The following is a 57671-nucleotide window of genomic DNA, read 5'->3' as shown; positions in this document are numbered from 1 at the left end:
TCATCTTTGTGGGCCGCTAAGCTTGATGGTGATACTGCGAGTACATCATAAATAAGGCCGGGTTCATCGGCACTGGTGTAGATAGGTTTTGAGCCTGGAACAAGTTGCAAAGCCTGGCCCGAACTTGGTTGCCATGCACCAACAGCATCGACCTGACCTGAAGCCAATACTTGCGGTGTTTCATTGGTGGGGACATTGACTAATTCAACATCACTTTCAGTCATACCCGCTTTTTCTAAACCATTCAGTAATAATAAGTGATCAACAAAACCCAGTTCGACACCTACTTTTTTACCTTTCAGATCAGTGATGGAATTGATGCCAGGCGCGCCGACAATCATATCGTTACCATTACTGTAGTCATTAATCAGGATCATCACGTTTTGTGCGCCGGTAGCCCCCGTTACCAAAGCATCGCCATTAGTCATAGTAACTGCATCTAACTGGCCCGCAGCAAAGGCATCCATACTGGCAACGTAATCAAACCATTCAAATTGTACATCCACACCCACTTTCTCAAACATGTGTTTTTCGATAGCAATTTCCCAGGCAACCCAGCCTGGCCAGTCGCTGTAGCCTATCTTAAGTGGTTCAGCACTGGCATTACCAGCGAGTAATAAGCCTGCGAAAACAGATAGAAACAATCTTTTTTTCATTTTTAGATACCCCAGTTAGTATTACGATTTACCAATTTGGTAATACTGATGTCTGCAGTAACTATGCCAGCAGAGCTTGGTTACTGACTTTCTAAAGAAAAGTTGGTGAAAAATAATGAGAAAGACTTAATTGAAAGCAGTGATAGTCAGTCTTTTCAGCAGTTTCAAAGACTTAGATCTAGATGGTGGAAATAAAAAAGTGTTGTGTTATCGACTATACAGAAAGGACGTGATAGTTGATTTTAGTGCACTAAAAAGCACCGTTTATTTTTAAAAAGCCCCAAAAGTGCGCAGTGAATTTTAAAACAGCAGAAGTGAGCAAAAGCGTTTTAGGGGGGGGGGGCGGATCGATAGTGTAAATAAAAAAAGACAGATATAAAAAAAGCCCCAACCCGAAGGTTGAGGCCTTTTTAATAAGCTTTGAATCAATTCTAATGAATTGTTTCAGATTAGCTTACCAGCTGATGAAACCACCAACAGATAGAACGTCAACATCTGCATCAGAAGTTGCTGAGCTGTGATACTCTGTTTCCATCTTAGAATATTCAGCAACCAGTTTCAGGTTAGCCGTTACATCATGGTAGATACCGATTGTAGTCATTGAGTTTGTGTCGATATCTTCGGTGTTTCCACGGTCAAGTGTTGATTCACCGTATGATGCTGCAACGAATGTTTGACCAGCAAAACGGTAACCTAACTGTGCATAGTAACCATCTCCGTCAACAGCCTTTCCGTTAGCATCTGCTGCACCAAGACCTAGTCCACCAATACCTTGACCTTTACTGTCGTAATATGATGCAACCGCTTCAATACCACCAAAGATTAATTGACCACCAACAGTATATGCATCAGATCTTTCTGAGCCAGCTGCTGTTGAATATTTAATTTTTTGAGTCATACCATCTAACCACAGTTTCATAGAACCGCCGTCAAATGCTGTTGCATAGCTTAAAGATGCTTCATAACGAGGATCTTTTTCACTATCGTCGCCTACAGTTCCTAATAAGCCTTCACCGTCTACTACAGCGACAGCAGCTTTAAAGCCGTTCATATCAGGAGTGGTATAACGGATTTGTGAACGCCAGTTAGCATAGTCATAACCCCAACCAATACGACCTAAAGACGTTGTACCTGTGTTTTGGTTACCTGCAGCTGTCTGACCAGTCGCACCCACACCGTATAGAGTTTGGTCTAACAGGATGTTATTTGCCGAATAAAGACCTAGGCCTTTACCTAACATGATTTGACCAAATGAACCGTCAACAGTAGCATACGCTTCACGTTGTTCCATTGCGTTATTACCATTAACATAGCTACCATTGTTAGTTGATGGTGAGATAGAAACACGTGCTGCCACTTTAAGACCATTGATTTCAGGCATTGCTACATTGAAACCAAAGAATGTAGGTAACAGGCCGTTAGCTACTTGTTGGTTATCTTGACCACCACCAGCGTTATTTTGATCGCTAGCGATAAAGAATTGGTTGATGTTACCGTCAACGCTGAATTCGTAGCCGTTTTCACCACCGACAACGATTGTCGCGTTAGCTGCACCAGCAGCTGTCAAGGCTGCTGCACCGACTAATGTAGCCAGTGTTGATTTTTTTAATAATTTCATTCTGTTTCACCTTCTAATTGTTAACAGATTACTTTAAGTCTCTCTCGTAACCGGAGTTTGTCTCGGTTGTTAGCTATTTTGCATATAAAAAAATCTATTGCAACACTTTTACAACAATTTTTTTAAATTTGACGAGAAAATCACATTTTTGTGTTTTTTTTACCACATATTTTTGAATATCTGTTATCGGAAGTGTTGATAAATTAGGATATAAGGATATACGAGTACGGCGATAATTTGCTGTGGAAATTATGCAACAAAAATGACAGGCAATAAAAAACCCAGCTTCTTTTCAGAAGTCTGGGTTCTTTAAAATCCATGGTGGCTCGACCTGGAATCGAACCAGGGACACAGGGATTTTCAATCCCTTGCTCTACCAACTGAGCTATCGAGCCGATAAGGGTGCGTATTAAACCTTCTGACAGTGTTGATGTCAAGGGGAAATCATCATTAATTGTATTCCAGACTTGTCCGGTTGTGAGGGGCATGCTCTAATGACCAGCTATTTTTATTGATTATTCAATGGATAACTGAATGTCGGCATCGAGTAAAAAATGGTTCTGGTCGTTGATAATTCTGGCTGCTGTTGTGTTTATTGTGGTCGGGGTCCTATCGGATACATCATGGACTGAGCGATTCCAAACGATTATTTCCAGCCATCAACAGGCAGATAATGATGATGACGACGATGAGCTTCAACATAGCGGTGATGTGAATCGCCCGCTTATTGTCAAACTAGACGACGAAACGGCTCCTTATACAGGCATTCAAACGCTTAAGTTGACGAAGAGCTTATTATTCCCTGAATTTAAAGCCTATGCGGAAGTGGTGGATATTCGTGATCTCATCCAATGGCGCTCACGACTCAATCAGCTGCGTTCGGCTGTCACCATCGCTAAGGTCACTGAAAATGCAGATCGACTTGAATGGGAAAGATTGAAAAAGCTGGCTAAGGGCACCGGCAGTGTGGCCAGTAAAAATGTGATTTATGCTGAGACCAGCTGGCGTGAAGCGAAAGCCAATCTCGACTCTGCCGAGTTTCAGCTTGAAGATGCTAAAACAGAGTTAATTCAAAGCTGGGGTGAATCTATAGCGAGCTGGGTCATGGATAAATCTTCAAAAGAGCTTGAAAGACTAATTAACCGTCATGACACACTATTAATGGTGACACTCCCTATAGAATCGTCTTTACCGGCAAATGTGAATGTGATTCGGGTATCTCGTGCGGGTGATCGCGCCTCTGCAAGAAAAGCCTATTTCGTTTCTCCAGCCTATATCAGTGCCAAACAAATTCAGGGTGAAACCTATTACTTTCGGATTGCGACCGGCAAGCTTCGTTTGGGGATGCGTTTAGATGCCTGGATTCCAGAAAATAGTGAGCCAGACTCTGGATTCCACATTCCGGACGAGGCGATCGTCTGGTATTCAGGTCAGCCATGGGCCTATATCCAATTAGATGAGACCAGCTATAAACGCATACCTTTGAGTGATGGCAAGCTCGTCGCTGGCGGTATTTTTATTCAGGACGAGTTTGAAGAAGGCAACCGTTTGGTGATTTCTGGCGCACAAATGTTGTTATCCGAAGAGTTCCGCTGGCAGATTCATGATGAGGACGACGATGATTAAACTCGTCTTCTGTCATTGTCTGCTGACTAGGGTGTCACTGTATGTTGTCTAAAATCGTTGCTTTCTCAGTGCGCTTTCGAGGCGTGGTCGTGGCGTTAGCCTCTATGTTGCTGATTTATGGCATATATAAGTTATCCAATTCCAGCCTGGATATCTTCCCTGAGTTTGCACCCAAACAAGTCATTATCCAAACAGAAGCTCAGGGACTGACAGCTGAGCAGGTGGAAGTGTTAGTGACTCAGCCTTTAGAAAACGCCTTAGGCGGTCTGGTCGGTATGGAATCTATCCGCTCACAATCTATTCCCAGCTTGTCCGTACTGATTATGACGTTTTATGACAGTACAGATATTTATCTGGACCGGCAGTTAGTGTCTGAACGCCTGTTAGGTTTGAAAGAAGCATTGCCTGCAGGTGTCGGAAGCCCGCTGATGGTGCCGTTGGAGTCCTCATCCGGCACTATTATGACCATCGGCCTGACTTCTGATTCGCAAGATTTAATGACATTACGTTCACTCGTCGACTGGACGTTGGCTCCGCGGTTGTTAAGTGTCGACGGTGTGGCAGATATTAATGTATTTGGTGGTCATGAACGCCAATTACAAATTCAAATTGACCCCAGCAAATTAGCGAAATATGGCATTTCACTTGATGAAGTGATGACTGTGGCACAGCAAGCTACCGGCATTATGGGAACGGGCTTTATTGAAAATCAGAATCAGCGGATGACCATTCAAGTCAGTGGCCAACCGCTTAATGCCAAGCAATTAGCCAAAGTTGTTGTTAGAAAGCAGGGCAATACTGTTTTACGGCTGGGTGATATTGCCGCTGTGAAAGAAGCACCTGCGCCAACTATTGGTGGTGCGGCTATTGGTGGTAAACCCGCTGTTGTTTTGATGGTGATCGGACAGTACAAAGCGAACACTTTGGCGGTGACCGAAGGTATTGAAGCAGCTTTAGATGAATTCAAAGATGGCTTTGCCGCTGAAGGCGTGGTCTTACATGATGACTTATTCCGGCCTGCTAATTACATCCAGACCTCCTTACACAATATCCAAGAGCATCTGATGGTCGGTGGCGCACTAGTCATGCTGGTGCTGATTTTGTTTTTATTTAATATCCGTACTGCCGTTATTTCGATGACGGCTATTCCTCTGTCCCTATTTACAGCCATGATTGTCTTGCTGGAGTTTGGTATCAATATCAACATCATGGTGCTGGGGGGATTGGCGATAGCGTTAGGTGAAGTGGTGGATGACGCCATTATTGATACCGAGAATATCTTTCGTCGCTTAAGGCAGAATGCGTTGCTGGCAAGTCCAAAGCCGACTATGAATGTGGTGTATGAAGCATCAATGGAAGTACGAAGTTCAGTAGTCTATGCCAGCTTTATTGTAATGCTGGTGTTTGTGCCATTACTGACCTTAAGCGGTGTCGCCGGACGAATGTTTGAGCCATTGGGTGAAGCGTATATTCTGGCTATTTTTGCATCATTAGCTGTGGCATTAACTGTCACACCAGCACTTTGTCATATCTTGCTGACCCGTGCAGGTGATGTCAGTCATGATGAGCCACCATTGGTCAGAATGATAAAGCCTGTTTATGGGCGTGTTCTGTCATCAATAAGCCGCTTTCCGAGAATGACATTAGTTGCTGTGATGGGCTTTTGCTTGGCCGGATTAGCGATATTACCGTTTTTAGGTGGCAGTTTCTTACCCGAGCTAAGAGAAGGTCATTACATTATTCATACTGCCAGCGTACCTGGCACATCAATAGAAGAGTCCTTGCGAATCGGTGGCCGAATTGAGCAGCGTGTGTCAGAAATACCTGGTGTTCGATCAACTTCGCAATGGGCTGGACGGGCAGAGCGTGGTGCCGATACCTTTGGCACGCACTACAGCGAATATGAAGTGGATCTGGAACCGATGGATGGACCATCACAGCAGCGGGTTCTTGACCAAATTCGTGAAATTTTAGAAACGTTTCCTGGCGTAAATTCAGAAGTGAATACGTTCTTGACCGAACGTATAGATGAAACTATTTCTGGTTATACCTCACCGATCGTGGTGAATATTTATGGCAAAGATCTGAATGCCTTAGATCAGACTGCGCAAGAAGTAGCAAAAGCTATCAGGGATATTGATGGCGCAACAGATGTGCAATTGCGTGCACCACCTGGAGAGCCACAGCTCGAGGTTCGCCTGGATTTAGATAAACTGGCTTACTGGGGCTTACGTCCTGCTCAGGTGATGCGAGCAGTCAAAACAGGCTTTGATGGCGCTGTGGTGGGTCAGGTGTATGAAGGCAATCAGGTGTTTAATGTGGTTGTGGTCTTGCCCGAGAAATTACGTAGACAGCCTCAGCAATTAAGAGAATTACCGATTCAGACGCCCGATGGGGTGATGTTACGTTTGCAGGATATTGCGACCATTCAGCAGGTATCTGGACGTCATATGATTCAGCATCGTGGGTCACAACGTTTGCAGACCGTCACTGCTAATGTCACCAATCGTGATTTAAGTTCTTTCTTTGCTGAGTTGAAACAGCGAGTCCATAACGAAGTAGCCTTTACAGCAGATATCTATCCAGAATTTACTGGTGCTGCGGTGGCACAAGCTGAGTCACGTGAGGACTTGATTGTTCACTCCACCTTAGCTGGTGTGGGTGTTTTACTGTTGCTGTTTGTGGCATTGCAAAGTTTCCGTAATATGTTGCTGGTGTTGATTAACCTGCCGTTTTCGCTTGTCGGTGGCGTTTTAGCTGTTGTATTAACGAATGGTGTGTTGTCTATTGGTTCACTAGTCGGCTTCGTCACGCTCTTTGGTATTACTCTGCGTAATGCCATTATGCTGGTCTCACATTATCAATATATGGTGAAACAAGAAGGGGCAGAGTGGAATCTGGATACGGCTATTCGTGGTGCTCAGGAGCGTTTACCGTCAATTCTGATTACCGCTTTAGTAACTGCGCTGGCGATGTTACCAATTGCAATGAATTCGGATAGTCCCGGACGTGAAATCATGGGACCGATGGCGAGTATTATTATCGGCGGTTTGATTTCATCGACGATATTGAATTTATTAGTACTGCCAAGCGTGATGTTGCGCTATGGACAATTTAAAGCTGACAAAGAAAGCCAGTCAGGTGTGAACACAATTTAGTCAAACGGGATTAAAAAGGCCACACCAATAATCAGCAACACAAGGACAAAAAATAAGATTTCTAAAATCATTAGTGAATGGCAAACGTCTGTGCTTGTTCGTTTCGTTGATCAGCAAAGAACTGATAGATTTGTTTTAACTCATCATTGGAGAAGTGAATCAAAATCAGTTGCTGGCCAGGATAAATAAGATCCGGGTTATGTCCCATCGTGCTGGTGGTGTAGTTATAGATGTAGCTGGATTCCACCTTATTATTCAGTATTTTGCCAAGAAACGAGCTTAAACCGGTAGGTAATGGTTCATCGGCATCAGCGGGAATGGTGACTCTGACCATGTTTTTGTTAATGCCTATGCCCTCAAGCGTCAAACCTTCGCGAAAACGCTGGATCAAACCTGACTGAATAATGCCCCATAATCCCTGACGATCTGCTTCGGTGACACGGTGAAGGTAGAACAATGCGTTATCATCCAATCCGCCCGACTTAACAATATCATTCACTGATAACTCGATAGAACCTTGATCAATTTCTGCGTGAATTGCCTGCTTAGGTGATATGTCAGATTGTGATAATTGACCAATGGTGGTTTTTTTCTGAATGATTTGTTCGTTAATCACGGTAATTTGTGCATTTTTATCTACATTATTATCGTGAATTAAATCCATCAATGGACTTTGTTGCTTGCTGCCATCCGCTTTTTCTATGGTGACAATTGTATTTTTATCTTCGGTACTGTCATCAAGAGCTTGTAATGTTGTCTGTTGTTTTTCGGTTTCAGTGTATTCAATGGTGACAGGGGTATCAGGGCTGAGACTTTTATCGGCAAGTAACTGACCAATGGTTGTGTCGCGTTTTTCTACTTTCGGAATAACAATCGTGCCATCTTTACGGACAAACTCACCTTGTTTGTCATCCAAAGTCACAGCTTTGCTGCCCAGATGATCCACAAATTGTTCAGCTTCTTTTTTGGTAATCGCCTGTTGATCTTCGGAGGGGGCGACAGGTTCGATGGTGACTTCTTCTATTTGCGAATCTTCAAGTTCAATTGGGGGCGAAACCGTATGTTCTGTGCGTGAGGGCTGTAAATCAGCAAAAAGTAAATAAGCTAATCCGACCAGTACGATTAAGGCAAGAATAGCCGGGACAAGGGACGGAGCTGAACGAGCAGACTTAGCCATGATATTTCTCTCTGGAGTAGTGTCATTATTATGAAGACGAGAATAAGCCAGTCAGTAAGCTGGGATCAAGTTTACGATAGCAGTCCGTTTTATCGATGTTATTACTTAGCACGGATTCGATAATGGGTTTTGCCTGTTCCAGGCTATGGATTGGGCTCTCTGGCAATAAGCGTATTAATTCATCGACTAGCAGTTGCTCATTATCATTATTTTCTTTATCAAGTATTGTTGTCAGCCGTTTAACTAAATCAGGTAAGGCGACCTGCGATAAAAGAAATGGAATGCGTTTAATTGTCAGCGAGCGGTCATCCGTTTCAAACTCAATAGCATACGAAGATAAACAGGTTTTAAAATGTTGAAACTTATCGATGTCTGAAGCGGATAGAGGGAAACGGATAGGAACTAAAATTGGTCTAGAAGTCAGATTGTTGTCCTGAATAGCCTGTTTGAATTGTTGCTGACGAATACGTTTATCCGCCTGTTGCAGATCAATCAGCGCGGGTTCCGGGCTATTAATAACAATAAAACGGCCATGTAATATCGAGGCTGCTGACCAATCAATAGTATGAGCTAAGCTATTAACTCTTGTAGCGGACTGCCGTGATGATTTTTCTGCCTGATATCCTGAAACCTGTTCATTGACCTGTCTCGTTTCCGGTAAGTTTAATTCTGTCTGAGGATCAGTTTTTTCCAGCGTTTCCTGGATGGCTTCCTGAATAGCCTTGTTGATAAGGCCGTGAATTAAACGCGCATCTCTGAAACGAACTTCATGTTTGGTTGGATGCACATTGACGTCAACACGGTCTAGAGGCATGGTCAGATATAAAACATAAGCTGCCTGGCGGCCAGATGGCAACAAGTCCCCATAGGCCTGACGAATAGCGTGATTAATGACCCGGTCCTTGATAACCCGACCATTAATGAAAAAATATTGCACATCGGTTTGAGCCCTGTGCGCAGAAGGTTTACTGACCCAACCAGATAAATGAATATCTTCAAAAGATTGTTCCAGGTAGTTGGCATCACGAACAAAAGCCTGACCACAGATTTTTGCCAGTCTTTGCGAGTACGTATCGGCAGATTTGAGTGCGGATAATTTGATAGAGGTTTGTTCATCAAAACGGGCACTGAAACCAATATCAAAGCGACTCAAGGCGAGTCGATAAAACGTAGTAATGAGATGATGAAGCTCGGTTTTATTGCTTCGCAGAAAACGACGTCGTGCTGGTAAATTAAAAAAGAGTTCAGCTACGCTAACGCTTGTTCCATTCGGATGAGCTGCCGGCTCTGGTTGTAATTGATCTGAACGCACTTGCCAGGCACAGTCATGTTCAGCTTGCTTGGATATCAGGCTCAAGCGTGTTACTGAAGCGATACTGGGTAATGCTTCACCACGAAAGCCTAAGCTACCAATCACACTGAGTTGTTCGCTGCTATGAAGTTTACTGGTGGCGTGACGACTTAAGGCTAAAGCCAAGTCTTCAGGGTGAATGCCTACACCATTATCGGTGACTTTAATCAGCTGGCTTCCCGCGCCTTCAATGATGATATCAATCTGGCTTGCACCTGCATCAATACTGTTTTCAACAAGTTCTTTAAGTACGGAAGCTGGACGCTCAACGACTTCACCAGCAGCAATCTGATTGGCAAGATGAAGTGGGAGAGCGTGAATTCTGGTTTCGTTCATACGCTAGAGTTTAACGTATGGATGCAAAGAGGTTTAGGGGATTTTTAACACATCACCAATTTGAATTTCTGAAGAGGCCAGATTGTTAGCTGATTTAATATCTGCCATTTTTACCTGATAGCGCTGAGCAATCATGCTCAGGGTATCTCCGCGACTGACAATATGTTGCTGCGGCAGATTGGTTCCAGGTAATGAGTTTTTCTGGAAATAGTTACGGATTCCCACCATCATCGCATGTGCCAGTTTATTTTGATGGCTGCCATTTTTCAGTTTGCGTTCTTCTTCCGGATTAGAAATAAAGGCTGTTTCAACCAGAATAGAAGGAATATCTGGTGATTTGAGTACGACAAACGCGGCAGATTCAACATGTTTCTTATGTACATGGCCTACACGTTTCAAACCTGATAATACGGTCTGACCGACTTCCAGACTACCTTCGAGACTAGCCGTTTGCGAAAGATCAAGTAACACAGAAGCTAGCAAATCATCTTTATCTTCCAGACTGATTCCACCCGCTAAGTCAGCCGCATTCTCTCTGTCTGCCAGAATCTGAGCGGCTTCACTACTCGCGCCCCGGCTGGATAACACATAGACCGAAGATCCTCTGGCATTACGGTTGGTGAAGGCGTCAGCATGAATAGAAATAAACATATCGGCACCATTTTCACGGGCACGACGAATACGTTGTCTTAAACTGATAAAAACATCACTGTTTCGAGTTAAATAAGAACGCATGCCAGGTTCTTTATCGACCAGTTTGGCAAGTCGTTTCGCGATAGCCAGCACAACATCTTTCTCTTTTGTGCCGTGAGCGCCTATCGCTCCTGAGTCCTGACCACCGTGTCCCGGATCGATGGCGATAATGATATCTCTGCGAGGCAGAATTTTATTGGTTTTAATGACTTTTTGTTGTTGTTCAACTTTATTTGTCACTGTCGCCGCAGGTTTATTTAATGCTTCATCTTTTACTGCGGCGATGGATTGTTTTAATTGTGCTTTTGTATAGCTTAAATCCACCACTAAACGATTTGGATACTCTTTTTGTGGCGGTAAAGACTGAACCTGATATTGCACCTCATGCGCCAAATCTAACACGATGCGCAGTGTGTGCTGATCATAAGCGGCATAACGCACAGCTTTGATTGGCGTATTAATTAATGACGGGATGGTTAATTTGTCGCGCTGCTGAAAATCTTTCAGATCGATGACTAGCCGATCAGGGTTAGCAAGTGTAAACGCTTTGTAGCTGACTTTATTATCAAGATCAAAAACTAAACGCGCGCTCTGATTATCAGAAGATACACGTAGACCTTGAATTGAGTCAGCCCATGTCGGCGCTGTAAAACATATTAGAAAAAAACTTAGCAGGAGACGGACCATCTCTACACCCTTATGATCACTTGGCGTTTATTTTCTCTTTGCTTAAAATTAAAATCAAGTTTTCTTTCTAAATAAATGAGATAGAAGGGAAAGTTGAACTATTTGTGAAGTTTCCCACAGACTTCTTCACCCAAAGCTGTCAATGCCTGAATATCCACCTCTCTTCCCTTGGATTGATAAGCTAAGTGAATCATCAGATCGGGCGGTGGTAAAAAATCCTGGCCTCGTTGAGCCCATTCGATCAGCGAGATAGCATTGCTGTGAAAATAGTCATCAATGCCCATGAATTCGAGCTCGCCTGGATCACTGAGCCGGTACAAATCGAAATGGTAAATATCGCGGTTATTGAGCTGATAATGTTCAACCAATGTATAGGTAGGACTTTTGACATTACCCCGATGACCTAAAGCCTGAACAAAACCTCGGGTAAAGGTCGTTTTTCCTGCTCCGAGTTCACCTTCAAGGTGAATAGTAAAAAGCTGAGCTGGCGTAACTAAAGCGAGTTCTTTGCCCAAATCTAGCGTAGCTTGTTCGTTGTCGAGATATTTATGCACGTTGTTTTCTTATTTTAAATTCAAAAGATGACGAAGGTGAGGTAATAAGTCTAATGCCAGTAAGCCTCGTTCTCCATTTTCTTTAGCTGCTCTGTCCGCGGCCATACCGTGAAGTATGACAGCAAGGCTGGCGGCATCAAACAGTGACAGTTTTTGAGCGAGTAAGCCGCCGATAATACCGGTCAACGCATCTCCCATGCCTCCACTTGCCATACCGGGGTTGCCTGCCGTTGAAACTAAGGTTGTTTTTCCATCACAAATCAGCGTGCCTGCGCCTTTAAGCACGACGATACCACCATATTTCTGTTGAATCTGTTTGACGGCCTTAAAGCGGTCCGTTTCTATGTCACTACTGCTGATACCGAGTAGTCTGGCTGCTTCTCCCGGATGGGGCGTGAGTATCCAGTTTGGTTTATTAATAGGCCGTTGACTTAATAAATTCAGTGCATCCGCATCAATGACCATCGGCTTATCAGTATCTATAAGTGTATTAAATACGGTTTCAGCCCATGCATTTTGTCCCAATCCTGGCCCAAAACTTATTACCGATGCTTTCTCTAATGACGCTATTAAGTCATCTGCTGAAACAATGGCTTTGACCATTAACTCAGGACGGTCAATATTTAACCAGTTGGCATGTTCGGGATGTGTTGCGATGCTAATCAGGCCCGCACCTGTTCGGGCACCAGCTTCTGCACAAATTCGTGCGGCACCTGACATCCCCTGATTACCACCCACGACCAGTAGGTGACCAAAGTTGCCTTTATGTGCTGAGCGTGACCTTGGAATTAAAAGCGGTTGATAATGTTGAAACTGAGCCAGTCTGGTTGTCGTGGGAACCGCTTCATATACGCTATCGGGCGCATCTAAGTCACTAAAATAAATGCAGCCACTGATAGTGGGACCATCACCGGTAAACAAGCCTCTATTCAATCCTAAGAAACTGACTGTGACATCAGCCTTAACAGCTACGCCCATGATTTTTCCGCTATCGGCACTGAGGCCGGAGGCGATGTCGATGGATAAAACATGACTTTTTGTCTTAGCATTAATCGCTTCTATAGCTTTGGCATAATCGCCTGAGACTTGGCGATCTAAACCCGTACCAAAGATAGCATCAACAATAATGTCTGTGTCTGCTATACGGCCATTAAATCGTTGTGGTTGTTGACCAGTGCTTAGAAAACCTTGTCGTGCATTTGCCGCTTCTGCACTCATTTTCTCAGGGTTACCCAGTTCGATAAGTTCGACATGGAAACCCTGATTAATCGCTTGATGTGCGAGATCATAACCATCACCACCATTGTTTCCTGCACCGCAAACCACAGTGATATGTTTAGTTTGCGGCCAGGTTTTGATCAAGATATCCAGTGCGGCCGATGCTGCACGGGACATCAGCTCGCTACCACTAATATGATGATCTTCAATGATAGTGCGATCAATTTCACGCGTTTGTGCGGCGCTATATAACTGGTCGGGCAGTGTGTGCATAAGATGAGTCCTGTCATTCAATGCTGACAGCTTATAATAGGTCTATGGACAAACAAAACACCGATATTTATTGGCAAGACTTTATCGTACGAATGCAACGCTGGGCTCGTTCACTGGGCTTTCAGGCGTTAGGGGTCAGTGATCTTGATTTGTCGGATGCTGATAAGCGATTACAAAACTGGCTGGAAAAAGGCTTCCATGGCGACATGAGCTTTATGGAAAAGCATGGCAGCAAACGTACTCATCCAGCAGAATTAGTTGAAGGGACACTCAGTGTTATCAGTGTCAGAATGGATTATTGGCCGGGGGAAGCGGCTGAACCATGGTCAGTCATTAATGATAGTGAGAAGGCGTTTCTATCACGTTATGCTCTTGGTCGCGACTATCACAAATTAATGCGAAAACGCTTAGCCAGGCTTGCCGAACATATTCAAAAGGAAATCGGCGAATTTGGCTATCGTGTATTTACAGACAGTGCACCAGTTATGGAAAAAGCCATTGCTGAAAAGGCTGGACTAGGCTGGATAGGTAAACACAGCAACGTGCTTAATCGTGATCATGGTTCTTACTTCTTTTTAGGTGAAATTTATACCAATTTACCTTTGCCACCAACGCAGTCAGTAACTGCTCACTGCGGCAGTTGCACTGCCTGTATTGATATTTGTCCGACACAAGCCATTGTGGCGCCTTATGAAGTTGATGCCCGGCGATGTATTTCTTATTTAACGATTGAGTTACGTGGTGCTATTCCAGAAGAGTTCAGACCCTTAATGGGGAACCGGATTTATGGTTGTGATGATTGCCAGTTAGTATGCCCCTGGAATAAATATGCCCAGGTCACCACAGAATCAGATTATTTACCACGGGATGGATTGGACGCGCCCCAGCTTGTTGACTTGTTTATGTGGTCAGAGCAAACCTTTTTATCACGTATGGAAGGGAGCCCGATTCGGCGAATTGGTTATGATTGCTGGTTACGGAATATTGCGGTTGCTCTGGGTAATGCAAAAACCAGCCAGCCTGTGATTGCGGCATTAAAGGCTCGCTCAAATCAGGTGTCTGAGATGGTGCAGGAACATATTGATTGGGCATTAAAGCAGCATCACATGTCATAAACTTGTCATTGACTCACTTTACACTCAGCCTGTTTTTGACTGCCGAGAAGTTAAGTGAAATTATCGTTTGTATCCCGCCTTATTACCTTCATTATTGTTTTTGCTCTTATTTTGTCATCTGTTGTCGCTATCTGGGGTTGGTATCAACTCGATAAACCTTATCAAATCACTCAGGAGTTTAAGCAGTACCGTAATGCCTTTGATATCGATACACGTATATTGCTGGAGCGGTATTTAGCGACAGGACAGGCCAACTTACTTCAGGATGCAGAAAATCAGCTTGATGCCATGAAAACAAAAACGTTTGACTGGTTGAGCGAGGCAGATAATAAGGCGATTCAAAAAGGCATCGATGCCTTGCAATCGGAAGTCCAGCAGGTACGTTCTGCGGGCAAGCTTTCAGCCAATCCACAAACCTTATTAATGAATAACGAACGTGAACGAAATGGCGACTTATTAAGTTTGAATCGTTATGCAGAAAAAGCACAATCAACACCTGTGGCACAGATTGCTGCATTCCTTCAGGTGCTGGTGGAACTCGAACACAGTCTGAATCAAATTTCACATTACCGCCAACGTTATCTTGAGACTCAGGATAAGGTCATTGAGAAAAGCTTATTAGATGAAAATCAGCATTTCGCTGAGCTGATTAACCAATTAAAAGTCATGCCCCGCTTTGGTGTCTATACAGAAGTTGATGAAGAGGCATTAATAGTAGAAGAACCAGATGAAATAGGTGAGCTCAGTATCGCGTCTTTGCACAGCCTGACTCAACGTTACGAAAAAGAACTTAACAATACCTTGACTATGCAGCGACAAGTTACAGCCAGCAGGGATGGACTAAACCAAAAGATGCAGGCTTTTCAGGCGATGCTGGCAAACTACGAAAAAAAGATTAGTCAGATAAAGACGGACATCACCCAACGTTTACAATGGCTGATTTTGTTGGCGGCATTATTTATCGTTCCGGCGTTGTGTATGCAGTTTGTCATGCAGAACCGGCTTATGCGGTTTCTTCTGAAGCTAGATGATTTTTTTAAAGCCATGCTAAATGGCGATTACCAACAGGAACTGAGCTCTGAACTGGCTTTTGTTGAAACCAATTCTGTGGTGGATGCCGCACGCCATCTTCAGCAGTACCTTGCAGATTTAATAGATAAATTAAACAGCCAGGCGCAGACTTTGATAGATGCCAGTCGATCTTTAAAAACAGAATCAGAGGTCACATCAACACTCACCTTGCAGCAACAGCAAACAACCGATCAAGTCGCCACAGCCGTAATGCAACTGTCATATTCATTTAAGGAGGTGGCGAATAATGCGACTGAGGCTTCGGAACAGGTCTTTCAGGCTAATGAGGCAACTTTATCTGCACGAAACAAACTCAACGAAGCGTCAGCAGCAACTCAGCAATTAGCCAGCGATCTATTAGACGCTGAAGTGGTCATTCATCGTCTGGAGCAAAACAGCAAGAATATTCAGTCCGTTCTGGAAGTGATTCAGAATGTTGCTGAACAGACGAATCTGCTGGCACTGAATGCAGCAATTGAAGCCGCTAGAGCCGGTGAACACGGTAGAGGTTTTGCTGTCGTGGCTGACGAAGTTCGGCTGTTGGCATCAAGAACGACAGAGTCAACGGAAGAAATTAAAACCATTATTGAGCTGCTAACGACTTCGGGCGCTGAAGCGACAAGTATTGTCAGCCGTCAGAGTGCGGCTGCAAAATCGTGTGCCAAGCAAGCTGATGACGCTAATTTGTCGATGGCACCCGTTGTCTTGGCAATGGATAAAATGTCTCAGATGAACTCATCAATTGCAGCAGCAACACAGCAGCAAACTGCGACAGTAGATGAGATTGCCCGTGCTGCTGAGCAGATTAAATCCAGCTCAATTGATGTAAATCAGCATATTGTTGGTATCGGACATTCAGGGAAAGATTTGACGCATATCAGTGAGGAACTGAAATCATTGGTTGCGGCATTGAAGTAGTGATATCTGGATTAGTTGTTTTTCACCAGAGGTAGTTCAAACCAAAAGGTCGAACCTAGGTTTTCTTTACTTTGATAACCTATGCGTCCACCCATGGCTTCAATTAATTTTTTCGTGATAACCAGTCCAACGCCACTGCCTTCTGTTGTCGAGTTTTCCTGGCCTAGTCGTGAAAAACTAGAGAACAATAATCGTTGATGCTCCTGAGAAATGCCATGTCCAGTATCAATGACTAATACCCGAAGTGAGTTAGCTTGTTTTTTGTATTCCAACATTAAACTGCCTCCCCGGCGGTTATATTTGATGGCATTACTGAGTAAATTTATCAGGATTTGTTTTAAACGCATTGGGTCAGCATTAACTAACAGCTCGGGATTATCTGCAATTACAAAGGTCAGGTTTTTTGTTTTGCCAAGGTATCGACCAGCGATAGACAGTCATTGACGATAGCGCCAATATTGGTTGGCTTGATAGTTAAATCCAGATGACCACTTTCCACTTTTGCCAAATCAAGCACCTGATTGACTAATGTCAGTAAGTGTTTACTGGCTACCATGATGTGTTCCAGATTTTCAGCTTGTTGCGAACGTGGTGGAGTGTCAGGGTCGGTGGCCAGCAACTGGGTAAAGCCTAAAATAGCGTTCAGTGGTGTCCTGAGTTCATGACTCATACTGGATAAAAACTCAGTCTTAGCCAGATTGGCTTTTTCCGCCTGTTCTTTTGCGTTTATCAGTTCAGTGGTTTGTTGCTGAAGAATTTTGGTGAGATAAAGTGATTGCCAGTATTCCGCATTGGCACGATTGGCCTGAACTAACAGAAAGGCCATATAGGAAATAAGCCCAAACAAAACACTGACAGTCGCCATTTCCCACTTAAGCATGGTTGACACGATGATAGGTAAAAAAACCATATATAAGTACATCTGAGCCAGATATTTCCATATAAAAAGGCTGGATAAGGCTCCTGCTGCGATACCAATGGTGAACATTAAAATAACCATATTGGTAAAGAGAGTTTGGTAGAGATAAAGACTTACTGCGACATAGATGCCCCAGATGGCCGATGAGAAAAAGAAAACAATAAACGTGAGCCTAAGCCATTTATCAATCGGGTAGTGTTTTTTTTAAGAGTAGATAAACCAGATATAACCGACTAAAAAAGACCATCGTCATTAAACCAATTAACAGATAGGTAAATAACGTAGCGTCTTCAATAATAGGTGAGTAATGGGCAGATATAAGCAGTGCTAATAAAACGATCAAACCACCAGGGATAGAACGCTTTGCTAAATCCCTAGCGGCTTGTTGGTTTAATTGGGCTAGTGAATCAGGATCCAGTGTTTGCAGTGAAGGATCGCTATGACCACGAAATTTTTTATTGAACATGACAGAATAATAATTGAAATCAATGTCATATAAAATAATTAAAAATCAATAAGAACTCACTGTTTTAATTCATCAAAGGCATTGATCGCCTGCTGTCTGGCTTTTTTATAATCAATCACCGGTTCTGGGTAACCAAGTTCTTTGCATTGCGCCGTTGTGGGGGCATGAATCTGCTTTGCAGAAAGTGGTGATAGTTCTGGTACAAAGTGTCGGATAAACTCACCATCAGGATCAAATTTCTCCGATTGCCGCTGAGGATTAAATACTCTGAAATAAGGCGCTGCATCGCAGCCAGTTGACGCACTCCATTGCCAGCCACCATTATTGGCAGCAAATTCACCATCGATCAGGGTTTGCATAAAATACTTTTCCCCTTTGCGCCAGTCGATAAATAAAAGCTTGGTTAAAAAGCTGGCAGCTACCATGCGTAACCGATTGTGCATCCAGCCGGTTTGATTTAATTGACGCATAGCGGCATCGACAATCGGAAATCCTGTTTTGCCTTCACACCAGGCTTCAAAATCAGACTTGTTGTCATTCCATGTCAGTTTGTCTGTTTCAGGTTTGAAGGGTTTTTCTTTATTAAGCTCAGAAAAATGAGTCAGTAATTGTCGGTAGAAATCACGCCAGGCAAGTTCTCTCAACCAGTCATTATCCTGCCAATGTAGGTTTTGCTCTGCACAATAATATTGAATGGTATGTAATAAACGTCTTGGTCCGATACGTCCTAGCGTTAAATAAGGCGATAAGGTACTCGTAGCTGGCATTGCCGGATAATCGCGTTTGTCTGGGTAGTCTTTGAGCTTTTTCTGGCAAAACAGCTGTAGTTTTTGCAGGATGTCAGATTCTTCATCAAGCCAGAGATCATTGCGATATTCACCTGCCCAATCAGGTTTGATGTCTTCAACCTTGATGGCTTTTCCTTGCTTGGCTGGTTCGTCGAATGGGGGACGGGCACGGTCTTCAAGCATAGTTTGCCAGCGCCGGTAATAGGGGGTGAACACCTTGTAGGGTTCTTGCTGCTGAGTAAGTACGGGCACCGGTACCATTAGATCTGACTCAAGAGCATGGCATTCGATATGGTTTTCTAATAATTTCTGAGTGACCTGTTCATCCCGGCGGCGTTCATCCAATGCTGTTTCCTGCTGAAACCACACCGACGCAATCTTATTTTCCTCACAAAAAGTGAGTAAAGCGCTTGGCACATCGGCAAAATAATCGACCGTTATCAAACTAAACGTTATACCTTTCTTGGCAAGATTCTGACAGATGTCATTGAGCGAGGCCGCTTTCAGCCCCAATTTGGCATCCGATTCATCGTGTTGTTGCCATTGCTTGGGTGTAGCAATAAAAAGCACCTGAATATCACCACCTTGCTGGGCCTGTGCAATTGCTGGATTATCATCTAAACGCAGCTCATTTCTTAACCAGACTAATTGTGATGCTGACATTAGGGTTCCTTATTCTTTATGCCGATATATTGGAATGATCATGAGGCATACTCATGGATGATTTCTTTTCAATATGGCAGAGACTTTAGCAGCGGCCATGACATGGTATCGGTCGAGGATAGGGGATTGAGAATGAATTAAGGTTTGCCATTTACTAAGCCAGTTAGGAGGGCGTTGGCAAACAGGGCAGATTTTTTGAGGAAGTGTGGTTTTATTATGGATCACGTTTGTTCACTAAATAATTTCACAGATAGCTTGTCGCGCTATCTGTGAAATCAATGTGAACGGTGATTATTCGTCTTCAGGAAGCTTGATGAAATGTTCTCGGTAATGTTCCAACTCGCGAATAGAGTCTTTGATGTCATCCATCGCCAGATGGGAAGAACGTTTTTTGAAACTTTTTTCGACTTTTGGCGCCCAGCGTCGAGCGAGTTCTTTCAGACTGCTCACATCAAGATTACGGTAGTGGAAATAGGCTTCCAGCTCTGGCATGCAACGGGCAAGAAAGCGACGATCCTGACAGATACTGTTGCCACACATTGGTGAGACACCTGCAGGAACGTATTTCTTCAGAAACTCAAGGGTTTGTTGCTCCGCTTCGGCCTCGTTTAGCTCGCTATTGCGGACACGTTCAACCAGACCAGATTTGCCATGCTGGCGAGTATTCCATTCATCCATGCCATTTAATATGGCATCACTCTGATGAATGGCTAAAATAGGGCCTTCAGCTAAGACATTGAGTTGTGCATCTGTCACAATAGTGGCAATTTCAATGATATAGTCATTATTGGTATCAAGACCGGTCATTTCCAGATCGATCCAGATGAGGTTATTTTTACTTTTTGCCATGATCTCCGTCTTTTTGTTGAGTTGGGTTTAGGCTGATTGAACTAACTTGCCACAGATTGTATCAAAGGCTACTCTGCATGACATTTTATAAAGATTCAAATTGGACATAAATTTATGAACGAATTTAGCTGGATATTTTTAGCGGCTTTGTTTTTGATGACAGTAACAGAACTCTGGTTATCAATACGACAAGGTAAACACGTTCAGGCTCATCGCGATAAGGTTCCTAAAGCCTTTGAAGATCAAATCAGCCTGAGTGCTCACCAAAAAGCGGCAGACTACACGGTGGCGAAAGGCCAGTTTGGACGCAAAGAAAATATCTATGGCGTGATTATTCTTCTGGTATGGACATTTGGCGGCGGTCTGGCATTACTTTCTAATGCCTGGGATGGGCTGGGATTGTCACCCATGCTTGGCGGTGTTCTGTTTTTATTGAGCTTTATTGTTATCGGATCGTTATTAGATTTACCTTTTTCTTATTACAGAACCTTTGTTTTAGAAGATAAATTTGGCTTTAATCGTAATACGCCAGTCTTGTTCTTTTCAGACTTTGTTAAACAACTGCTGCTAACGGTTGTCATGGGGGCTTTACTCATCTGGGTAGCGTTATGGATGATGCAGAGTACGGGTGAGTTTTGGTGGTTATATCTATGGGCAGCCTGGATTGGCTTTGGGCTGTTTATGATGTGGGCGTATCCTGCCTTTATTGCACCGCTGTTTAATAAATTTACACCATTGGATGATGCTGATTTACAGCAGCGAGTAGAAAATTTATTAGCGCGTTGCGGCTTTAAAAGTCAGGGTATTTTTGTGATGGATGGCTCTCGTCGTAGTGGACATGGCAATGCTTATTTCACAGGCTTGGGGAGTAATAAACGTATCGTCTTTTTTGATACCTTACTTAACACGCTAAATGAAGATCAGATCGAAGCGGTCCTTGCTCATGAATTAGGTCATTTCCGCCGTAAGCATGTTGTGAAAAATATGGTGGTTATGGCGGTAATTAGTCTGATCGGTCTGGCACTTCTTGGCTGGGCATCTGCTCAGACATGGTTTTATGACGGTTTAGGTGTCAGCCAGCAATCAAATGCCATGGCTCTTGCTTTGTTTATGTTAGTCATTCCAGTATTTATGTTCTTTTTACATCCGCTGATGACATCACTGTCACGGAAGTATGAATATGAAGCTGATGCCTATGCTGCATCTGTATCTAGTGCTGATGACTTAATTGCGGCTTTGGTGGCTTTGTATAAAGAAAATGCGAGTACGTTAACACCTGATCCACTGGTTTCTGCTGTTTATGACTCACATCCTCCGGCAGCGATGCGGATTGCTCATTTACAAACGAATTCTGCCTGAGATGATGTATAAAATAATTGTCTTTGCTGGCGGACTGTTATTAAGCAGTATTGTGTATGCTGATGGAAAACAGCTGCATGATACTGCTTGCTTGCAGTGTCATGCCTCGCTGGGAGGTGGTGATCCTTATCAGCTCTATAGGCGAACGGATAAGACAGTGAAAAGTCTGGCGGGACTTGAAAAAAGGGTCTCTTATTGTGTTAAAGCGGCTGATGTTAGCTGGACTGACCAACAAAAACGCTCTGTGGTCGATTATTTAAATTCGACGTTTTATCATTTTAAATAAAATTGACCTGATTACGGCCGCCGGTTTTTGATTGATAAAGCGCCTGATCGGCGCGTTCAATTATACTAATCGGACTATCTTTATCCTGATAGCTGCTGATACCAGCTGAAACGGTTACCTGGCCGATGGATTCATTACTTCCTTTTTTCTTCAGACGGCTTTCAGAAAATTTCTCGCGAATTTGTTCGGTAATCATAAATGTTTCTTCGAGACTGGAGTGCATGAAGATCATGGCCATTTCTTCCCCTCCAAAACGTGCCGCCAGATGAATGTCATTACACTGATTCTTTAATAGCGAAGCAAAAAACTGTAGAACCTTATCGCCTAACAAATGCCCGAAGTTGTCATTTAAACGTTTAAAATTATCGATATCAAATAACACAAGTGTGAAAGCGTAACCTTTGCTACATAGATACTGCAGCTCATTATCAAAGGCGCCACGATTTAATAGTCCGGTTAGGCTATCGGTTCTCGCCATTTCTTTTACACTTTCCAGTTCTTTTCGCAGCTTCATGATTTCTTCTGTTGAGCGTGTTAACTCAGTCTTCAATTCGCCACTGCTACTGGTAATCTGTTGTGTGTTTATCAGAATCTGGCTAACCAGTGTTTTCAGTTCATCAATATCGTTACAGGTTTCGAGTTGCACTTGGCTCTGTGTTAACCCCTGGTTGCACTGAGATGCTGTTGCTTCGACCTTACTAAGGTTTTCCAGAGTATTATCAACAACGAGTTTTAAGCCATTATTGGTATTATTGAGCCGTTCAGGCATGCTCATCAGTACATATTTTTCATAAAGATATTGTGTAACTTCCGGGGTTATCGTTTCGTTTTTCTTTAAACGGGTATCAATACTGTTCATCAACGCCTGATTATCACCGGAAACGTATTCGTACCAGACAGCATAGTTCACAGGGGTGATAGGCGTTTTGTGACGGTTCGCAAGCAATAGAGTTTGGCGTAAATTTTCTGAAGCTTGTTGAAACTCGTGTTTATAGACTGGGGGAAACGATAATCTTTTACTCACTCGCTGGTATCCATATTGGCAATTGTCCAAAAGAATTCACTAATTCTCTAATTAAATCAAGTACGTTGTGCTTGTTTACTGCGTTGCCATACGAAACAGGCCAACAGAGTCGTGATGATGGGTAAAAACAATAATATCAATTTACTGGATAGCATAGCTTTGGCTGCGATGAATGTCATAATAAGGCATGCCGTCATCACAATGTTCTGAATCCAATTATTACCGGCCAGTATGGTGCCTAAATATTGTTCAGGGGAATGTAACTGAATAAGTGCATTTAACGGAATAATAAACAGACCACCAAAAAGACCAAAGCCGAAAATTGCCGCTGCAAATTCTGAGACAGTATTTAATGCAGGAATAATAAAAAGAATGATGCTCATGCCGATAGCTCCGACAGGGATCAGTGAAGTTTTAATATGACCTTTCTTGCCTGTTCCAGCCAGCAGAGAACCAACAACAATGCCTATACCTGAACAGGCTAGCAATCCCTGAATAATCATTGTGTTATCTTCGGACAAGACAATTTTTGCAAAGGCCGGGAATACGGCGAGAAATGTTTGCGAAATCCCCCAGAAAAAGGATAAGCCCAGTACTGAGTACCAAATAACGGGGTTTGTTTTTAGCTGTTTCACATTGGTTTTCAGCAAATGGCCTTTTATATAGTCTTTCCAAGAAAACTCTGCAGTATCAGTTGAACTGCTGCTTTCAGACAAGCGACAAGCCAAACGCCATTCTATTACAGATAAAATCACTAAAAGCCAACCAGCGGGAGCGATATGTTTGATCAAAGAAGCTTCATCATGAAATGTCTGGTCGATAAGTAACCATTCAAATAAGACGGTAAAGACAATAATCCCGGTTAAGATGGCAACAATCGTGGTTGCCTGAATAAAACCATTGGCAGGAGATAAGTGATCATCTCCACCCAGTTCCCGGATATAGCCATACTTGGCAGGCGAATAAATGGCACTTTGGATGGCCAGTATTAAGGTCATGGAAAAGGCAAAAATGAACCATCCTCTGTAATAAGCCAAAGTAATTAATAGCGTAATGATGATGGCTGAGAAAGCAGATACCTTCATGATAAAAGGCTTTGAAAAGCGATCTGACAGAAAGCCTGCAGGAGTAAATAAAAAGATAAAGGGTAACAGAATGAGCCCGTTAACAACCGCAGTCAGAGCAACTTGGCTTTGATCATCGTAAATCTTGAAAATGGTATTTTGAATAATAATCTTATGACCAAGATCCACCATCGCATTGATAAAAGCTACGGCAATAAAACTCATAAAGCCCGGTAGTTTTACCGTGCTCAGCAGGTTGGATGGTTTCAATTAATTAGTCGTCCTTAAGTCTGACAGCGAGCACATCACAGTGAGCGTGATGTAGTACCGCATTAGCTGTTGAGCCTAAAAGACGCTTAAAACCATGTCGGCCATGTGAACCCACAATAATCAGATCAACATTATTTTCGTCAGCCACACGGACGATATCATGTGCTGGTGTACCTAATTCAACCCATTGCTGGTTTGCAGGAATAGATAAACTTTCAGCCAGGGTTGCCAATTGTTTTTTACCTGATTCGAGAAGAGCATCGCGCATATCAATATCAACGCTTATCATCGGTTCATAAGCAAAGTCAGTCAAAGGGAAGTCTTCGATAATATGGCAAATGCTAAGGTTTGCCTGGTGCTGTTCAGCGAGTTCACGTGCTTTTGCACAGATCATATCTTTTTGTTTTGAAAAGTCCGTTGCAATCAAAATGTGCTGATATTTCATGTTCACTTCCTCATGAAAAAGGGGGCTGGTTAAGCCCCCTAATGGTGTTATTTAATCATTATCCAAAAAGCGTTCTGCATCTAATGCTGCCATACAGCCAGCACCGGCAGATGTAATTGCCTGACGATAAATAGGATCGGATACATCACCGGCGGCAAATACACCAGGTACACTGGTTTGACTGCCTTTTTTGAGGATGATGTAGTCATGCTCCATCTCTAACTGGCCTTTGAATATGCCTGTGTTAGGTTGATGACCAATCGCAATAAACACACCGAGGACAGGGACTTCCTGAGTCGAACCGTCTTCTGTACTCTTCACCCTGATACCAGTGACGCCGGAATCATTACCTAATACTTCATCAAGTGTATGATTCCATAAGATTTCGACATTACCTTCTTCTGCTTTTTTCAGCAGTTTATTCGATAAAATCTTTTCAGAACGGAACGAGTCACGACGATGAATAACCGTAACTTTTGAGGCAATATTGGATAGGTATAAGGCTTCTTCAACAGCTGTATTACCACCACCAACAACGGCAACATGTTGGCCTTTATAAAAGAAACCATCACAGGTCGCGCAGGCAGACACGCCGCGACCTTTAAAGGCTTCTTCAGACTCCATGCCTAAATATTTGGCGGAAGCGCCTGTCGCAATAATTAATGCATCTGCCGTATATTCGCCAGCATCACCAATTAAACGAAACGGACGCTGAGATAAATCAGTCGTATGGATATGATCGAAAATGATATCAGTACCAAAACGCTCAGCGTGGCGCTGCATGCGCTGCATAAGCTCTGGACCTTGAACACCTTCATCATCACCCGGCCAGTTATCAACATCCGTGGTGGTGGTTAATTGTCCACCTTGTTCTATACCGGTAATCAATACGGGCTCTAACGCTGCTCTGGCAGCATAAACTGCGGCAGTGTAGCCAGCTGGACCAGAGCCTAAAATCAGTAAACGACAGTGTTTGTTGTCAGCCATAAGAGGTGCCTCCAAGAGAGTTATCAGATATCTGTAGTTAGAGTAACCATTGCGATGATTTTGGACAAGCATCTAACTTCAAAAGCTGTGTTAAAATCAAGCGTTAATTTATTGGCAGGGTTGGAAATATCACAGTGACACAGTCGACACGTGTAAATGACAAGCAGAAACAAGAACACAACTCTGGCGCAGTCGGCTTCCGTCTGCGTGAGGCAGCACTGATTTTGTCAGTCGCAATAGCGGCATACTTACTGTTGTCTTTATGGTCTTATCAACCTACCGATCCAGGTTGGTCAACTACCGGAACTGATGATGTCATTGCTAACAGTGGTGGCATTGTTGGCGCGTGGTTAGCTGATGCATTACTTTATGGTTTTGGTTTTCCCGCCTATTTATCACCATTAATGATTGGGTTCAGTGGCTGGTTATTATTTAGTTGGGGTAAACGCGCGGATACTGAGGATGCTTTGCATTTCTGGGTGTTAAAAATGGTGGGATTACTGATGGCATTAGCTGCTGCCAGTGGTCTTTCCAGCTTGAGTCTGACTGACTATGCTGCTCTATTACCATTAGGTGCTGGTGGTGTGCTGGGTGAAGTTGTTGGCCATAGATTTGAGTCGGTGTTTGGCGCCTCTGGTACCAGTTTATTATTGCTAGCGGTATTACTGACTGGGGTCACACTTTTCACCGGCCTATCATGGCTAATGGTGATTGATAAGCTTGGTGCTATGGCGATGGTCGTGGCTATTCATGTGGCGCGTTGGGTTCGCGAAATCAAAGAAGAACTGGATGCCAAACACACTCGTCAAAAACGAGAAGAAACCTTTCAGCAGCAAAAAGAAAAATTACAACACATAGCAAAAGTGCGCATTGAACCTGTTATAGAGAAAAAAGAACCGAGCAAACGCGAAGAAAAAGAAAAACAGGTGCCATTATTCGAAACGCCTGATGCGCCCGGCATGCCAGCACTGGCTTTACTGGATATGGCACAACCAAGCAAACAAGCCTATAGCGAAGAAGTATTACAAGCGATGTCACGTCAGGTTGAGTTAAAACTGAAAGACTTTGGCGTGGAAGTCCAGGTGGTTGAAGTTCAGCCAGGACCAGTAGTTACCCGATTTGAGTTGCAGCCAGCCCCCGGTATTAAAGTCAGCCGTATTAGCGGTCTCGCAAAGGATTTAGCAAGAGCACTTTCTATCAGTAGTGTTCGGATTGTTGAAGTCATTCCTGGTAAACCGGTGGTTGGTCTGGAAATTCCTAATGAAAGTCGTGAAATCGTACGTCTTCGCGAAATCCTTGCCTGTGAGGAGTATGAAAATAGCAAATCAATGCTAATGATGGCCTTAGGTAAAGATATTGCCGGTCGTCCGGTGGTGGCCAACTTAGAAAAAATGCCTCACTTGCTGGTGGCAGGGACAACAGGTTCAGGTAAATCTGTCGCTGTAAATGCCATGATTCTGAGTTTGTTATATAAAGCCACTCCTGAAGATGTACGTATGATCATGGTCGATCCGAAAATGCTGGAATTATCTATCTATGAAGATATTCCGCATTTATTAGCGCCTGTCGTGACCGATATGAAAGAAGCTGCCAACGCCTTACGTTGGTGTGTGGCTGAGATGGAGCGTCGTTACCCATTAATGGCGGCACTCGGCGTGCGTAATATCGCCGGATATAACAAAAAAGTCAGAGAGGCTATTGAGCGTGGTGAGCCGATTAAAGATCCCACCATCGAAGTTGAACCTGGTGAAGTCGGGCCTACTTTAGAGCCGTTACCCTTTATTGTGGTGATTATTGACGAGCTTGCCGACATGATGATGGTGGTCGGTAAACAAGTTGAAGAATTGATTGCACGTTTGGCACAAAAAGCACGGGCTTCAGGGATTCATCTTATTTTGGCAACACAACGACCTTCTGTTGATGTTATTACCGGCTTGATTAAAGCCAATATTCCAACGCGTATGGCTTTCCAGGTGTCATCACGAATTGACTCTCGTACGATTCTTGACCAAATGGGCGCAGAGCAACTATTGGGGCAGGGTGATATGCTTTATTTGCCGCCTGGCAGTGGTCTTCCTGAGCGTGTCCATGGTGCGTTTGTAGATGATCATGAAGTACATAATGTAGTCGAACACTTAAAGAAAAATTCACAGCCCAATTATCTTGAAGAAATTACTCAGGACAATAGCAGTGATGAGGGTGATAGTGGTATCGGTGATCCAAGTGATGCTGAATCAGACCCGCTTTATGATCAGGCTGTGCAGATCGTCGTTGAAAGTCGCCGAGCATCAGTTTCAGGCATCCAACGCAGACTGAAAATTGGTTACAACCGCGCTGCCCGTATCGTCGAAGCCATGGAAGCGGCTGGAGTTGTTTCAGCCATGCAGGGTAATGGCAGTCGTGAAGTTCTGGCACCACCACCGCGCGATTAACTCAGGAACCAGACTGGCAAACCAGAGTCAGTAGATCATGCAATTTATCTTTCGGAGTCATTGAATGACCATAAAAAAATTAGCACAAGGCTTTTTGCTATTGTTGCTTCCTGTTGTTGCCATGGCCGATATGAGCGGCACAGAAAAGCTCGACCATTTTGTTAAACAAGTGAATACATTCCAAGCCCATTTTGAGCAAACAGTTCTGGATCCTGATGGTAATTTAGTCGAGCAGGCTCAAGGCGAGTTTCAATTGGCAAGACCCGGAAAGTTTCGTTGGGATTATAATGACCCATACCCACAGCATATTGTCGCTGATGGCAAGAACGTCTGGTTTTATGATGTCGACCTGGAACAGGTTACTGTTAAGGCACAAGATGAAGCATTAGAAGATACCCCAGCAACTTTATTATCGGGACAGGCTTTACCTGAAGATAGCTACAATATTCGTAACTTAACGTCTAGTGATGGTTTAACCTGGGTAGAGTTAACACCCAAACAGAGCGGTAGTAACTTTCAATCTGTCATGCTGGCATTTAACAAAGACGAATTACAGCAAATGATCATGCGTGATAGCTTTGATCAAAGAACTCGCTTAATGTTTAGCCAGGTGAAAATTAACCCGACATTTAAAAAAGACACGTTTAAATTTAGTGCGCCTGAAGGCATAGATATCGTAGGTGAACCGCAGCAGTGAGTTTGTTTGATCAAGTTGATGACCTGGCTGGGCGTCCTTTAGCGGATCGTATGCGTCCAAAGACGCTTGACCAGTATATCGGGCAGACACATTTATTGGGGGCCGGTAAGCCGCTGCGACAAGCTATTGCCTCAGGTCATCCTCATTCCATGATTTTCTGGGGCCCACCCGGAACAGGGAAAACCACTTTAGCCAAACTTATTGCTGGTTATTGTGATGCTGAATTTATTACCATTTCAGCTGTATTAGCCGGGGTGAAAGAGGTCAGAGCTGCTGTTGCACGAGCTCAACAGTTACTGCAGGAGCGTGGTCGCAGAACCATGCTGTTTGTGGATGAGGTTCACCGATTTAATAAATCTCAGCAAGATGCCTTTTTACCCTATGTTGAAGATGGCACGTTTACTTTTATTGGGGCTACTACAGAAAATCCTTCCTTTGAATTAAATAACGCTTTGTTATCCCGGGCCAGGGTGTATGTGCTTAAATCCTTAGAAGCTGGGGATTTACGCCAAATCATTGATCGGGCTATGTCAGACGAGGAGCTAGGGCTTGCCGACAGAGGCATCGAGGTTGGCGAGACCTTGCGTGATCAGTTAGCTCAAACTGCTGATGGTGATGGTCGCAGGGTGTTAAATCTACTTGAAATAGCTGTAGATTTGGCCGATAGCAAAGGCCAGAAAGCGGTGGATGAGCATGATCTTGCTGAAGTCCTGTCTGGCACGATCCGACGCTTTGATAAAGGCGGCGAAGCTTTTTACGATCAAATTTCAGCACTGCATAAATCCGTGCGAGGCTCAGCGCCTGATGCTGCGCTTTATTGGCTTTGTCGAATGCTCGATGGTGGCTGTGATCCTGTGTATCTGATGCGAAGAGTGGTCAGAATGGCTGCTGAAGATATTGGTAATGCTGATCCCAGAGGCTTACGGATTGCTCTCGATGCCTGGGAAAGCTTTGACAAATTAGGTAGCCCGGAAGGTGAGCTGGCTATTGCTCAAGCGGTTGTTTATCTAGCCTGTGCACCTAAAAGTAATGCAGTTTATACCGCTTTTAAAGCAGCTATGCATGATGCCAAAGCCCATGGTTCGGCTGAAGTGCCTGTGCATTTGCGTAATGCACCGACAAAGCTGATGAAAGAGTTAGGTTACGGCAGAGAATACCGTTATGCTCATGATGAACCGGATGCTTATGCCATAGGCGAAACCTATTTCCCTGAATCAATGCGCGAACGGGAATATTATCAACCAGTGAATCGTGGTCTTGAAATAAAAATAGCAGAGAAATTAGACAGGCTGAGAGCTCTGGATAAGCAGACCCGACAGAAATAGTTTAGCTGTTGACGTAAAGATCGTAGCGGGTATTTTTACTCTGAATACTAGCACTCGGCTTCTGATTACCGACAAATTCAGCGCCTTTCGGGCGTTTCACTACAACTCGCCGCCGAGCTACCTGTCTCGCTAGCGTGAGTAATTCCTCACTATTGGTATCTGGTCCAATCAATTGGTGTAGCACCTGCATTTCTTTTTTAACTAAGGCTGATTTATCCCGGCTAGGGTACATAGGATCCATATAAACAACATCCGGCTGTTCCTGCAATGTCGATAAAAAATCGATAGCATTAGCATGGTGGATGGTCATTCGTTCTGTAATGACTTTTACTTCGTCAGCCATCTCTTTTTGTTGCAAAGCATCTTCGATCAGCAAACTTATCAGCGGACTCTGCTCAAGCATAGTGACTGTACTTCCTAAAGAGGCTAATACAAAAGCATCTCTGGCAAAGCCAGCCGTGGCATCGATAATGTTGGGAGTGTGGCCTTGTTTCATACCAACAGCTTTGGCTAATGGCTGTCCTTTACCACCACCGAATTTACGGCGGTGATCATATTTCCCTGAGGAAAAATCAATAAAAACAGGATTACCGATATCAGGCACCTGTAAGCTCAACCGGTCATCCTCAACCAATAATTGCACTAATGACTTATCAAGCAGCTTGATCGGCACACAGAGTTCTTTTTCGAGGGATTTTGCTCGTGGCAGTGCTTGAGGGCTTACTGCCACGAGACTATCTAATGTGTTATTCAATGGTTGTAATAAACTGTCCAAAGGAGCGTGGCCCCTTGCCTGTTTCAATGGAATTAATGACTTTCTCTGTTTTTGTATCAATCACAGAAACCGTATTGTTTCCCCAGTTTACAGCATAGAGCTGTGAGCCATCGGTACTAAGATCTATCCCTTCAGGTGTATCTTCAATCTGAATAGTATTGGTAATCTTGAAAGAATTTGTATCCACTACGGAGATAGTGGCCTCATCCTGATTGATGACATATAGTTTTTTATTATCTGGACTCACAACTGCACAATAAGGCCATTCTCCGACAGGAATAGTTTTGATGACTTTTGCTGTCTTGGTATCAATGGCAGTGACATCACTGCTTTCGACATTAACACTATAAACACGAGATCCCTCAGGTGAAATAGCGAGTCCAAACGGGGACTTACCTACATCGATGGTATGGGTCACTTTGTCATTATTGAGGTTAATGAATGACACACTGTTATCATCACGGTTAGCGACATATAGCCGCTGATTTTTTTCATCGATAACCATGCCAGCAGGGGAGTTTCCTACCGAAATCGTATCAATTAGCTCGCCTGATTGAGGATTAATTATACGAATATTATTTTCATACCAGTCAGCCACATAAACATGTTCACCATCTTTTGCTGCTATCACACCTACAGGACCTGGACCGACTTTTATCTGGCGAGTTTCAGTAAGTGATTTTAGATCAAGCACAGAGATCGTTTGTCCGTCAGGATTGGTGACAAAAGCCATATCGTGATAAGGGCTCACACTAATCCCAGCAGGGTGTTCCCCAACAGGGATGGTTTTGATAACGCTTTGTGTACTTAAATCAATGACGCTGACAGTGCTGGATAGTTGGTTAGTAATAAGCGCGTACTCTGATTTATCACTGGCACAGCTAGTCAGGATGGAACAGAATGCAAGAAAAAAGGCGACTCTCAGAGCCGCCTTTTGTGTATTTTGAAACCACATGATGGGATTATTTTTCCAATATGGCTTTCAGGTTGTTCAGGCCTGATGTGTAAACACCTTTGATGGCATTAACAGCATCTTTGTCACTTTGACCTTCTGGTACTGGTGGGTTATCTAGGAATGAACGATAGAATTTACCTTTCCAAGTGACTTCAGAACCACCATCTTTGGCTTTAACTGATAACCAAGATTTATAGTTGTTTACAGGTAAAGTATAGTAAGGTGTGTCCTTGCTATTAAATGTGATTGTTTTGATGACGCTCATGTCTTCAATTTTGTAGATCAGCATCATTTTGTCATTATCAAGTTTTTCTAATTTTTCAGTAATGGTTGGGTGACCTTCACTTTTTAGTGTTAATTTACGTTCAGTATCACTTAGCATTTCAACACTTGCTACAGGTGGAAGCCATTTATCAATCGCACTAAAGTCGCTGACTACGGCCCATACTTTTTCTGGTGACGCATTAATAAATACTGATTCTTTTACTGACTGTCGTGTAGGGCCATGGGCACTTGCAATCATCGGTAATACAGCAAGCGTAATGGCAAAAAACTGTAATATTTTTTTCATTATTTCTATCTCCGTTTTTCAATAAGTCCGACAGTGACGTTAACAAAGTCATCCTGAACACAGTCTGAACAAATGTCATCGAACACGTATCACCATAAGTTGGACTGCACACTGTATCGGAACTATTTAACATTTTCCACAAGGATATTTGACTTAGTCACGCATATTAATGAAAATTAACGACCTTTATATTCTACTAGACAAGCGGAGAAGCCTGTGCCACTGATAAAAATCAGGGACTTGCACTTTAATCGTGGTGACCGAGTCATTTTTGATGGCGTTAACATCGACATTCAGCGTGGTAAGGTGACTGCTATCATGGGGCCGAGTGGCACCGGTAAGACGACTCTATTAAAGTTGATCGGTGGTCAGCTACGCCCAGATAAGGGAACGATAGAAGTTGATGGACAGGATGTTCATAAGTTATCTCACTCTGAGCTTTACGAGCTTCGTAAACGAATGGGCATGCTGTTTCAAAGCGGTGCTTTATTAACTGATATTGATGTTTTTGATAATGTCGCATTCCCGCTTCGTGAACATACCAATCTGCCTGAATCAATGATACGTGATTTGGTTTTGATGAAATTACAGGCTGTAGGGCTTCGTAATGCACGTCGCCTTTCGCCAAACGAATTGTCGGGTGGGATGGCCAGACGTGTTGCATTGGCTCGTGCTGTTGCGTTGGAGCCGATGATGATCATGTACGATGAGCCATTCACTGGTCAGGACCCAATCTCAATGGGGACCCTTGTCAACCTGATTCACCGCATTAACGATGCAATGAAATTGACAAGTATTGTTGTATCTCATGACGTGGCTGAAACAGCTGAAATTGCGGACTATATTTACCTTATGTCAGGAGGTAAAATCATCGAACATGGTTCACCTGTGCAGTTGAAAGACTCAGGCTCACAATGGGTTCAACAATTTATGCAAGGATTGCCGGACGGCCCGGTTCCATTTCATTACGCTGGTCCGGACTTCGCCGAGGACTTACTCAATCCTGAGGATAATGCATGATAAACTATATTCGAAGCCTTGGACGCTGGGGACTGGGTTCATTCGAGCGACTTGGGCGTGCCCATATTTTCCTGGTAGCAATGTTAGCAGGTGTACCTGGTTTATTCTTAAGGTTCTCGCTTGTTATACAGCAGTTATTTTCGATCGGCGTCCTTTCTGTAATGCTGATCCTGATTTCTGGCTTATTTGTCGGTATGGTACTGGGGTTGCAAGGGTATAATACGCTTGTCGATTTTGGTGCTGAAGAGTCACTTGGCGTCATGGTTTCTTTGTCTCTGGTAAGAGAACTTGGGCCAGTAGTCAGTGCTCTATTATTTGCCGGTCGTGCAGGTTCTGCATTGACTGCTGAAATAGGATTGATGAAAAGTACAGAACAGTTGTCTGGTATGGAAATGATGGCTGTCGATCCTATCAAGCGAATTATTGCTCCTCGTTTTCTGGCAGGGATTATTTCGATGCCACTACTCGCCGCTATCTTTAGTGCGGTAGGTGTGTTAGGGGGCTTTTTGGTCGGTCATGGTTTGCTTGGTGTTGATGATGGCGCTTTCTGGTCCCAGATGCAGGCTAAAACAGACTTATTTGAAGATATTTTTAATGGCGTGATCAAAAGTGTTGTTTTTGGTCTCGTTGTTACATGGATTGCCTTATTTGAAGGGTATGATGCAATGCCGACTTCAGAAGGTGTTGGTAGAGCGACAACTCGTACAGTAGTACATTCAGCCTTTGCTATCTTGGGACTGGACTTTGTACTGACTGCGTTGATGTTTGGAGATTAGAGAGAATGATGCAGAGTAAGAGTACTGAAATTACTGTTGGAATGTTTGTCGCAGCGGGTATTGCTGCATTGTTTGTGCTGGCGATGAAAGTGAGCAACCTCGGTGACTTAACGGAAGAAAAGGGATACCAGGTTACAGCTGAGTTTGGCAATGTCGGCGGTTTAAAAGTACGCTCCGCCGTGACGATGGCTGGAGTGAGAGTCGGACGTGTTGCTGATATTAGTCTTGATCCAAAGACCTTTGATGCCAAAGTCACACTCAATATGTACCCACAGTTTAATAATATTCCAATCGATACTTCAGCCAGTATTTATACTGCTGGATTATTAGGTGAACAATATATTGGTCTGGTTGCTGGCGCGGAAGATGAATCTTTAAAAAATGGTGATGTCATAACACTCACTCAACCGGCACTGGTTCTTGAACAAGTTATCGGCCAGTTTTTATACAGCAAAGCTGAAGGTAGCGATTAATGAATACATATAAAATGATAAGTAAATATATCTTGTCTTTGATGGTAGGCTTTTTTCTTGCAGCAAGTTTAACGGTTTCAGCAGATAGTATGCCTGTACCTCAAGCATTGGTTAAAAATGCATCTGATGAAATGTTAAAAGCACTGAAAGATAATAAAGCTGAGCTAAACCAGAATCCGGATAAGATTTATTCCTTAGTTGAACAAATTCTTATGCCGTATTTTGACTTTGAAAAAATGTCGAAACTGGCATTGGGTAAAAACTGGCGTCAGCTGGATGATGACCAGCGTGTCAAATTCGTTGAAGAGTTCCGTCTGTTACTTATCAGAACTTATTCGACAGCGATGCTTGAATATACAAATGAAGAAATCCGAATGTTACCTTTCCGCGATGACCTATCCAGAAAACGCGTGACTGTACCTATGGAAGTTGTTCAACCAGCGGGTCCGCCAATTCCTATGTCGTTAGCGTTATATGAAAATGATAATAATGCGTGGAAAGTTTATGATGTCAAAATTGATGGCGTAAGTTTAGTCACAAATTACCGATCGAGCTTTGCTACACAGATTCGTAACAAAGGCGTTAATAATCTGATCAGTGACTTAGCTGACCGTAATGCAAAATTAAAATCATGAGTGAATTGTTTGCTATCAAATACGATGATCACTCTAAGACCTTTGTGGTGACTGGAGAGATGACGCTTGAATCAGCAAAACTTGCTTTAGTTGAGTCAAAAGGTGTCTTCGACGCGGTAAACGACATTGAAATTGATTTACAACATGTTACTCAAGCTGACAGCGCAGGTTTGGCTTTACTAGTTGATTGGATGAGAACGGCTAAAAAAGCCAAAAAACCAATCTCATTCAAGCATTTACCTGAACAGATGGACGCTATTGCTAAAGCATCTGGTTTAGATGAATTGCTGCCACTAAAATAAATTTGAAAGCTATAAACTCATGAAAGCATCTGATATTAAACAAATGATTGAAGCCGGTTTACCTGATGCCGATGTACAGGTATTTGGCGATGATGGACAGCACTTTGATGCTCGGGTCGTATGTCCTTCATTTGCTGGTAAAACATTAGTACAACAACATAAAATGGTGAAAGAAACGCTGGGAGATAAATTTACCAGTGGTGAAATTCACGCTCTATCACTAAAAACTTCTGCGGCCTAGCAGTAGACAATACAAAGACTGTTATGGACAAATTGATTATTAGTGGCGGTGTAGCGCTTGATGGTGAAATACGTATATCAGGTGCAAAGAATGCTGCGTTACCCATTTTAATGGGTGCATTACTGGCAGACTCTGCTGTACGTATTGGTAATGTGCCACATTTACATGATATCACCACGACCCTTGAGTTATTGGGACGCATGGGGGTAACACTTACCGTTGATGAACGGTCTGGCGTTGTCATTGATCCAACCACATTGACTGACACTGAAGCTGCTTATGATCTTGTGAAAACCATGCGTGCTTCCATTCTGGTGCTAGGGCCTTTATTAGCAAAATATGGCAAAGCAGATGTCTCTCTTCCCGGTGGCTGTGCGATTGGTTCACGTCCGGTTGATTTGCATTTGCGTGGCTTACAGCAAATGGGTGCAGATATACGTGTCGAAAATGGTTATATCCGTGCTACCAGTGGTAAGGGACTGAAGGGCGCACATATATTCATGGATCAGGTTACCGTTACCGGTACTGAGAACTTGATGATGGCAGCCACTTTAGCGCAGGGTACAACAACGATTGAAAATGCCGCGAGAGAGCCGGAAGTTGTCGATTTAGCTAACTATCTGAATCAAATGGGCGCCAAAATATCTGGCATAGGCACAGCCACATTGATTATTGAAGGAGTGAAATCTCTTTCAGGTACCAAGTATCAGATATTGCCGGATCGCATTGAAACCGGCACCTATCTCGTTGCTGCAGCACTTACTCGTGGACGAGTTAAATTAAAAGATACTGATGCGAATCAATTAGAGTCTGTTCTGCTAAAACTTGAAGAAGCAGGTGCATCTATTAGTGTTGGTGATGACTGGATTTCTCTTGATATGCATGGCAACAGGCCTAAAGCTGTCAATATCAGAACAGCACCCTATCCGGCTTTCCCAACGGATATGCAAGCTCAGTTCACTGCATTGAATAGTATTGCAGAAGGGCAGGCTACCATTGTTGAAACGGTTTTTGAAAACCGCTTTATGCATGTGCAAGAAATGCAGCGAATGGGGGCAGATTTGCAAATTGAAGGTAATACTGTTGTCTGTAAAGGGCGGGATTTCCTAACCGCAGCACCGGTAATGGCGACTGATTTACGTGCATCAGCTTGTCTGGTTCTTGCTGCTTTGGTTGCCGAGGGTGAAACGGTAGTAGAGCGAATTTATCACATTGACCGTGGCTACGAATGTATTGAAGAAAAACTGCAGCAATTAGGTGCGAAGATTCGTCGGATTCCTAGTTCTGCGAGGTCTGCAGATGTCTGATACTTTAACGCTTGCTTTATCAAAAGGACGTATCTTCAAAGAAACTTTACCTTTGCTTGCAGCTGCAGGTATTGTACCGGTTGATGATCCTGAAACCAGCCGTAAACTGATTCTTGATACCAATCTACCTGATGTGAAGCTGATTATTGTCAGAGCTTCTGATGTACCTACCTATGTTGAATACGGCGGTGCGGATATTGGTGTCGCGGGTAAAGATGTTTTGATGGAACATCCACATGCCGAGTTATATGAACCGGTTGATTTGAAAATTGCACGCTGTAAATTAATGACAGCAGGTAAACCTGATGTTGAGCTTAGTTCTGGCAGATTACGGGTAGCCACCAAATTTGTTGAAAGTACACGCCGTTTTTATGCTGAAAAAGGCGAGCAAGTTGAAATTATTAAACTCTATGGCTCAATGGAATTAGCCCCGTTGGTTGGTCTGGCAGACCGAATCGTTGATGTGGTAGATACTGGTAATACTTTACGTGCTAATGGGTTGATTCCGATGGAACATATTGCGGATATAAGCTCAAGATTAGTAGTCAATAAAGCATCAATGAAAATGAAACATAAACGAATGCAATCTTTTATTGAACACATTAGAGACGCAGTTAGAGAACAAAACAATGATTGAATTAAAACAGCTCAGTGCTTCACAAGCTGATTTCTGGTCTTCACTTGAAGAGATTCTTGCCTGGGAAGGCGTGTCAGATGATAAAGTCACTGATATCGTTAAAGAAATCCTCGCTGAGGTGAAGTCGCGTGGTGATGATGCTGTCCTCGAATATAGCCGCCGTTTTGATCATGTGACTGCTGAAACTATTTCTGATCTTGAGATTTCTCTGGAGCGTGCAAAAGCCGCTTTAGAAAATATTCCGACTGAACAAAGACAAGCGCTTGAAGCAGCTGCTCAGCGAGTACGTCAATATCACGATCACCAAAAGCAAAGTTCATGGAGCTACACAGAAGCAGATGGCACTTTGCTTGGACAACAAGTCACGCCATTAGACCGTGCTGGACTTTATGTACCAGGTGGTAAAGCGGCCTATCCTTCCTCCGTATTAATGAATGCTATTCCGGCGAAAGTGGCTGGAGTACAAGAGTTGATTATGGTGGTTCCCACACCGCATGGCGAAGTCAATGAACTGGTATTGGCTGCGGCAGCTGTCGCTGGTGTAGATCGTATTTTTGCGGTGGGCGGTGCTCAGGCTGTTGCGGCTTTAGCTTATGGAACGGAAACGATTCCACAAGTAGATAAGATTGTAGGCCCGGGTAATATCTTTGTGGCAACAGCTAAAGGTATGGTTTTCGGTACTGTGGGTATTGATATGATTGCCGGACCTTCCGAAATCTTAGTCATTTGTGATGGTAAGACCGATCCTGACTGGATTGCCATGGACCTGTTTTCGCAAGCCGAACATGATGAAGATGCACAATCGATTTTAATCTCACCTGATGCTGATTTCTTGGAAAAAGTGAAAGAGTCTATTGCTAAGCTTCTTCCAACGATGGAACGTAAAGAGATTATCACAACATCATTGGAAAACCGGGCTGCACTTATTCACGTTGACGATATGGATGTGGCTGTTGAAGTAGCCAACTTCATTGCTGCTGAACATTTAGAATTATCTGTCGATGAGCCGATGGAAATGGCGAAGAAAATCCGTCATGCCGGTGCTATTTTCTTAGGTCGTTATACACCTGAAGCCTTAGGTGATTATTGTGCCGGTCCTAACCACGTATTACCGACGTCAAGAACAGCAAGATTCAGCTCACCACTAGGTGTCTATGACTTTCAAAAACGCTCTAGTCTGATTCAGGTATCTGAACAAGGTGCACAAAGTTTAGGCCAGATCGCTTCTGTATTAGCTCGAGGTGAAAGTCTTACTGCACATGCCAGATCAGCAGAATATCGTCTTAAGGATTAATCATGAGTCGCTTTTGGAGCGGTTTTGTTAAAGATTTAGACCCTTATGTGCCAGGTGAACAACCTAAACTGGCCAATTTAACGAAGCTCAACACGAATGAAAATCCGTATGGTCCATCACCAAAAGTGATTGAGGCCATTCGTATGGCTGCTAGTGACCGCTTACGTTTATACCCGGATCCGACCTCTACTGAGTTACGGCAGGCTATTGGCGATTTTTATCAGATTGATACTGATTGTGTGTTTGTCGGAAATGGCTCTGACGAAGTGCTGGGGCATGTGTTTAATGCCTTATTCAGACATGAAGCGCCTATTTTATTTCCAGAGATCAGCTATAGCTTCTATCCAGTCTACTGCCAGCTTTATCAGATAAGTTACAACACGGTACCTCTGAGTGATACGTTTGCGATTAATGTTGATGACTACAGTAACGTCAACGGCGGTATTATTTTCCCCAACCCAAATGCCCCTACAGGCTGTTTATTAGCGCTTGCTGACATTGAACGACTTTTACAGAGAAATACTGACTCAGTTGTTGTGATTGATGAGGCTTATATCGATTTTGGTGGAGAGTCTGCGGTTAGCCTGGTAAAAACTTACCCCAATCTATTAATCGTTCAGACAATGTCGAAATCACGGTCATTGGCTGGAATGAGAATTGGGTATGCTATTGGCCAACCAGACCTTATTGAAGCATTAATCAGAGTCAAAGATAGTTTTAATTCTTATCCTGTCGATAGCCTTGCTTCTGCGGCTGGTATCGCTGCAATGAAAGATAAAGCCTATTTCAATGAAACATGTCAGGCGGTCATTGATGAGCGGAATAAAGTGGTAGCAGGTCTTCAGGAGTTAGGATTTGATGTCTTACCATCAGCCGCAAACTTTGTTTTTGCTAGTCACAAGCAGGTGGATGCAGCAAAGATTGCTGCCGGGCTAAGAAAAGAGGGCATCATCGTCAGACACTTCACGAAGCCGAGGATTGATCAGTTTTTGAGAATATCAATCGGTACAGCTGGTGAAAATCAGCAGTTATTATCTGTTTTAGATACCTTAGTTTAGTTACTGTTTACGTTTAAGTAGGTAAGTAAGACGTTCAAGATCGTGCTGATACTTGGTTTCTAATTCTGTAATTTCTGCTTTGAGTTCGGTGATAGCCTGCTTCCTGACTTGAATTTCTTCTTTAGCTGCATTTAAGCGCATTTGCATATTGGCGGTGATTTTTGCACCACTTAGCTCGCGTTGAGCGGCTTCATTTTGAAGCTGATAGAGATATTGTTTGAGTTCAGGCAGTTTTTGTTCATGCATCTTAATCTGTTCTTGCCGATAAGCAATATCACTATCACGAGCGCGAATAAGATCAGCTTCAGAGCGATAAGTAATCAGTAAGGTTTTATCGTAAGTTTGTTGTGCCTGCCGAGCTTCTTCTGCCTGTTTGGCTTGTTCTTCTGCTTGTAGCCGAGCTTCTTCTTCGACTTTTTGTTTCGCTGCTTGCTCGAGCAATTCTTGCTTAGTTAGAGCTGCAGGAACACGTTCAATCAAGCGCATGGTTTCAGAATCAATAATATCGTAGCCTTTTTGTGATGCAGAAGATGGTAGTGAGGTACTGAGTGTCATCACACCATTCTCATCAGGGAAGCGATAAAGCTGGCCTGCTGAGACTGAAAGGCTGAATATAGAGCAAAATATCAACAGGGGTAATTTACGTATCATGATCTTGTCTGCGTGATTGGAGTTAATAATTGAATTTTCTAGATCAATTTATCTTGTTTTTGGTTTCATTGATAGCCAATACTTTTTCCGCCTTCTCCGGTGGCGGTGCCGGCCTTATTCAATTTCCGGTATTAATCTTCCTCGGTTTAAGTTTTTCTGTGGCTTTGGCGACCCATAAAGTGGCTAGTGTGGCTTTAGGTGTCGGTGCTGTTTTACGATATTTGAAAACAAGCCGCTTGGAACGACAGTTTGTTGTTTTAATGTTGCTGACCGGTTTGCCAGGAGTCGTATTGGGAGGAAATGTTATTTTACTCATCCCCGATCGCTGGGCAGAGATAGCGCTGGGAATATTGACTGGTGGACTGGGTCTTTACTCCATTCTCAAACCACAGCTGGGTCAAAATTATATGCCTGTGCATAGAGACTGGATGGGCTGTGTCACAGGTGGACTTATTTTATTTCTGATTGGCTTCTTAAATGGCTCTCTGACCTCAGGTACAGGTCTTTTCGTCACATTATGGCTGGTAGGCTGGTTTGGTATGGATTATCAGCGTGCAGTTGCTTACACGCTGATTATGGTTGGTCTGTTTTGGAATGGTGCAGGTGCTATTACACTGGGTCTGCTCGGAGATATTCGCTGGGAGTGGCTACCAGCATTGCTACTTGGCTCATTACTGGGCGGTTATCTGGGATCCCATCTCGCAATAAAACACGGTAATCGTTGGATTAAACGTGCATTTGAAATAGTGACTTTGTGTATATCAGCGAAATTAATTTACGGTTGATGTTCAGGCCACGCCAAACTGTTCCCGATAAGCAGTCACTGCTGGTAAATACTCACCAAAGTCAGGACTATCTTTGAGGTAACCTAAAAGATCGTTCAGAGAAATGATATTCAACACAGGAATATTATGTTCAGCCTGAACTTCTTGTATGGCTGACAATTCACCCTGACCGCGCTCCTGTCTGTCTAAAGCGATAATAACACCGGCGGGTTCAGCGCCGGCAGCACGGATAATATCAACAGACTCTCTTACTGAGGTACCAGCTGAGATAACATCATCGATAATCAGTACTTTGCCTTTGAGTTCTGCACCAACCAATTGACCGCCTTCACCATGATCCTTGATTTCTTTGCGGTTAAAGACATAAGGCATATCTTGATTATGCTGGTCGGCCAAAGCGACAACAGTAGTAGAAGCTAGTGGTATGCCTTTGTATGCTGGCCCGAATAACACATCAAATTTAAGTTCAGAGTCAGCAATGGTTTGAGCATAAAAACGACCGAGTTTAGCAAGGCTGGCACCACTATTAAATAATCCGCTATTAAAAAAATAGGGGCTTTGACGGCCTGATTTGAGTGTAAATGAACCAAAGCGTAAAACACCTGTGGCAATGGCAAACTCGATAAATTCTTTTTGATATTGTTTAATCATATTGTTTTTGAACTCGGTAAATTGCTACCTGACCAAATAAGTTAGGCAGACAACGTATTCCTAAGCTGTCTTTATTGTTGTGGTTAACAATGCTTCTATTAAGCACGTTAAGTTGATAGTCGTCACAAAGATTTTCAAAATCTTTAATCGTGCATAAATGAATATTCGGTGTTTCAAACCAGGCATTCGGCAATGTTTTAGAGACAGGCATTTTCCCGCCCAGGGCTAATTGCATACGACATTGCCAATGACCAAAATTGGGAAAACCGATAATGCCATTTTTGCCAACACGAACGATTTCCTGCAGTAAAAAGTCAGGACGCTGAATCGCTTGTAAGGTTTGCGACAAGATAACAAAGTCAAAGCTCTGATCAGCAAATTGCGCTAAACCTTCATCCAGGTCTGCCTGGATAACATTAACTCCAGCCTCAATACATTCAGCAAATTTACTGTTATCAATTTCTAAACCATAGCCTGTGATGTTTCGTTGTTGCAGATGCTTAAGCAAACTACCATTGCCACAGCCTAAATCCAGCACTTTGGCACCATCAGGAATCCAGTCACTGATGATTTGCTGATCGACACGTAAGGCCATTATTTCACTCCTTCCGCAGCAATTTGTTGCATATAGGTGCCAAATATTTCCAAATAACGAGGTATCGGCATTAAAAACGCATCATGACCTTGATGAGCCTCAACTTCGGCATAACAGACGGATTTACCGGCAGCCAGCATAGCATTGACGATTTCTTTTGAGCGCTCAGGGGAGAAGCGCCAGTCGCTGGTAAATGAGATGATAAGCGACTTAGCCTGAATGTTTTTAACGGTAGCGACAAGGTCATCGTTAAAAGCCTGTGCTGGATCAAAATAGTCCAGTGCTTTGGTCATTAATAAATAGGTGTTGGCATCAAAGCGTTCAACGAAGCTGGTACTTTGGTAACGTAAGTAACTTTCAATTTGAAACTCGACGTCATAGCCATATTGAATAGCGCCATTACGTAATTCTCGACCAAACTTTTCACCCATTGCTTCATCTGAAAGATAGGTGATATGTCCCAACATCCGTGCAAGCCCAAGCCCCTGGCGAGGCAAGGTGTTGTGTTTTATATAATAACCATCGTGGAAATCAGGATCTGATTTTATCGCCGTTCTGGCAACTTCATTAAACGCGATATTTTGTGCTGAAAGCTTAGGTGCGGCGGCGATGACAATAGCATGACGAACACGCTCTGGCAGGCTGATTGACCATTGCAAAGCTTGCATGCCACCCAAACTGCCGCCAATGACGGCAGCCCATTGCTGGATACCTAGCTGATCAGCGAGCATTGCCTGACTGCGAACCCAATCAGGAACCGTGACGATAGGAAAGTCAGGACCATAGAGTTCACCTGTTTCTGGATTGATGGTGTTTGGCCCGGTTGAACCTTTACAACCACCCAGATTATTCAGACACACGACATAAAAATGGTTGGTATCAATGGCCTTGCCAGGACCGATAGCCGTATCCCACCAACCGGGTTTGCGATCTTCCATTGCATGGTAACCAGCTGCATGGTGATCACCCGAAAGGGCGTGACAAATCAATACAGCATTGCTGCCATCTTCATTTAATGAGCCATAGGTTTCATAGACTAAGTCATAACTTGGTAATGTCTTACCACAGTCAAGTTGAAGCGGTGTATCGATATGAATTGTCGATGGTTTCACCAGACCAACAGAGTCAGCTGGTATAGATTCCGGCATATATGGTTGATTCCCGTAAAAAAGCGTTAAGTCTAATCAGACTGCCATTGTAGCGCAATCTCGATCATATATAGCGGCCTGCTAATAGCGGCATGACTAACATGGATAAAACTTGTAAACCTAACAGTACAAATAGCGGAGATAAGTCTATACCTGCGATAGGCGGAATGGTTCTTCTGACAGGTCGAAGTAAGGGGGCATTCATCTTACTGACTAATGGTGCGGCAGGATTATAGCTACCCGCGGGTGTAACCCAGCTTAATATCACTTCGATGATGATACTGAAGGTAAAAATATTGATGAATAACTGAAATAGTTCTGCCAGTAGTATGGTTAGCCATAAAACACCTTTAGGCAGAATGCCAGCAAGTAAACCTACGGCGATTATTTTTATCAGTGCCACACTGATGAGTAATACCAGTGTAGCTGTGTCCCAGCGACCGGCGGCAGGAATAAAGCGACGAAGAAATTTCACCGGTACTTGGGTGAGTTTGATAATAAACTGCACCATGGGGTTGTGATATTCCCAATGCGCCCACTGCATAATTAAACGCAGTGCCACAACGACCATATATAGATAGATAAGCGTATCAACGAGAAAAATCAGAGGATTGCTAATATAACTACTAGTCATAATCTTGTCCCAATTGTTCAGCCAGTTCATCGGCGCGTTGTGCTGCTGCAGTCAGTGCTTTATTAAATAGGCCGCGTAAGTCACCGTCTTCAAAAACATCCAGAGCACGCTCCGTGGTGCCGCCGGGCGATGTTACTCGTTGACGAAGTACACAGGCTGACTCATCACTTTCCAGCGCCATCTTAGCCGCTCCAAAGCCTGTTTCCAGCGCTAATAATCTTGCTGTCTCTTCAGGCAGACCTAACTCCATTCCAGCTGTTTGCAGCGCTTCCAGTACCAGGAAAAAATAGGCGGGGCCACTTCCAGATAAAGCTGTGACAGCGTCCATTTGTTTTTCATCACTAATCCATAAAGCAAGGCCGACTGCTCTTAACATGGATTCAGCCAGTTCATGTTGTTCAGTTGTTACATAATCGTTGGCACAGAGTGCTGTAGCCCCAGCTTGAACCAATGACGGTGTATTTGGCATAGCTCTGACGATCGCTGCACCTTCAAAGTCTAACCAGCGAGTAATATCATCCAGCCGAATTCCTGCCGCAATAGAAATGAGTAATTTATCCTGTTGCCAGGCTGGCGAAATTTGGCGAATGACTGATTGTAACTGCTGCGGTTTCACGGCCAGAATGACTACGTCCGCATCAGCAATAGCGGCGAGATTATCAGTAAAGGTTTTTACATTGTAACGTGAGGCTAAATTGTCCAGCGCTTCGGTATTAGCATCTGAAACATGAATATTTTCTGCAATAAACTGATTACTTATCAGGCCGCCTATCAAGCTACGTGCCATATTGCCGCCACCAATAAATGCGATTGTGCATTGCTTCATTTGTTCACCTTATATATCTATTATCGTCTGAGTATTTCGCACTTAAGGTCTAACGCTTATCACGTTGTCCAAATAATGCTGTCCCAATACGTACCATTGTACTGCCACAAGCGATGGCTGTAGACATATCTGAACTCATTCCCATAGATAAGGTATCCACTTGCGGATATTTCTGACGCAATTGCTGAAAGAGTTCATAGGCACGTGAGAAGCTGGCTTTTTCTTCTTCAACCGACTGTTTTGGGGCAGGAATAACCATTAGTCCGCGAAGACAAAGCTTATCCAGTGAGGCGATATAATCAGCTAATGTCAGTAAATTATCAGCGCTGGTTCCTGACTTGCTGTCTTCTTCGTCTATATTGATTTGTATACATACGTTGAGCGGTGCCAATGAATCTGGTCTGTGCTCATGCAGACGACGGGCAATTTTTTCTCTGTCGAGACTTTGAACCCAGTCAAAATGTCCGGCGATATCACGAGTTTTATTCGATTGGATAGGACCAATAAAATGCCACTCCAAGTTAAGATCAGCCAAAGCTTCAATTTTATCTAAAGCTTCCTGCAAATAATTTTCACCAAACTGACGTTGACCTAATGCTGCTACTTCACGTAATGCATCAGCAGGCCATGTTTTACTGACAGCCAGTAACTGAACAGTTTGTGGCTCACGTTGTGCCGCTGATACTGATGTCGATATTTCGTGATGAATTTGTTGGAAACGTTTTTTTACATCTGTCATGTTGCAAGCCTCATAAGGGCGCGATACCTTTATACACATTGCTTAAATTTTCAATTAACTAGACTACACCAAACCGCATAGGAATCGTTGATGGATATTACTGAATTGCTTGCGTTCAGCGCAAAAAACAATGCTTCGGATTTACATGTTTCGTCAGGCGAACCACCAATGATTCGTGTGGATGGTGATATCAAGCGCATCAATCTGCCGGCGATGGAACACAAAGATGTCCACGCGATGATTTATGACATCATGAATGATAAACAGCGTAAAGATTTTGAAGAATTTCTTGAAGCTGACTTTTCGTTTGAAGTGCCGGGGCTGGCGCGCTTTCGTGTTAATGCTTTTAATCAGAACCGTGGCGCTGCTGCTGTGTTCAGAACGATTCCATCGAAAGTACTGAGCCTTGAAGACCTTGGCGCTCCTGATATTTTTAAAACCATTGCTGATAATCATCGCGGTATTGTATTGGTCACAGGGCCAACTGGTTCGGGTAAATCCACTACGCTGGCAGGCATGATTAATTATCGAAATGAAAAAGATAACGAACATATTCTGACCATTGAAGACCCGATCGAATTTGTGCATCAAAGTAAAAAATGTTTGATCAACCAACGCGAAGTGCATCGTGATACGCATGGTTTTAGTGAGGCGCTTAGAAGTGCGCTACGTGAAGATCCGGACATTATTCTGGTGGGTGAGTTACGTGATCTGGAGACAATCAGATTGGCGTTGACGGCGGCAGAAACCGGCCATTTAGTGTTTGGTACTTTACATACTTCGTCTGCCGCAAAAACCATAGACAGGATCATTGACGTTTTCCCTGCAGCGGAAAAAGATATGGTGCGTTCTATGTTATCGGAATCATTACGTGCGGTTATTTCTCAAACATTGATGAAAAAAGTCGGTGGCGGTCGAATTGCGGCGCATGAAATCATGATTGGTACACCTGCCATCAGAAACTTGATTCGTGAAGATAAAGTACCGCAGATGTATTCTGCTATTCAGACTGGCGGCGCTATTGGAATGCAGACTTTAGATCAATGTTTGCAAGAGCTGGTAAAACGACAAAAAGTGACAAAACAAGAAGCATTACCACGTGCTGTTAATAAAGACTTATTCCGTTAGAGAGGTGTGATATGGAAATTGTCACTATATTAAAAGCGGCTGTGAAACATGAGGCTTCAGACGTATTTATCACTGCGGGTAGACCGGTGACATTGAAAGTGAATGGCCGAATGGCAACACTTTCTCAAGAGGCATTACACGATGATGAGGCCAGAGATTTAGTTTTGAGCACCATGTCCGATGCTCAGAAGAAAACATTTGAACGCGAAAAAGAGTGTAATTACGCGCTCGAGACAAAAGGGGCTGGCCGCTTTCGTATCAGTGCGCTCTACCAACGCAATAAAATTGCCATGGTGATGCGGCGTATAAAAGACGAGATTCCCACTATTGAAGAAATTCATGTGCCTCAAGTCATCAAAGAATTATCGATGACAAAACGTGGTTTAGTGATTTTTGTGGGGGCAACGGGTAGTGGTAAGTCAACCACATTGGCAGCAATGATTGGCTACCGAAATCAAAACAGTACCGGTCATATTCTTACCATTGAAGATCCTATTGAGTTTGATCATAAACATGCCGGATGTGTTGTCACACAAAGGGAAGTGGGAATAGATACCGACTCGTATGAAATTGCTTTACGCAACTCTTTACGTCAGGCGCCGGATGTGATCATGATTGGTGAGATACGTACCCGTGAGACCATGGATTATGGGGTGGCATTTGCCGAAACGGGTCACCTTTGTTTATCGACATTGCATGCCAATAACGCAAATCAGGCAATGGACAGGATTATCAACTTTTTCCCTGAAGAACGTCACCAACAGTTATTTTTGGATCTTTCATTGAATCTGAAAGCGGTTATTGCACAGCGACTAATCCCCAAAAAAGATGGATCGGGCAGGGCTGTTGCAGTTGAAGTACTGCTCAATACTCCGCTGATTGCTGATTTAATTGAGAAAGGTAAAGTTTATGAAATAAAAGAAGTGATGAAACGCTCCAAAGAACTTGGAATGCAGACGTTCGATCAGGCGGTATATGACTTATATAAATCAGGCGAAATTAGCTACGAAGAAGCCTTGCGTAATGCCGACTCTGCCAATGAAGTGCGTCTGATGATCAAGCTGGGTATGGAGTCTGGCGAGTTATCCAAAGACAGTGCTGTTTCCAGTTTGTCCTTACAGGCCGAACCTGAAGATGTGATGGGCCGTATGTGATTGTTGTTTTTTTGACACATTGTTCACATTGTGACTTATAAAATCTATTAGACGTCAGGCAAATAGTCGTTTAATATGTAGCGAAAGTACCACAAGCGGTATTGAGCAAATCAAATTTTGAAGACGTGTTCGTTTATTTTTCTACGGAAAAGGAAGGCAATATGAAATTAACAAAACTCCTGTCAGCAGCTTTTGCAATAGCATTGCTGGCTGGTTGTGCGGGTAACCCGAAAACAACTAACCAAAACATTATGTGTGCAGTTGGTGGTGCTTTAGCTGGTGGTGCAGCTGGTGCTGCTGTCGGTGATTCTGATGCTTCTGCTGGTGGTGCTGTAGTTGGTTCAATGTTGGCATTATTACTATGCCCTAACGGCGATGAAGAGGAAGAAGTTGTTGTTGTAGAAGAAACAGTTTGTGCTGTTGAAGCACCTGCTGGCGCTTTAGTTGATCAAAATGGTTGTCCTTACGATACTGACCAAGATGGCGTTTATGACGGTATCGATATGTGCCAACAAACTCCTCCTGGTGTGACTGTTGACCGTGTAGGTTGTGCGTTAGACTCTGATGGTGATGCTGTGCCTGATTACAAAGATCTGTGCCCTAACACACCTAAAGGCGTTATCGTTGACCAAGATGGTTGCCCATTAGCTGGTGAAAAAGTACTGTCACTTGAAGGTGTTAACTTTGCGTTTGATAAAGCAACTTTGACTGATGATGCAAAACAAATTTTAGAACAAGCAGTTTCTGTTCTGAAAGATACTGACAGTGTTGTTGAAGTACGTGTTGAAGGTCACACTGATAGCATCGGTACTGAAGCTTATAACAAAAAACTGTCACAAGAACGTGCACAGTCAGTGGTTGACTACTTAGTTTCACGTGGCATCAACGGTAGCTACCTGATTCCAGTTGGTATGGGTGAAAAATTCCCAGTCGCTACTAACGATACAGCAGCTGGAAGAGCGAAAAACCGTCGTGTTGATTTCGTTGTAAACGAATAAAACAAGACAACATCTATTGATGTAAAAAGGCCCTGCTTGCAGGGCCTTTTTTTTTGACCTTAATAGGGAATGTATAAAGATTAACTTCTTATAGGAAATAGCTTAGAACCTGATATCGACCGTAAGATGTTCAAGGTTCCTATTTGATGCTAGTAAGAGGGTATGAGCTCTGAATGATCAGACGTAAAGTTCTATTGTGACAGGAAGCATGAGCAACTCTTATTTTTATAGACTGAGAGAGATACTTCAAAAGCTGGAATGGCTAAGTCTTATTGTTTATATGGGATAAGAATGGACTTTATCTGGGATATAAAAGGAGTTTTTCCTATACAGTCATAAGTCTTATTTATCTATTATTGAATCAAGCTTTACGGCTTTCATTGGTTTTCCCTTCGCCCTTTCAGTTTTTCTGATGAGGGCTTTTTTTTGCCTTAAGAAAACTAACTGAATAAAGACTATAGCTCGTTGAGGACGATATTAAATGCAATCTGTTTATTTGCTCGTACAAGAAAATAAACAGAGTCCCATAAAAAAACTCCGGTGATATTTCTATCACCGGAGTCTTATGCACTGTGTCAGTCTATACTATTAAGTTGATCTTATAGGCTGAATACGCTCAGAACGCCACCTAAAGAAGTCCAGCTTGATAGTGATTTATAGGCACCTACAGCACCTAAGCCATCGGTATCCTTTTCAAGGTTATTGGTCATACCGATACCTGCCCAGCCACCAATACCTGACAATACAGCGATGTACTGCTTGCCATCATGTTTGTAAGTATTTACGTTACCTACAATGCCTGATGGGGTTTTGAAACGCCATAATTCACGGCCAGTTTGAGCATCTACAGCTTTTAAATAACCTTCCAATGTGCCATAGAAAACAACATCACCCGCTGTTGCCAAAGCGCCAGACCATACTGAGAATCTTTCTTTATCTGACCAGACGATCTTACCTTCGCGTGCATCCCAGGCAATAAAGTTACCCATATTGTCTTTTTCAGCAGGGAACATATTTACTTCAGCACCAACATAAGGCTGACCAGCTAAATATTCCACCTGGAAGGGTTCCAGATCCATACAGATATGGTTAGTTGGTACATAGAACAAGCCAGTTTTTGGTGAGTATGCTGCAGGTTGTTGATCCTTAGCACCATGTGCTGCCGGACAGATTCCAGTCGTGCTTGTATCTTCACCATTATATTCAGGAGAGTACTGTTTATTACGGTCGGGTAAGCCTGTTTTCAGATTAACGCTATTCGCCCAGTTAACCGAAGGATCAAACTTGTTGGCGACTAATAATTCACCTGATGCACGATCCATGGTGTAGCCAAAACCATTACGGTCAAAATGCACTGCTGTTTTGCGCATTTTGCCTTTGACTTTTTGATCGGCAAGAATGACTTCGTTGACACCATCGTAATCCCATTCATCGTGTGGCGTCATCTGGTAAACCCATTTCGCCATACCCGTATCTAAATCACGGGCAAACAATGACATAGTCCATTTGTTGTCACCAGGACGTTGTAATGGATTCCATGTTGATGGGTTACCTGTGCCGTAGTAGAACAGGTTTAGGTCAGGATCATAGGAATACCAACCCCATGTGGTGCCACCACCGATTTTCCACTGATCACCTTGCCAGGTTTTTAATGATGAATCTTTACCGATGGGTTTCAGCATTGAGGTTGTTTTTTCAGGATCCACTAACATTTCTGCATCAGGACCTGTGCTGTAGGCTTTATATAAAGACTTACCATTTAAATCATAAGTCTGAACATAACCACGAACACCAAACTCACCACCTGAGATACCGACAACGATTTTGTCTTTAAATACATGAGCAACACCGGTGTTAGTTGCACCTACTTTAGGATCATCGCGTTTATCAGACCAAACTTCTGCGCCGGTTTTAGCATCAAGTGCTACCAACGTGGTATCTGCCTGATTTAGGAAGATTTTGCCATCACCATAAGCTAAACCACGATTGATTACGTCACAACACATAACGGGCACGGTGTCATCATAGTTTTGTTTTGGTTCATATTTCCATTTAATCGCACCGTCATTGTTTAAGTCTAATGCATAAACAATGTTTGGAAATGGCGTATGAATGTATAAGGTATCGCCAATAACGAGTGAATTACCTTCATGACCTCTTAATACACCTGTTGAAAATGACCAGGCCATATTCAGATCTTTAACGTTCTCTTTGTTGATATCTGTTAATTCACTATAACGATGGTTAGCATAGTTACCTGCTGACATAACCCACTCATTAGGGTCTTTTTGCATAGAAAGCAATTCATCTGCATAACTTGTAATAGGTAGAGCCACTGACATCAGTGCCAGAGATAATGTTGTTTTTTTCATAAAAAATTTCCCTTCAAACTTAAGATAGAGGAGTGGCGGAAGCTGAGGTCGCCACTCCTGTACCAAACGCTGACGTATAAAAAAACACAGGACTTTTCTATAAGTCATCATTTACCAAACACAAAATCATATTTGATAATCCCCGAGGGGTTGGGAAAGACTAACAGTCAAAAAAAGGAATTAATTGCACTTGTTTCCAGAAATATAGGCTGTTTGGAATCTCAGACAAGTGGACGTTTTTTTACAAAGTTGATTTTCATGTATTCAATCGGTTGAACTTTAATCATCGCTAAGTGTTTGTTTAGGCGATGGTGTGGCTATAAATGACAATTGGCTGGAGGGAGATAATTAGCCTGATTTTATTCAGATTTAATCATGTATATTTCGATATAATATGCACATTAAAAGGGCTGATTTTTTGATGTTCAGTCTGCTTGCTCAGAATGAGCCTGCTAATGCGACCTCTGTCTTATTTGAATCATTCAAGAAATAAAAGCCGCTAATATGAGTAAAAAAAATTCTCAAGATATGATTGTTGAGTTTACCCCTCTGGAAAAGATTGAGGCGCTCTATACAGAGTTACTTGAGTGGTATGGCGAGGCAGATAGTAAAGAACTCAGAGTTGCAGCCAAGCTTCTGCTGGTGGCTTTAGAGAAGTTTTCTATACATGGTGGCAACAATTGGCATGAATTGGTGACCGAGTACATCGATATTCTTCGTAAAGATCCCAAGAAATTTCAAAAGATTATCGAGGCAAACCGCGGTGAATTAAAAGAGAAAAAATCCAACACGCATTATCACTAACTAGTTTGCAAAAAAGATTGTCTTTTTTGCTCATCCTTTAGCAGTTTGGCAAATTTACGAGTTTGTTTTGGCAGATAAATAAAATCGTCAACTAATGATTTCTTACGACGTTTTTTGGTCAGCTCGGCAGGTTCAAAAAAATGTCTGGCGTTATCGTAAGATAATACAAACGGTTGATATCCTTCACTCATTAGCAGATAACTCATAATTAACGAGCCTGTGCGGTGGTTACCCTCCAGAAATAGCTGAGGCTGACTCAATATATTGGTAAATAATCCAGCTGTACGCTTCCATATATTGGTATTTTGGTTTAATGCTAACCAGTCCATGAGCTGGCCGATACCGCCATTACGTGCAGCATAGAAGTGGGCTTTTGTTGCCTCAAACTGATGCTGAGACTCTTCTTTGGATATGGAGGATGTATGGTAGAGGACAATGTGGTTCAACTCTAACAATAAGTGTGAGTTACCCATAGCGAAAAGTTCTATACCGTTAGCCAGATAAAAATCAATCTTGGCATATCCAGCAATCAGATTTTCAATCACTTCATTTGACGGTGGAGTTCTTTTTACCGTCAGTGTTTTATTAATTTGGTCGAAATTTTTCTGTGTATTCAACAAGCGCGATCTGACAGCGCCAATATCCAGTCGAGCGATATCGCTGGTCAGATCGTGTTGAGTCGTATTGTGAACGGCATTAAGTGATGATGACCCCATAATAATGGTTTAGATTAACTAAACTCACCTCGCACATATTGTTTAGTTAACAACTGTTGAGGATCTTCAAAGATCTTCTTAGTTTCATCCATTTCTACCAAATAACCTGTACGGCCGCCCTGTGAAATATCGACACCTAAGAAGGCCGTCGTATCAGCCACGCGAGTTGCCTGCTGCATATTGTGGGTGACCAACGCCACACTGTAATGCTGCTTTAATTCGACCATCAGCTCTTCAATCTGACGGGTGGCAATCGGATCTAAAGCTGAACATGGTTCATCCATTAATAACACATCAGGTTCTGTGGCAATGGCTCTAGCGATACACAAACGCTGTTGCTGACCACCAGATAAGGATAAGCCACTGTTTTTCAGTTTATCTTTCACATCATTCCAGATAGCCGCACGTTTAAGTGCTTTGACTACCATCTCTTCTTCATCGCCTTTATAGCCATTTAATCTCAGACCAAATGCAACATTATCGTAAATGCTCATAGAGAAGGGATTAGGAAGCTGGAAGACCATACCGATATAACGTCTAACGATAACGGCATCGACTTTTTTACTGTAAATATCATGTTTGTGATATTGAATATGACCTTCAAAGCGGAATGAGTCGATTAGATCATTCATACGATTCATACTGCGTAGAACTGTACTCTTACCGCAACCGGATGGACCAATAAAGCCAGTGACTTTATTTTTCTCAATAGGAATAGTGGTGTCTCTAACCGCTCTGAAATCACCGTAAAAAATGTTTTTTACATGACAATCTAAAACAACAGGGCCTTTTGGTTCGTACTTTTTAGCAATAAATTCGCCGGTATCGGTTTGCATGTTCATAGATTTTCCTTCCGTTATTCTTTAAATTTCGATCTGCCGACAACGCGGGCCAGAATATTGAAAAACAGCACAAGTAATACAAGTACCAGTGAGGCCGCCCAAGCTAATTCAAGCTGATTCTCAAATGGCATGCCAGAAAAGTTGTAAATCAGTATGGATAAAGAGGCTGTAGGTTCAGCTAGTTCACCCATGTAGTAATTACTAAATAAGGCAGTAAACAGTAATGGTGCGGATTCACCTGCAGCACCTGCTACAGCCAATATCACACCTGTCAGAATGCCGGGTAATGCCGTTGGCAAAACGACTTTTAGTATGACTTGAGTACGTGTGCAGCCCATACCAAATGCAGCATCTTTCATTTTTTGTGGTACTTGTTTCATCGCTTCTTCAGCGGCTAGGGTCACCGTCGGTAACATTAATACTGCTAAAGCTACACCACCTGCCCAGGCAGAATAAGTACCTGTTGTGATAACGATAACGGCATAGACAAAAACACCTGCCAAGATTGAAGGGAAGCCCGTTAAGACTTTTGCTAAAAAGCGGGACACTGTCGCTATTTTGCTCGAAGGGTTAAGAATGGATAAATGCAATGCCGCCATAATGCCAATGGGAATACTGATGGCAGAAGCAATACCTACCATGGTTAGTGTGCCGACTATCGCATTACCAAAACCACCACCCATTTCAAAACCAGCCGGTGGCAGGGCAGTAATCGCTTCCACATCGAGTCTGGCTCCACCCTGAACTATCAGCATATAAATAACTGAAAATAGTGGGATACTGGCAAGTACAGCTAATACCCAGACCATCGAGGTCAGGAAATAATTTTTCAGGGCCCTGACTTCAAGAAGATTTTTTTCCAGTGCTGGTAATTCAATTCTTGGAGGTAATACTGGCTCTTCCATTTGTAATTGACTCATTTTTTACCCTCAAACTTACGCATGGTGTATTGCTGAACGGCAAGACCGGCCACATTCACGATAAAAGTGATCAGTAGTAAGACTAATGCCGCATACATCAACGCCTGGATTTCAATTTGACCGGCTTCAGGAAAGGTTGATGCCAGAAGCGATGCTAATGTATTTGCTGGTGCAAATAGCGACACACTGATGTTATTAACGTTACCAATCAACATGGCGAGAGCCATGGTTTCACCTAAAGCACGTCCAAAGCCAAGTACTAAGCCAGCCAGAATGCCGGAAGAGGCAGTAGGTAACATCACTTTTAGGATCACTTCCCATTTTGTAGCACCCATGCCATAAGCCGCTTCTTTTACCTTGTATGGGATACGACGGAAGGCGTCGGCAGAAATAGCGGCAACCGTTGGCAAAATCATAATCGCTAATACCAAGGCGGCGGGTGCAAGTCCTGGTCCGCTAAGATCGGTGCCAAATAGAGGAAACCAACCTAAAGTGTCATGTAACCACTGTGCGCCTGGTCTTATTAACGGGATAAGCACATAGATACCCCATAAACCGTAAACAACAGAAGGAATAGCTGCTAATAATTCGATTACTGTTCTAAAAATCATTTCGAATTTAGCGTGAACAAAGCCCTGAGTTAAGAAAATAGCAATCGCCACACCTAAAAAGCCACCAAGGAGCAATGCTAAAAAGGAGCTATATAACGTACCCCAGATTTCAGGTAATACACCAAAGACACCCTCGTTGGTATCCCAGGTCGTGCCGGTAATAAAACCAAGACCGTGTGTTTTAATGGCAGGTAATGCCTGTGAGCCTAATTCAAAAACAATATAGGCGACTAAAAGAACAATGGATAAGGCGCAAAAATAAGCAAAAGATCGAAATACAGTGTCTTTTAAATAATCAGTGGCTGATGGTGGAGCAGAAAGTGTTTTATCACTACTTGCCTCTTTAAATGGATTGTAAACCATGTGCGTTCCTATCAATTATTCATTCGTATTTGAAACATGTTTTATGCTGTCTCTAAAACAGAGAAAATGCTGCAAGGTCAAAATGTCCTTGCAGCATTTTTATCTGAGTCTTCAACTGCGTGATTACTGAATCATTTTTGCAGCGTTGCGAACTTTCTCAACAACGTTTTCTGGTAATGGGATATAGCCCATTGATTCAGATGATTTTTGACCTGTTGTGACCATGTATTCGATCAAGTCACGTAGTGCTTTAGCCTTAGCGTCATCTTGTTCTTTGTATACAAGTAACCAAGTAAATGATGCGATAGGGTAGGCATCTTCACCCGCTGGATCAGTTGCCCATGCACGTAGGTCTGGAACATCAGAACCAGGCAAGTTACCAGTTGGGAATGATGTTGTTGCTAATGCTGCAGCACCAGACTCACCACCTGCAGGCATAAACTTACCAGCTTGGTTTTGTAATAATGCTGTTGGTGATTTAGTCAGTTTGGCGAAGCCATATTCGATATAACCAATCGCACCAGGTGTTTGTTTGATAGTAGCGGTAACACCATCATTTTTAGGTGCTTTAACAATGGTGCCAGTACTTGGCCAGTTTGGAGATTTTGCAGCACCAACACTGTTTTTAAATTCAGGGTTGATAGCCGCTAAATGATTTGTAAAGACATAGCTGGTACCACTTGAGTCAGAACGAACAACAACTGTAATTGTTTCATCAGGCAGTTTTACACCAGGGTTAGCTGCTTGAATTTTTGGATCGTTCCATTTTGTGATTTTGCCCATGAAGATTTCAGGATAAACATCACGTGGAAGCTTCAGTTCTTTGACGCCGTCTAAATTGTATGAAAGAACCACTTCACCGGCTGTCATAGGCAATAAAATAACGCCATTTTTCACTTGTTCAATTTCACTATCTTTCATCGCCGCATCACTAGCAGCAAAATCAACAGTTTCATTAATAAAATCCTGAATACCTGCGCCGCTACCTTTTGATTGATAGTCGATACGTACACCATCAGTTTGTTTGCTGTAGTCCTTGAACCATTTGTTATAAAGTGGTGCAGGGAAGCTGGCACCAGAACCGTTTAATTTCAGTTCGGCGTGCGCGACAGTTGATGACATAGCGCCAACAAGTGCAGTAATAAGAAAGACTGACTTTGCATTTTTTGCAAATAGTTTCATAGAAACTCCTGACTAGTTAATTGAGCAATAAAAATCTTTAACTCGAACAGAGTAGCGACCTTAAGTTAAAGATTTATGACAAAAGTAAATTTAGTCAGAATTTTTTATACTGAGATAAAGGTGTTTTGAGTAATTGTTAATAAAATCAATTGTGTAAATATTGTTTTGGGTGTTGAGAATTTATAAGTTTCAGTTTTTATAATTTTTCTTGGGGCTGATCCAGATAATACTTAAAAAGGTATTATCTGAGCATGAGAAAAAGCCGATTGAGCTGGTACAAGCAACAGCGATTAATTGAGTTATTTGTAGGGGGAGTAACAGCCCGCACCGCAGCATCTTTAGTTGGTGTGAATGTGAAAACAGCCATTGGCTATTTTCAACGTTTAAGGACGTTGATTTATGAGCATAGTGAACACCTTGAATTATTAGAAGGTGAGATCGAAGCTGATGAAAGTTATTTCGGTGGCAGTCGCAAAGGTAAGC

Annotated in this window: 57 protein-coding genes, 1 tRNA gene and 1 pseudogene (1 of these 59 running past the window's edge); 25 read left to right on the top strand and 34 right to left on the bottom strand. The window is 43.0% G+C overall.

Features of this window, described 5'->3' with window-relative positions; genetic code table 11:
- From BM232_RS12435 to BM232_RS12425, 3 genes are all read right to left on the bottom strand, one after another.
- Positions 1-656 carry the 5' portion of an ABC transporter substrate-binding protein gene (locus BM232_RS12435; RefSeq protein ID WP_091715228.1) on the bottom strand. It extends 310 nt beyond the left edge of the window, so only the first 656 of its 966 coding nucleotides appear in the window; it begins with the start codon at positions 654-656; its stop codon lies beyond the left edge, outside the window.
- Between the two features lie 454 nt (positions 657-1110).
- Positions 1111-2274 carry a porin gene (locus BM232_RS12430; RefSeq protein WP_091715223.1) on the bottom strand — a complete coding sequence of 388 codons (1164 nt, stop codon included), beginning with the start codon at positions 2272-2274 and terminating at the stop codon, positions 1111-1113.
- Positions 2275-2593: 319 nt separating this feature from the next.
- A tRNA-Phe gene (locus tag BM232_RS12425) sits at positions 2594-2669 on the bottom strand.
- A 139-nt stretch (positions 2670-2808) separates the two neighbouring features.
- Here BM232_RS12425 and BM232_RS12420 point away from each other — a divergent pair.
- Together BM232_RS12420 and BM232_RS12415 are read left to right on the top strand one after the other, a co-directional pair.
- On the top strand, positions 2809-3900 hold the full coding sequence (locus tag BM232_RS12420) for an efflux RND transporter periplasmic adaptor subunit (RefSeq protein WP_091715222.1): 1092 nt from the start codon (positions 2809-2811) through the stop codon (positions 3898-3900).
- A 41-nt stretch (positions 3901-3941) separates the two neighbouring features.
- Positions 3942-7058: an efflux RND transporter permease subunit gene (locus BM232_RS12415; RefSeq protein ID WP_091715221.1), complete on the top strand. Its 3117-nt coding sequence runs from the start codon at positions 3942-3944 to the stop codon at positions 7056-7058.
- A gap of 70 nt (positions 7059-7128) precedes the next feature.
- Here the strand turns inward: BM232_RS12415 and BM232_RS12410 are convergent, their stop codons facing one another.
- The 5 genes from BM232_RS12410 to BM232_RS12390 form a co-directional block, all read right to left on the bottom strand.
- Complete coding sequence (locus BM232_RS12410) at positions 7129-8235, bottom strand: hypothetical protein (protein ID WP_091715220.1); 1107 nt, start codon at positions 8233-8235, stop codon at positions 7129-7131.
- A gap of 28 nt (positions 8236-8263) precedes the next feature.
- The gene (gene mutL, locus BM232_RS12405; RefSeq protein ID WP_091715219.1) at positions 8264-9922 is read right to left on the bottom strand and encodes a DNA mismatch repair endonuclease MutL; all 1659 of its coding nucleotides are present in this window, start codon (positions 9920-9922) and stop codon (positions 8264-8266) included.
- A 33-nt stretch (positions 9923-9955) separates the two neighbouring features.
- On the bottom strand, positions 9956-11302 hold the full coding sequence (locus tag BM232_RS12400; protein ID WP_091715217.1) for an N-acetylmuramoyl-L-alanine amidase: 1347 nt from the start codon (positions 11300-11302) through the stop codon (positions 9956-9958).
- 98 nt (positions 11303-11400) lie between these two features.
- Positions 11401-11856 (bottom strand): tRNA (adenosine(37)-N6)-threonylcarbamoyltransferase complex ATPase subunit type 1 TsaE, encoded by a 456-nt coding sequence (gene tsaE / locus BM232_RS12395; protein WP_091715215.1) that lies wholly within the window; start codon positions 11854-11856, stop codon positions 11401-11403.
- A gap of 9 nt (positions 11857-11865) precedes the next feature.
- The gene (locus BM232_RS12390; RefSeq protein ID WP_091715212.1) at positions 11866-13347 is read right to left on the bottom strand and encodes an NAD(P)H-hydrate dehydratase; all 1482 of its coding nucleotides are present in this window, start codon (positions 13345-13347) and stop codon (positions 11866-11868) included.
- Positions 13348-13391: 44 nt separating this feature from the next.
- Here BM232_RS12390 and queG point away from each other — a divergent pair, with 44 nt between their 5' ends.
- Both queG and BM232_RS12380 read left to right on the top strand, forming a co-directional pair.
- Positions 13392-14462, top strand: coding sequence for a tRNA epoxyqueuosine(34) reductase QueG (gene queG / locus BM232_RS12385; protein WP_091715273.1), 1071 nt, complete (start codon positions 13392-13394; stop codon positions 14460-14462).
- A 54-nt stretch (positions 14463-14516) separates the two neighbouring features.
- Positions 14517-16451, top strand: coding sequence for a methyl-accepting chemotaxis protein (locus BM232_RS12380; protein WP_091715210.1), 1935 nt, complete (start codon positions 14517-14519; stop codon positions 16449-16451).
- Between the two features lie 11 nt (positions 16452-16462).
- Here BM232_RS12380 and BM232_RS12375 read toward each other — a convergent pair whose 3' ends face one another.
- From BM232_RS12375 to orn, 6 genes are all read right to left on the bottom strand, one after another.
- Positions 16463-16798: an ATP-binding protein gene (locus tag BM232_RS12375; RefSeq protein WP_091715209.1), complete on the bottom strand. Its 336-nt coding sequence runs from the start codon at positions 16796-16798 to the stop codon at positions 16463-16465.
- A gap of 47 nt (positions 16799-16845) precedes the next feature.
- Positions 16846-17439: a sensor histidine kinase gene (locus BM232_RS12370; RefSeq protein ID WP_177207328.1), complete on the bottom strand. Its 594-nt coding sequence runs from the start codon at positions 17437-17439 to the stop codon at positions 16846-16848.
- Positions 17440-17554: 115 nt separating this feature from the next.
- On the bottom strand, positions 17555-17836 hold the full coding sequence (locus tag BM232_RS12365) for a hypothetical protein (RefSeq protein ID WP_091715207.1): 282 nt from the start codon (positions 17834-17836) through the stop codon (positions 17555-17557).
- A 56-nt stretch (positions 17837-17892) separates the two neighbouring features.
- Positions 17893-19287, bottom strand: coding sequence for a cryptochrome/photolyase family protein (locus BM232_RS12360; protein ID WP_091715206.1), 1395 nt, complete (start codon positions 19285-19287; stop codon positions 17893-17895).
- A gap of 51 nt (positions 19288-19338) precedes the next feature.
- Entirely contained in the window at positions 19339-19512 is a 174-nt protein-coding gene (locus BM232_RS12355) for a DUF2256 domain-containing protein (RefSeq protein WP_091715203.1), read from the bottom strand.
- A gap of 66 nt (positions 19513-19578) precedes the next feature.
- Positions 19579-20136: an oligoribonuclease gene (orn, locus tag BM232_RS12350; RefSeq protein ID WP_091715201.1), complete on the bottom strand. Its 558-nt coding sequence runs from the start codon at positions 20134-20136 to the stop codon at positions 19579-19581.
- A 114-nt stretch (positions 20137-20250) separates the two neighbouring features.
- On the opposite strand from orn, the gene BM232_RS12345 reads away from it, so the two are divergent.
- Positions 20251-21495 carry a M48 family metallopeptidase gene (locus BM232_RS12345; protein ID WP_091715200.1) on the top strand — a complete coding sequence of 415 codons (1245 nt, stop codon included), beginning with the start codon at positions 20251-20253 and terminating at the stop codon, positions 21493-21495.
- Position 21496: 1 nt separating this feature from the next.
- Positions 21497-21781, top strand: coding sequence for a hypothetical protein (locus BM232_RS12340; RefSeq protein WP_091715199.1), 285 nt, complete (start codon positions 21497-21499; stop codon positions 21779-21781).
- Here BM232_RS12340 and BM232_RS12335 read toward each other — a convergent pair.
- From BM232_RS12335 to trxB, 4 genes are read right to left on the bottom strand one after another with little or no spacing between them, the layout of a single operon-like run.
- Complete coding sequence (locus BM232_RS12335) at positions 21774-22805, bottom strand: diguanylate cyclase (protein WP_091715198.1); 1032 nt, start codon at positions 22803-22805, stop codon at positions 21774-21776. The two genes, BM232_RS12340 and BM232_RS12335, sit on opposite strands and share 8 nt — an antisense overlap.
- 56 nt (positions 22806-22861) lie before the next feature.
- Positions 22862-24139 (bottom strand): MFS transporter, encoded by a 1278-nt coding sequence (locus BM232_RS12330; protein WP_091715197.1) that lies wholly within the window; start codon positions 24137-24139, stop codon positions 22862-22864.
- A 4-nt stretch (positions 24140-24143) separates the two neighbouring features.
- The gene (locus tag BM232_RS12325) at positions 24144-24584 is read right to left on the bottom strand and encodes a universal stress protein (RefSeq protein WP_091715196.1); all 441 of its coding nucleotides are present in this window, start codon (positions 24582-24584) and stop codon (positions 24144-24146) included.
- A 51-nt stretch (positions 24585-24635) separates the two neighbouring features.
- Positions 24636-25571, bottom strand: a complete 936-nt coding sequence (gene trxB / locus BM232_RS12320; protein WP_091715194.1) for a thioredoxin-disulfide reductase — start codon at positions 25569-25571, stop codon at positions 24636-24638.
- 134 nt (positions 25572-25705) lie between these two features.
- Between trxB and BM232_RS12315 the strand changes: the two genes are divergently transcribed.
- The 3 genes from BM232_RS12315 (at position 25706) to BM232_RS12305 (ending at position 30025) form a co-directional block, all read left to right on the top strand.
- Entirely contained in the window at positions 25706-28003 is a 2298-nt protein-coding gene (locus BM232_RS12315; protein ID WP_091715191.1) for a DNA translocase FtsK, read from the top strand.
- 64 nt (positions 28004-28067) lie between these two features.
- The gene (gene lolA / locus BM232_RS12310) at positions 28068-28700 is read left to right on the top strand and encodes an outer membrane lipoprotein periplasmic chaperone LolA (RefSeq protein ID WP_091715179.1); all 633 of its coding nucleotides are present in this window, start codon (positions 28068-28070) and stop codon (positions 28698-28700) included.
- Complete coding sequence (locus BM232_RS12305) at positions 28697-30025, top strand: replication-associated recombination protein A (protein WP_091715178.1); 1329 nt, start codon at positions 28697-28699, stop codon at positions 30023-30025. The genes lolA and BM232_RS12305 overlap by 4 nt, the downstream gene beginning before the upstream one ends.
- Before the next feature lies 1 nt (position 30026).
- Here the strand turns inward: BM232_RS12305 and BM232_RS12300 are convergent, their stop codons facing one another.
- From BM232_RS12300 to BM232_RS12290, 3 genes are read right to left on the bottom strand one after another with little or no spacing between them, the layout of a single operon-like run.
- Positions 30027-30755, bottom strand: a complete 729-nt coding sequence (locus BM232_RS12300) for a class I SAM-dependent methyltransferase (protein ID WP_091715270.1) — start codon at positions 30753-30755, stop codon at positions 30027-30029.
- Positions 30756-30771: 16 nt separating this feature from the next.
- On the bottom strand, positions 30772-31755 hold the full coding sequence (locus tag BM232_RS12295; protein ID WP_091715177.1) for a YVTN family beta-propeller repeat protein: 984 nt from the start codon (positions 31753-31755) through the stop codon (positions 30772-30774).
- 7 nt (positions 31756-31762) lie between these two features.
- Positions 31763-32326 (bottom strand): SRPBCC family protein, encoded by a 564-nt coding sequence (locus BM232_RS12290; RefSeq protein WP_091715173.1) that lies wholly within the window; start codon positions 32324-32326, stop codon positions 31763-31765.
- A 216-nt stretch (positions 32327-32542) separates the two neighbouring features.
- Here BM232_RS12290 and BM232_RS12285 point away from each other — a divergent pair, with 216 nt between their 5' ends.
- From BM232_RS12285 to hisC, 10 genes are read left to right on the top strand one after another with little or no spacing between them, the layout of a single operon-like run.
- Positions 32543-33346, top strand: a complete 804-nt coding sequence (locus tag BM232_RS12285; protein ID WP_091715171.1) for an ABC transporter ATP-binding protein — start codon at positions 32543-32545, stop codon at positions 33344-33346.
- On the top strand, positions 33343-34122 hold the full coding sequence (gene mlaE, locus BM232_RS12280; protein ID WP_091715159.1) for a lipid asymmetry maintenance ABC transporter permease subunit MlaE: 780 nt from the start codon (positions 33343-33345) through the stop codon (positions 34120-34122). The genes BM232_RS12285 and mlaE overlap by 4 nt, the downstream gene beginning before the upstream one ends.
- A 5-nt stretch (positions 34123-34127) precedes the next feature.
- Positions 34128-34595 (top strand): outer membrane lipid asymmetry maintenance protein MlaD, encoded by a 468-nt coding sequence (mlaD, locus tag BM232_RS12275; RefSeq protein ID WP_091715158.1) that lies wholly within the window; start codon positions 34128-34130, stop codon positions 34593-34595.
- The gene (locus tag BM232_RS12270; protein ID WP_091715157.1) at positions 34595-35230 is read left to right on the top strand and encodes an MlaC/ttg2D family ABC transporter substrate-binding protein; all 636 of its coding nucleotides are present in this window, start codon (positions 34595-34597) and stop codon (positions 35228-35230) included. Before mlaD ends, BM232_RS12270 begins: the two co-directional genes overlap by 1 nt.
- Positions 35227-35532, top strand: coding sequence for an STAS domain-containing protein (locus tag BM232_RS12265; RefSeq protein WP_091715149.1), 306 nt, complete (start codon positions 35227-35229; stop codon positions 35530-35532). Before BM232_RS12270 ends, BM232_RS12265 begins: the two co-directional genes overlap by 4 nt.
- A gap of 19 nt (positions 35533-35551) precedes the next feature.
- The gene (locus tag BM232_RS12260) at positions 35552-35773 is read left to right on the top strand and encodes a BolA family protein (protein WP_091715148.1); all 222 of its coding nucleotides are present in this window, start codon (positions 35552-35554) and stop codon (positions 35771-35773) included.
- A 23-nt stretch (positions 35774-35796) separates the two neighbouring features.
- Positions 35797-37080, top strand: coding sequence for a UDP-N-acetylglucosamine 1-carboxyvinyltransferase (murA, locus tag BM232_RS12255; protein ID WP_091715147.1), 1284 nt, complete (start codon positions 35797-35799; stop codon positions 37078-37080).
- A complete protein-coding gene (gene hisG, locus BM232_RS12250; protein ID WP_091715145.1) occupies positions 37073-37717 on the top strand; it encodes an ATP phosphoribosyltransferase in 645 nt (214 codons plus the stop codon). The genes murA and hisG overlap by 8 nt, the downstream gene beginning before the upstream one ends.
- Complete coding sequence (gene hisD / locus BM232_RS12245; RefSeq protein ID WP_091715142.1) at positions 37710-39011, top strand: histidinol dehydrogenase; 1302 nt, start codon at positions 37710-37712, stop codon at positions 39009-39011. The genes hisG and hisD overlap by 8 nt, the downstream gene beginning before the upstream one ends.
- 2 nt (positions 39012-39013) lie before the next feature.
- A complete protein-coding gene (gene hisC, locus BM232_RS12240; protein ID WP_091715141.1) occupies positions 39014-40069 on the top strand; it encodes a histidinol-phosphate transaminase in 1056 nt (351 codons plus the stop codon).
- Here the strand turns inward: hisC and BM232_RS12235 are convergent, their stop codons facing one another.
- Positions 40070-40720 carry a hypothetical protein gene (locus BM232_RS12235; RefSeq protein ID WP_091715140.1) on the bottom strand — a complete coding sequence of 217 codons (651 nt, stop codon included), beginning with the start codon at positions 40718-40720 and terminating at the stop codon, positions 40070-40072.
- Positions 40721-40749: 29 nt separating this feature from the next.
- Between BM232_RS12235 and BM232_RS12230 the strand changes: the two genes are divergently transcribed.
- A complete protein-coding gene (locus BM232_RS12230) occupies positions 40750-41505 on the top strand; it encodes a sulfite exporter TauE/SafE family protein (protein WP_091715139.1) in 756 nt (251 codons plus the stop codon).
- Positions 41506-41508: 3 nt separating this feature from the next.
- On the opposite strand, the gene pyrE is transcribed toward BM232_RS12230, so the two are convergent.
- The 6 genes from pyrE to BM232_RS12200 all read right to left on the bottom strand — a co-directional run bounded on the left by pyrE (position 41509) and on the right by BM232_RS12200 (position 46098).
- A complete protein-coding gene (gene pyrE, locus BM232_RS12225; protein WP_425435550.1) occupies positions 41509-42156 on the bottom strand; it encodes an orotate phosphoribosyltransferase in 648 nt (215 codons plus the stop codon).
- Complete coding sequence (gene metW / locus BM232_RS12220) at positions 42149-42751, bottom strand: methionine biosynthesis protein MetW (RefSeq protein WP_091715138.1); 603 nt, start codon at positions 42749-42751, stop codon at positions 42149-42151. Before metW ends, pyrE begins: the two co-directional genes overlap by 8 nt.
- Positions 42751-43899, bottom strand: a complete 1149-nt coding sequence (gene metX, locus BM232_RS12215) for a homoserine O-succinyltransferase MetX (RefSeq protein WP_091715137.1) — start codon at positions 43897-43899, stop codon at positions 42751-42753. Before metX ends, metW begins: the two co-directional genes overlap by 1 nt.
- Before the next feature lie 64 nt (positions 43900-43963).
- Positions 43964-44533, bottom strand: coding sequence for a YggT family protein (locus BM232_RS12210; protein WP_091715135.1), 570 nt, complete (start codon positions 44531-44533; stop codon positions 43964-43966).
- The gene (proC, locus tag BM232_RS12205; RefSeq protein ID WP_091715133.1) at positions 44526-45359 is read right to left on the bottom strand and encodes a pyrroline-5-carboxylate reductase; all 834 of its coding nucleotides are present in this window, start codon (positions 45357-45359) and stop codon (positions 44526-44528) included. Before proC ends, BM232_RS12210 begins: the two co-directional genes overlap by 8 nt.
- A gap of 49 nt (positions 45360-45408) precedes the next feature.
- The gene (locus BM232_RS12200; RefSeq protein ID WP_091715130.1) at positions 45409-46098 is read right to left on the bottom strand and encodes a YggS family pyridoxal phosphate-dependent enzyme; all 690 of its coding nucleotides are present in this window, start codon (positions 46096-46098) and stop codon (positions 45409-45411) included.
- 90 nt (positions 46099-46188) lie between these two features.
- Between BM232_RS12200 and BM232_RS12195 the strand changes: the two genes are divergently transcribed.
- The 3 genes from BM232_RS12195 (at position 46189) to BM232_RS12185 (ending at position 49378) form a co-directional block, all read left to right on the top strand.
- Positions 46189-47226, top strand: a complete 1038-nt coding sequence (locus BM232_RS12195) for a type IV pilus twitching motility protein PilT (RefSeq protein ID WP_091715127.1) — start codon at positions 46189-46191, stop codon at positions 47224-47226.
- An 11-nt stretch (positions 47227-47237) separates the two neighbouring features.
- Positions 47238-48380 (top strand): PilT/PilU family type 4a pilus ATPase, encoded by a 1143-nt coding sequence (locus tag BM232_RS12190; protein ID WP_091715125.1) that lies wholly within the window; start codon positions 47238-47240, stop codon positions 48378-48380.
- 161 nt (positions 48381-48541) lie between these two features.
- A complete protein-coding gene (locus BM232_RS12185) occupies positions 48542-49378 on the top strand; it encodes an OmpA family protein (protein WP_091715123.1) in 837 nt (278 codons plus the stop codon).
- A 599-nt stretch (positions 49379-49977) separates the two neighbouring features.
- Here BM232_RS12185 and BM232_RS12180 read toward each other — a convergent pair.
- The gene (locus tag BM232_RS12180) at positions 49978-51750 is read right to left on the bottom strand and encodes a methanol/ethanol family PQQ-dependent dehydrogenase (RefSeq protein WP_091715121.1); all 1773 of its coding nucleotides are present in this window, start codon (positions 51748-51750) and stop codon (positions 49978-49980) included.
- 504 nt (positions 51751-52254) lie between these two features.
- Here BM232_RS12180 and BM232_RS12175 point away from each other — a divergent pair.
- Positions 52255-52554: a hypothetical protein gene (locus tag BM232_RS12175; RefSeq protein WP_091715119.1), complete on the top strand. Its 300-nt coding sequence runs from the start codon at positions 52255-52257 to the stop codon at positions 52552-52554.
- Here BM232_RS12175 and BM232_RS12170 read toward each other — a convergent pair.
- From BM232_RS12170 to pstS, 5 genes are all read right to left on the bottom strand, one after another.
- Positions 52551-53270: a hypothetical protein gene (locus BM232_RS12170; protein ID WP_091715117.1), complete on the bottom strand. Its 720-nt coding sequence runs from the start codon at positions 53268-53270 to the stop codon at positions 52551-52553. The two genes, BM232_RS12175 and BM232_RS12170, sit on opposite strands and share 4 nt — an antisense overlap.
- Positions 53271-53284: 14 nt before the next feature.
- The gene (pstB, locus tag BM232_RS12165; protein WP_091715116.1) at positions 53285-54112 is read right to left on the bottom strand and encodes a phosphate ABC transporter ATP-binding protein PstB; all 828 of its coding nucleotides are present in this window, start codon (positions 54110-54112) and stop codon (positions 53285-53287) included.
- A gap of 14 nt (positions 54113-54126) precedes the next feature.
- Complete coding sequence (gene pstA / locus BM232_RS12160) at positions 54127-55032, bottom strand: phosphate ABC transporter permease PstA (RefSeq protein ID WP_091715114.1); 906 nt, start codon at positions 55030-55032, stop codon at positions 54127-54129.
- Complete coding sequence (pstC, locus tag BM232_RS12155) at positions 55029-56006, bottom strand: phosphate ABC transporter permease subunit PstC (protein WP_091715113.1); 978 nt, start codon at positions 56004-56006, stop codon at positions 55029-55031. Before pstC ends, pstA begins: the two co-directional genes overlap by 4 nt.
- Before the next feature lie 123 nt (positions 56007-56129).
- Positions 56130-57188, bottom strand: a complete 1059-nt coding sequence (pstS, locus tag BM232_RS12150) for a phosphate ABC transporter substrate-binding protein PstS (RefSeq protein WP_091715111.1) — start codon at positions 57186-57188, stop codon at positions 56130-56132.
- A gap of 251 nt (positions 57189-57439) precedes the next feature.
- On the opposite strand from pstS, the pseudogene BM232_RS12145 reads away from it, so the two are divergent.
- A pseudogene (locus BM232_RS12145) lies at positions 57440-57671 on the top strand (IS1595 family transposase); the annotation flags it as partial.

It is taken from the genome of Methylophaga sulfidovorans (genome assembly GCF_900114205.1).
Taxonomy (GTDB): domain Bacteria; phylum Pseudomonadota; class Gammaproteobacteria; order Nitrosococcales; family Methylophagaceae; genus Methylophaga; species Methylophaga sulfidovorans.
The sequence above is the reverse complement of the archived record's forward strand: the minus strand, read 5'-3'. Positions and strand labels throughout refer to the sequence as shown.

Bases quoted from the DNA above. Each gene is read 5' to 3' on its own strand.
- BM232_RS12430 (WP_091715223.1), bottom strand. From the start codon at position 2,274: ATGAAATTATTAAAAAAATCAACACTGGCTACATTAGTCGGTGCAGCA.
- BM232_RS12420 (WP_091715222.1), top strand. From the start codon at position 2,809: ATGTCGGCATCGAGTAAAAAATGGTTCTGGTCGTTGATAATTCTGGCT.
- BM232_RS12415 (WP_091715221.1), top strand. From the start codon at position 3,942: ATGTTGTCTAAAATCGTTGCTTTCTCAGTGCGCTTTCGAGGCGTGGTC.
- BM232_RS12410 (WP_091715220.1), bottom strand. From the start codon at position 8,235: ATGGCTAAGTCTGCTCGTTCAGCTCCGTCCCTTGTCCCGGCTATTCTT.
- mutL (WP_091715219.1), bottom strand. From the start codon at position 9,922: ATGAACGAAACCAGAATTCACGCTCTCCCACTTCATCTTGCCAATCAG.
- BM232_RS12400 (WP_091715217.1), bottom strand. From the start codon at position 11,302: ATGGTCCGTCTCCTGCTAAGTTTTTTTCTAATATGTTTTACAGCGCCG.
- BM232_RS12390 (WP_091715212.1), bottom strand. From the start codon at position 13,347: ATGCACACACTGCCCGACCAGTTATATAGCGCCGCACAAACGCGTGAA.
- queG (WP_091715273.1), top strand. From the start codon at position 13,392: ATGGACAAACAAAACACCGATATTTATTGGCAAGACTTTATCGTACGA.
- BM232_RS12375 (WP_091715209.1), bottom strand. From the start codon at position 16,798: ATGCGTTTAAAACAAATCCTGATAAATTTACTCAGTAATGCCATCAAA.
- BM232_RS12370 (WP_177207328.1), bottom strand. From the start codon at position 17,439: ATGTTCACCATTGGTATCGCAGCAGGAGCCTTATCCAGCCTTTTTATA.
- BM232_RS12365 (WP_091715207.1), bottom strand. From the start codon at position 17,836: ATGTTCAATAAAAAATTTCGTGGTCATAGCGATCCTTCACTGCAAACA.
- BM232_RS12360 (WP_091715206.1), bottom strand. From the start codon at position 19,287: ATGTCAGCATCACAATTAGTCTGGTTAAGAAATGAGCTGCGTTTAGAT.
- orn (WP_091715201.1), bottom strand. From the start codon at position 20,136: ATGGCAAAAAGTAAAAATAACCTCATCTGGATCGATCTGGAAATGACC.
- BM232_RS12345 (WP_091715200.1), top strand. From the start codon at position 20,251: ATGAACGAATTTAGCTGGATATTTTTAGCGGCTTTGTTTTTGATGACA.
- BM232_RS12340 (WP_091715199.1), top strand. From the start codon at position 21,497: ATGATGTATAAAATAATTGTCTTTGCTGGCGGACTGTTATTAAGCAGT.
- BM232_RS12325 (WP_091715196.1), bottom strand. From the start codon at position 24,584: ATGAAATATCAGCACATTTTGATTGCAACGGACTTTTCAAAACAAAAA.
- trxB (WP_091715194.1), bottom strand. From the start codon at position 25,571: ATGGCTGACAACAAACACTGTCGTTTACTGATTTTAGGCTCTGGTCCA.
- lolA (WP_091715179.1), top strand. From the start codon at position 28,068: ATGACCATAAAAAAATTAGCACAAGGCTTTTTGCTATTGTTGCTTCCT.
- BM232_RS12295 (WP_091715177.1), bottom strand. From the start codon at position 31,755: ATGTGGTTTCAAAATACACAAAAGGCGGCTCTGAGAGTCGCCTTTTTT.
- BM232_RS12290 (WP_091715173.1), bottom strand. From the start codon at position 32,326: ATGAAAAAAATATTACAGTTTTTTGCCATTACGCTTGCTGTATTACCG.
- mlaE (WP_091715159.1), top strand. From the start codon at position 33,343: ATGATAAACTATATTCGAAGCCTTGGACGCTGGGGACTGGGTTCATTC.
- mlaD (WP_091715158.1), top strand. From the start codon at position 34,128: ATGATGCAGAGTAAGAGTACTGAAATTACTGTTGGAATGTTTGTCGCA.
- BM232_RS12270 (WP_091715157.1), top strand. From the start codon at position 34,595: ATGAATACATATAAAATGATAAGTAAATATATCTTGTCTTTGATGGTA.
- BM232_RS12265 (WP_091715149.1), top strand. From the start codon at position 35,227: ATGAGTGAATTGTTTGCTATCAAATACGATGATCACTCTAAGACCTTT.
- BM232_RS12260 (WP_091715148.1), top strand. From the start codon at position 35,552: ATGAAAGCATCTGATATTAAACAAATGATTGAAGCCGGTTTACCTGAT.
- murA (WP_091715147.1), top strand. From the start codon at position 35,797: ATGGACAAATTGATTATTAGTGGCGGTGTAGCGCTTGATGGTGAAATA.
- hisG (WP_091715145.1), top strand. From the start codon at position 37,073: ATGTCTGATACTTTAACGCTTGCTTTATCAAAAGGACGTATCTTCAAA.
- hisD (WP_091715142.1), top strand. From the start codon at position 37,710: ATGATTGAATTAAAACAGCTCAGTGCTTCACAAGCTGATTTCTGGTCT.
- hisC (WP_091715141.1), top strand. From the start codon at position 39,014: ATGAGTCGCTTTTGGAGCGGTTTTGTTAAAGATTTAGACCCTTATGTG.
- BM232_RS12235 (WP_091715140.1), bottom strand. From the start codon at position 40,720: ATGATACGTAAATTACCCCTGTTGATATTTTGCTCTATATTCAGCCTT.
- pyrE (WP_425435550.1), bottom strand. From the start codon at position 42,156: ATGATTAAACAATATCAAAAAGAATTTATCGAGTTTGCCATTGCCACA.
- metW (WP_091715138.1), bottom strand. From the start codon at position 42,751: ATGGCCTTACGTGTCGATCAGCAAATCATCAGTGACTGGATTCCTGAT.
- metX (WP_091715137.1), bottom strand. From the start codon at position 43,899: ATGCCGGAATCTATACCAGCTGACTCTGTTGGTCTGGTGAAACCATCG.
- BM232_RS12210 (WP_091715135.1), bottom strand. From the start codon at position 44,533: ATGACTAGTAGTTATATTAGCAATCCTCTGATTTTTCTCGTTGATACG.
- proC (WP_091715133.1), bottom strand. From the start codon at position 45,359: ATGAAGCAATGCACAATCGCATTTATTGGTGGCGGCAATATGGCACGT.
- BM232_RS12200 (WP_091715130.1), bottom strand. From the start codon at position 46,098: ATGACAGATGTAAAAAAACGTTTCCAACAAATTCATCACGAAATATCG.
- BM232_RS12195 (WP_091715127.1), top strand. From the start codon at position 46,189: ATGGATATTACTGAATTGCTTGCGTTCAGCGCAAAAAACAATGCTTCG.
- BM232_RS12190 (WP_091715125.1), top strand. From the start codon at position 47,238: ATGGAAATTGTCACTATATTAAAAGCGGCTGTGAAACATGAGGCTTCA.
- BM232_RS12185 (WP_091715123.1), top strand. From the start codon at position 48,542: ATGAAATTAACAAAACTCCTGTCAGCAGCTTTTGCAATAGCATTGCTG.
- BM232_RS12180 (WP_091715121.1), bottom strand. From the start codon at position 51,750: ATGAAAAAAACAACATTATCTCTGGCACTGATGTCAGTGGCTCTACCT.
- BM232_RS12175 (WP_091715119.1), top strand. From the start codon at position 52,255: ATGAGTAAAAAAAATTCTCAAGATATGATTGTTGAGTTTACCCCTCTG.
- BM232_RS12170 (WP_091715117.1), bottom strand. From the start codon at position 53,270: ATGGGGTCATCATCACTTAATGCCGTTCACAATACGACTCAACACGAT.
- pstB (WP_091715116.1), bottom strand. From the start codon at position 54,112: ATGAACATGCAAACCGATACCGGCGAATTTATTGCTAAAAAGTACGAA.
- pstA (WP_091715114.1), bottom strand. From the start codon at position 55,032: ATGAGTCAATTACAAATGGAAGAGCCAGTATTACCTCCAAGAATTGAA.
- pstC (WP_091715113.1), bottom strand. From the start codon at position 56,006: ATGGTTTACAATCCATTTAAAGAGGCAAGTAGTGATAAAACACTTTCT.
- pstS (WP_091715111.1), bottom strand. From the start codon at position 57,188: ATGAAACTATTTGCAAAAAATGCAAAGTCAGTCTTTCTTATTACTGCA.